The 54338-nt window shown below is 52.1% G+C and carries 64 protein-coding genes and 1 pseudogene (1 of these 65 only partly in view); 33 read left to right on the top strand and 32 right to left on the bottom strand.

Annotated features, from left to right (window positions below; translation table 11 throughout):
• The first annotated feature begins 6 nt into the window (after positions 1 to 6).
• Positions 7 to 2232: a methionine--tRNA ligase gene (metG, locus tag A0127_RS09980; RefSeq protein WP_062390767.1), complete on the top strand. Its 2226-nt coding sequence runs from the start codon at positions 7 to 9 to the stop codon at positions 2230 to 2232.
• A gap of 6 nt (positions 2233 to 2238) precedes the next feature.
• On the opposite strand, the gene A0127_RS09975 is transcribed toward metG, so the two are convergent.
• The 7 genes from A0127_RS09975 to A0127_RS09945 form a co-directional block, all read right to left on the bottom strand.
• Positions 2239 to 3126 (bottom strand): helix-turn-helix transcriptional regulator, encoded by an 888-nt coding sequence (locus A0127_RS09975; RefSeq protein WP_231855766.1) that lies wholly within the window; start codon positions 3124 to 3126, stop codon positions 2239 to 2241.
• Positions 3127 to 3150: 24 nt separating this feature from the next.
• Complete coding sequence (locus A0127_RS09970; protein ID WP_062390765.1) at positions 3151 to 4359, bottom strand: hypothetical protein; 1209 nt, start codon at positions 4357 to 4359, stop codon at positions 3151 to 3153.
• 140 nt (positions 4360 to 4499) lie between these two features.
• Positions 4500 to 5498, bottom strand: a complete 999-nt coding sequence (locus A0127_RS10785) for a helix-turn-helix transcriptional regulator (RefSeq protein WP_062390763.1) — start codon at positions 5496 to 5498, stop codon at positions 4500 to 4502.
• A 45-nt stretch (positions 5499 to 5543) separates the two neighbouring features.
• Complete coding sequence (locus A0127_RS09960; protein WP_062390761.1) at positions 5544 to 6584, bottom strand: hypothetical protein; 1041 nt, start codon at positions 6582 to 6584, stop codon at positions 5544 to 5546.
• Between the two features lie 113 nt (positions 6585 to 6697).
• A complete protein-coding gene (locus tag A0127_RS09955; protein ID WP_062390760.1) occupies positions 6698 to 6979 on the bottom strand; it encodes a hypothetical protein in 282 nt (93 codons plus the stop codon).
• A gap of 47 nt (positions 6980 to 7026) precedes the next feature.
• On the bottom strand, positions 7027 to 7758 hold the full coding sequence (locus tag A0127_RS09950; protein WP_062390758.1) for a sulfite exporter TauE/SafE family protein: 732 nt from the start codon (positions 7756 to 7758) through the stop codon (positions 7027 to 7029).
• A 7-nt stretch (positions 7759 to 7765) separates the two neighbouring features.
• Positions 7766 to 8299 carry a GNAT family N-acetyltransferase gene (locus A0127_RS09945; RefSeq protein ID WP_062390757.1) on the bottom strand — a complete coding sequence of 178 codons (534 nt, stop codon included), beginning with the start codon at positions 8297 to 8299 and terminating at the stop codon, positions 7766 to 7768.
• A 98-nt stretch (positions 8300 to 8397) separates the two neighbouring features.
• On the opposite strand from A0127_RS09945, the pseudogene A0127_RS09940 reads away from it, so the two are divergent.
• Both A0127_RS09940 and A0127_RS09935 read left to right on the top strand, forming a co-directional pair.
• Positions 8398 to 8867: pseudogene (locus A0127_RS09940) on the top strand (peroxiredoxin).
• A gap of 12 nt (positions 8868 to 8879) precedes the next feature.
• A complete protein-coding gene (locus tag A0127_RS09935) occupies positions 8880 to 9356 on the top strand; it encodes a ferritin-like domain-containing protein (RefSeq protein WP_054841487.1) in 477 nt (158 codons plus the stop codon).
• A gap of 1 nt (position 9357) precedes the next feature.
• Here A0127_RS09935 and A0127_RS09930 read toward each other — a convergent pair whose 3' ends face one another.
• Positions 9358 to 9738, bottom strand: a complete 381-nt coding sequence (locus tag A0127_RS09930; RefSeq protein WP_062390755.1) for a Fur family transcriptional regulator — start codon at positions 9736 to 9738, stop codon at positions 9358 to 9360.
• 105 nt (positions 9739 to 9843) lie between these two features.
• Here A0127_RS09930 and dps point away from each other — a divergent pair, with 105 nt between their 5' ends.
• From dps to A0127_RS09900, 6 genes are all read left to right on the top strand, one after another.
• A complete protein-coding gene (gene dps, locus A0127_RS09925) occupies positions 9844 to 10395 on the top strand; it encodes a DNA protection during starvation protein (protein ID WP_062390753.1) in 552 nt (183 codons plus the stop codon).
• Between the two features lie 41 nt (positions 10396 to 10436).
• Positions 10437 to 10739 carry a ferritin family protein gene (locus A0127_RS09920; RefSeq protein WP_062390751.1) on the top strand — a complete coding sequence of 101 codons (303 nt, stop codon included), beginning with the start codon at positions 10437 to 10439 and terminating at the stop codon, positions 10737 to 10739.
• A 114-nt stretch (positions 10740 to 10853) separates the two neighbouring features.
• Positions 10854 to 11303, top strand: a complete 450-nt coding sequence (locus A0127_RS09915) for a ferritin family protein (RefSeq protein WP_231855831.1) — start codon at positions 10854 to 10856, stop codon at positions 11301 to 11303.
• A gap of 85 nt (positions 11304 to 11388) precedes the next feature.
• Positions 11389 to 12201 (top strand): mechanosensitive ion channel family protein, encoded by an 813-nt coding sequence (locus A0127_RS09910; protein ID WP_062390747.1) that lies wholly within the window; start codon positions 11389 to 11391, stop codon positions 12199 to 12201.
• Positions 12202 to 12305: 104 nt separating this feature from the next.
• Positions 12306 to 13058: a glycosyltransferase family 2 protein gene (locus A0127_RS09905; RefSeq protein WP_062390745.1), complete on the top strand. Its 753-nt coding sequence runs from the start codon at positions 12306 to 12308 to the stop codon at positions 13056 to 13058.
• Positions 13055 to 13426: an SMR family transporter gene (locus A0127_RS09900; protein WP_062390743.1), complete on the top strand. Its 372-nt coding sequence runs from the start codon at positions 13055 to 13057 to the stop codon at positions 13424 to 13426. Before A0127_RS09905 ends, A0127_RS09900 begins: the two co-directional genes overlap by 4 nt.
• A 56-nt stretch (positions 13427 to 13482) precedes the next feature.
• On the opposite strand, the gene A0127_RS09895 is transcribed toward A0127_RS09900, so the two are convergent.
• The 3 genes from A0127_RS09895 to aor form a co-directional block, all read right to left on the bottom strand.
• The gene (locus A0127_RS09895; protein WP_231855830.1) at positions 13483 to 14553 is read right to left on the bottom strand and encodes a tungsten cofactor oxidoreductase radical SAM maturase; all 1071 of its coding nucleotides are present in this window, start codon (positions 14551 to 14553) and stop codon (positions 13483 to 13485) included.
• An 82-nt stretch (positions 14554 to 14635) separates the two neighbouring features.
• Positions 14636 to 14884: a ubiquitin-like small modifier protein 1 gene (locus tag A0127_RS09890; protein ID WP_062390740.1), complete on the bottom strand. Its 249-nt coding sequence runs from the start codon at positions 14882 to 14884 to the stop codon at positions 14636 to 14638.
• Between the two features lie 70 nt (positions 14885 to 14954).
• Positions 14955 to 16772, bottom strand: a complete 1818-nt coding sequence (gene aor / locus A0127_RS09885) for an aldehyde ferredoxin oxidoreductase (RefSeq protein ID WP_062390739.1) — start codon at positions 16770 to 16772, stop codon at positions 14955 to 14957.
• A 149-nt stretch (positions 16773 to 16921) separates the two neighbouring features.
• Here aor and A0127_RS09880 point away from each other — a divergent pair, with 149 nt between their 5' ends.
• From A0127_RS09880 to A0127_RS09875, 3 genes are read left to right on the top strand one after another with little or no spacing between them, the layout of a single operon-like run.
• Positions 16922 to 18160 carry an Nre family DNA repair protein gene (locus A0127_RS09880; RefSeq protein ID WP_062390738.1) on the top strand — a complete coding sequence of 413 codons (1239 nt, stop codon included), beginning with the start codon at positions 16922 to 16924 and terminating at the stop codon, positions 18158 to 18160.
• A 46-nt stretch (positions 18161 to 18206) separates the two neighbouring features.
• Positions 18207 to 18362 carry a hypothetical protein gene (locus A0127_RS10555; RefSeq protein ID WP_156471204.1) on the top strand — a complete coding sequence of 52 codons (156 nt, stop codon included), beginning with the start codon at positions 18207 to 18209 and terminating at the stop codon, positions 18360 to 18362.
• Positions 18359 to 19483: an alkaline phosphatase family protein gene (locus tag A0127_RS09875; RefSeq protein WP_062390737.1), complete on the top strand. Its 1125-nt coding sequence runs from the start codon at positions 18359 to 18361 to the stop codon at positions 19481 to 19483. The genes A0127_RS10555 and A0127_RS09875 overlap by 4 nt, the downstream gene beginning before the upstream one ends.
• A 108-nt stretch (positions 19484 to 19591) precedes the next feature.
• On the opposite strand, the gene A0127_RS09870 is transcribed toward A0127_RS09875, so the two are convergent.
• A complete protein-coding gene (locus tag A0127_RS09870) occupies positions 19592 to 19921 on the bottom strand; it encodes a hypothetical protein (protein WP_156471203.1) in 330 nt (109 codons plus the stop codon).
• A 243-nt stretch (positions 19922 to 20164) separates the two neighbouring features.
• Here A0127_RS09870 and A0127_RS09865 point away from each other — a divergent pair, with 243 nt between their 5' ends.
• A complete protein-coding gene (locus A0127_RS09865) occupies positions 20165 to 20353 on the top strand; it encodes a hypothetical protein (protein WP_062390735.1) in 189 nt (62 codons plus the stop codon).
• The gene (locus A0127_RS09860) at positions 20335 to 20739 is read left to right on the top strand and encodes a type II toxin-antitoxin system VapC family toxin (protein WP_054841502.1); all 405 of its coding nucleotides are present in this window, start codon (positions 20335 to 20337) and stop codon (positions 20737 to 20739) included. Before A0127_RS09865 ends, A0127_RS09860 begins: the two co-directional genes overlap by 19 nt.
• 128 nt (positions 20740 to 20867) lie before the next feature.
• Here the strand turns inward: A0127_RS09860 and A0127_RS09855 are convergent, their stop codons facing one another.
• The 10 genes from A0127_RS09855 to pdo all read right to left on the bottom strand — a co-directional run bounded on the left by A0127_RS09855 (position 20868) and on the right by pdo (position 31616).
• The gene (locus tag A0127_RS09855; protein ID WP_062390734.1) at positions 20868 to 21257 is read right to left on the bottom strand and encodes a DUF3783 domain-containing protein; all 390 of its coding nucleotides are present in this window, start codon (positions 21255 to 21257) and stop codon (positions 20868 to 20870) included.
• A gap of 79 nt (positions 21258 to 21336) precedes the next feature.
• Positions 21337 to 21984, bottom strand: a complete 648-nt coding sequence (locus tag A0127_RS09850) for a 30S ribosomal protein S7 (RefSeq protein ID WP_062390732.1) — start codon at positions 21982 to 21984, stop codon at positions 21337 to 21339.
• Positions 21985 to 21989: 5 nt separating this feature from the next.
• Positions 21990 to 22433 (bottom strand): 30S ribosomal protein S12, encoded by a 444-nt coding sequence (locus tag A0127_RS09845; RefSeq protein WP_011250029.1) that lies wholly within the window; start codon positions 22431 to 22433, stop codon positions 21990 to 21992.
• A gap of 10 nt (positions 22434 to 22443) precedes the next feature.
• Positions 22444 to 22881 carry a NusA-like transcription termination signal-binding factor gene (locus tag A0127_RS09840; RefSeq protein ID WP_011250030.1) on the bottom strand — a complete coding sequence of 146 codons (438 nt, stop codon included), beginning with the start codon at positions 22879 to 22881 and terminating at the stop codon, positions 22444 to 22446.
• Positions 22881 to 23189: a 50S ribosomal protein L30e gene (locus A0127_RS09835; protein ID WP_054841477.1), complete on the bottom strand. Its 309-nt coding sequence runs from the start codon at positions 23187 to 23189 to the stop codon at positions 22881 to 22883. Before A0127_RS09835 ends, A0127_RS09840 begins: the two co-directional genes overlap by 1 nt.
• Before the next feature lie 13 nt (positions 23190 to 23202).
• Positions 23203 to 24378 carry a DNA-directed RNA polymerase subunit A'' gene (gene rpoA2 / locus A0127_RS09830; RefSeq protein ID WP_062390731.1) on the bottom strand — a complete coding sequence of 392 codons (1176 nt, stop codon included), beginning with the start codon at positions 24376 to 24378 and terminating at the stop codon, positions 23203 to 23205.
• Between the two features lies 1 nt (position 24379).
• On the bottom strand, positions 24380 to 27100 hold the full coding sequence (locus tag A0127_RS09825; protein ID WP_062390729.1) for a DNA-directed RNA polymerase subunit A': 2721 nt from the start codon (positions 27098 to 27100) through the stop codon (positions 24380 to 24382).
• 5 nt (positions 27101 to 27105) lie between these two features.
• Positions 27106 to 30477 carry a DNA-directed RNA polymerase subunit B gene (locus tag A0127_RS09820; protein ID WP_062390728.1) on the bottom strand — a complete coding sequence of 1124 codons (3372 nt, stop codon included), beginning with the start codon at positions 30475 to 30477 and terminating at the stop codon, positions 27106 to 27108.
• Positions 30478 to 30494: 17 nt separating this feature from the next.
• Positions 30495 to 30743, bottom strand: coding sequence for a DNA-directed RNA polymerase subunit H (locus tag A0127_RS09815; protein WP_062390726.1), 249 nt, complete (start codon positions 30741 to 30743; stop codon positions 30495 to 30497).
• Positions 30744 to 30935: 192 nt separating this feature from the next.
• Positions 30936 to 31616, bottom strand: a complete 681-nt coding sequence (gene pdo, locus A0127_RS09810; RefSeq protein WP_062390725.1) for a protein disulfide oxidoreductase — start codon at positions 31614 to 31616, stop codon at positions 30936 to 30938.
• A gap of 134 nt (positions 31617 to 31750) precedes the next feature.
• Between pdo and surR the strand changes: the two genes are divergently transcribed.
• From surR to A0127_RS09795, 3 genes are read left to right on the top strand one after another with little or no spacing between them, the layout of a single operon-like run.
• Positions 31751 to 32461, top strand: coding sequence for a sulfur metabolism transcriptional regulator SurR (gene surR / locus A0127_RS09805; protein ID WP_062390723.1), 711 nt, complete (start codon positions 31751 to 31753; stop codon positions 32459 to 32461).
• On the top strand, positions 32445 to 32648 hold the full coding sequence (locus tag A0127_RS09800) for a DUF362 domain-containing protein (protein WP_062390722.1): 204 nt from the start codon (positions 32445 to 32447) through the stop codon (positions 32646 to 32648). Before surR ends, A0127_RS09800 begins: the two co-directional genes overlap by 17 nt.
• Positions 32645 to 33832: a geranylgeranyl reductase family protein gene (locus A0127_RS09795; protein ID WP_062390721.1), complete on the top strand. Its 1188-nt coding sequence runs from the start codon at positions 32645 to 32647 to the stop codon at positions 33830 to 33832. Before A0127_RS09800 ends, A0127_RS09795 begins: the two co-directional genes overlap by 4 nt.
• Here the strand turns inward: A0127_RS09795 and A0127_RS09790 are convergent.
• Positions 33816 to 34619, bottom strand: a complete 804-nt coding sequence (locus tag A0127_RS09790) for a hypothetical protein (protein WP_062390720.1) — start codon at positions 34617 to 34619, stop codon at positions 33816 to 33818. The two genes, A0127_RS09795 and A0127_RS09790, sit on opposite strands and share 17 nt — an antisense overlap.
• A gap of 99 nt (positions 34620 to 34718) precedes the next feature.
• Between A0127_RS09790 and A0127_RS09785 the strand changes: the two genes are divergently transcribed.
• Positions 34719 to 35087 (top strand): hypothetical protein, encoded by a 369-nt coding sequence (locus A0127_RS09785; RefSeq protein ID WP_054841472.1) that lies wholly within the window; start codon positions 34719 to 34721, stop codon positions 35085 to 35087.
• On the opposite strand, the gene topA is transcribed toward A0127_RS09785, so the two are convergent.
• On the bottom strand, positions 35084 to 37246 hold the full coding sequence (topA, locus tag A0127_RS09780) for a DNA topoisomerase I (protein ID WP_062390719.1): 2163 nt from the start codon (positions 37244 to 37246) through the stop codon (positions 35084 to 35086). The two genes, A0127_RS09785 and topA, sit on opposite strands and share 4 nt — an antisense overlap.
• An 83-nt stretch (positions 37247 to 37329) precedes the next feature.
• On the opposite strand from topA, the gene A0127_RS09775 reads away from it, so the two are divergent.
• Together A0127_RS09775 and A0127_RS09770 are read left to right on the top strand one after the other, a co-directional pair.
• Positions 37330 to 38241 (top strand): hypothetical protein, encoded by a 912-nt coding sequence (locus tag A0127_RS09775; RefSeq protein WP_062390931.1) that lies wholly within the window; start codon positions 37330 to 37332, stop codon positions 38239 to 38241.
• A gap of 44 nt (positions 38242 to 38285) precedes the next feature.
• Entirely contained in the window at positions 38286 to 38489 is a 204-nt protein-coding gene (locus A0127_RS09770) for a MoaD/ThiS family protein (protein WP_062390718.1), read from the top strand.
• 15 nt (positions 38490 to 38504) lie between these two features.
• Here A0127_RS09770 and A0127_RS09765 read toward each other — a convergent pair whose 3' ends face one another.
• Positions 38505 to 39704 (bottom strand): pyridoxal phosphate-dependent aminotransferase, encoded by a 1200-nt coding sequence (locus A0127_RS09765; RefSeq protein WP_062390717.1) that lies wholly within the window; start codon positions 39702 to 39704, stop codon positions 38505 to 38507.
• Between the two features lie 215 nt (positions 39705 to 39919).
• Between A0127_RS09765 and A0127_RS09760 the strand changes: the two genes are divergently transcribed.
• Complete coding sequence (locus tag A0127_RS09760; protein ID WP_062390716.1) at positions 39920 to 40159, top strand: hypothetical protein; 240 nt, start codon at positions 39920 to 39922, stop codon at positions 40157 to 40159.
• A complete protein-coding gene (locus A0127_RS09755; RefSeq protein ID WP_062390714.1) occupies positions 40156 to 40737 on the top strand; it encodes a lysine exporter LysO family protein in 582 nt (193 codons plus the stop codon). The genes A0127_RS09760 and A0127_RS09755 overlap by 4 nt, the downstream gene beginning before the upstream one ends.
• Before the next feature lie 3 nt (positions 40738 to 40740).
• Here A0127_RS09755 and A0127_RS09750 read toward each other — a convergent pair whose 3' ends face one another.
• Positions 40741 to 41340 (bottom strand): hypothetical protein, encoded by a 600-nt coding sequence (locus A0127_RS09750; RefSeq protein ID WP_062390712.1) that lies wholly within the window; start codon positions 41338 to 41340, stop codon positions 40741 to 40743.
• A gap of 181 nt (positions 41341 to 41521) precedes the next feature.
• On the opposite strand from A0127_RS09750, the gene A0127_RS09745 reads away from it, so the two are divergent.
• The 9 genes from A0127_RS09745 to A0127_RS09705 all read left to right on the top strand — a co-directional run bounded on the left by A0127_RS09745 (position 41522) and on the right by A0127_RS09705 (position 46711).
• Positions 41522 to 41806, top strand: a complete 285-nt coding sequence (locus A0127_RS09745) for a 50S ribosomal protein L44e (protein WP_011250049.1) — start codon at positions 41522 to 41524, stop codon at positions 41804 to 41806.
• 4 nt (positions 41807 to 41810) lie between these two features.
• Positions 41811 to 42008 (top strand): 30S ribosomal protein S27e, encoded by a 198-nt coding sequence (locus A0127_RS09740; protein WP_011250050.1) that lies wholly within the window; start codon positions 41811 to 41813, stop codon positions 42006 to 42008.
• 76 nt (positions 42009 to 42084) lie between these two features.
• Positions 42085 to 42912, top strand: coding sequence for a translation initiation factor IF-2 subunit alpha (locus A0127_RS09735; protein ID WP_062390710.1), 828 nt, complete (start codon positions 42085 to 42087; stop codon positions 42910 to 42912).
• Positions 42912 to 43091, top strand: a complete 180-nt coding sequence (locus A0127_RS09730) for an RNA-protein complex protein Nop10 (RefSeq protein WP_062390708.1) — start codon at positions 42912 to 42914, stop codon at positions 43089 to 43091. Before A0127_RS09735 ends, A0127_RS09730 begins: the two co-directional genes overlap by 1 nt.
• Before the next feature lie 2 nt (positions 43092 to 43093).
• Positions 43094 to 43897, top strand: coding sequence for a proteasome assembly chaperone family protein (locus tag A0127_RS09725; RefSeq protein ID WP_062390707.1), 804 nt, complete (start codon positions 43094 to 43096; stop codon positions 43895 to 43897).
• Between the two features lie 150 nt (positions 43898 to 44047).
• Positions 44048 to 44713, top strand: coding sequence for a cobalt transporter CbiM (gene cbiM, locus A0127_RS09720; RefSeq protein ID WP_231855765.1), 666 nt, complete (start codon positions 44048 to 44050; stop codon positions 44711 to 44713).
• Positions 44713 to 45054: a PDGLE domain-containing protein gene (locus A0127_RS09715; RefSeq protein ID WP_231855764.1), complete on the top strand. Its 342-nt coding sequence runs from the start codon at positions 44713 to 44715 to the stop codon at positions 45052 to 45054. The genes cbiM and A0127_RS09715 overlap by 1 nt, the downstream gene beginning before the upstream one ends.
• 23 nt (positions 45055 to 45077) lie before the next feature.
• On the top strand, positions 45078 to 45899 hold the full coding sequence (cbiQ, locus tag A0127_RS09710) for a cobalt ECF transporter T component CbiQ (RefSeq protein WP_062390701.1): 822 nt from the start codon (positions 45078 to 45080) through the stop codon (positions 45897 to 45899).
• A complete protein-coding gene (locus A0127_RS09705; protein WP_062390699.1) occupies positions 45896 to 46711 on the top strand; it encodes an energy-coupling factor ABC transporter ATP-binding protein in 816 nt (271 codons plus the stop codon). The genes cbiQ and A0127_RS09705 overlap by 4 nt, the downstream gene beginning before the upstream one ends.
• Here the strand turns inward: A0127_RS09705 and glmM are convergent.
• From glmM to A0127_RS09675, 6 genes are all read right to left on the bottom strand, one after another.
• Positions 46701 to 48071 carry a phosphoglucosamine mutase gene (gene glmM, locus A0127_RS09700; protein ID WP_062390697.1) on the bottom strand — a complete coding sequence of 457 codons (1371 nt, stop codon included), beginning with the start codon at positions 48069 to 48071 and terminating at the stop codon, positions 46701 to 46703. The genes A0127_RS09705 and glmM overlap by 11 nt on opposite strands.
• 52 nt (positions 48072 to 48123) lie before the next feature.
• A complete protein-coding gene (locus A0127_RS09695; RefSeq protein WP_062390695.1) occupies positions 48124 to 49485 on the bottom strand; it encodes an ADP-specific glucokinase in 1362 nt (453 codons plus the stop codon).
• Positions 49486 to 49534: 49 nt separating this feature from the next.
• Positions 49535 to 50104 (bottom strand): glucose-6-phosphate isomerase, encoded by a 570-nt coding sequence (gene pgiA, locus A0127_RS09690; RefSeq protein ID WP_062390693.1) that lies wholly within the window; start codon positions 50102 to 50104, stop codon positions 49535 to 49537.
• A gap of 67 nt (positions 50105 to 50171) precedes the next feature.
• The gene (locus tag A0127_RS09685; protein WP_062390692.1) at positions 50172 to 50354 is read right to left on the bottom strand and encodes a KH domain-containing protein; all 183 of its coding nucleotides are present in this window, start codon (positions 50352 to 50354) and stop codon (positions 50172 to 50174) included.
• A 49-nt stretch (positions 50355 to 50403) separates the two neighbouring features.
• On the bottom strand, positions 50404 to 51066 hold the full coding sequence (locus A0127_RS09680) for a TraB domain-containing protein (RefSeq protein WP_062390690.1): 663 nt from the start codon (positions 51064 to 51066) through the stop codon (positions 50404 to 50406).
• Positions 51063 to 52007, bottom strand: coding sequence for a ribonuclease Z (locus A0127_RS09675; RefSeq protein WP_062390689.1), 945 nt, complete (start codon positions 52005 to 52007; stop codon positions 51063 to 51065). Before A0127_RS09675 ends, A0127_RS09680 begins: the two co-directional genes overlap by 4 nt.
• Positions 52008 to 52088: 81 nt before the next feature.
• Between A0127_RS09675 and A0127_RS09670 the strand changes: the two genes are divergently transcribed.
• Positions 52089 to 53048, top strand: a complete 960-nt coding sequence (locus A0127_RS09670; protein ID WP_062390687.1) for a tetratricopeptide repeat protein — start codon at positions 52089 to 52091, stop codon at positions 53046 to 53048.
• Positions 53049 to 53395: 347 nt separating this feature from the next.
• Positions 53396 to 54338, top strand: partial view of a tungsten-containing formaldehyde ferredoxin oxidoreductase gene (gene for, locus A0127_RS09665; protein WP_062390685.1) — the 5' portion only. 917 nt of this gene lie beyond the right edge of the window; 943 of the gene's 1860 nt are visible here — the first part of the coding sequence; its start codon is at positions 53396 to 53398; the stop codon falls past the right edge of the window.

Here is a 54338-nt window from a genome sequence, read left to right as displayed (position 1 = left end):
GTTAAAATGGTCAGGTACATGGTCACATCAGCGCTACCTTACGCTAACGGGCCCATTCACGCAGGACATCTGGCTGGGGCTTATTTGCCAGCAGACATATTCGTACGCTATCTCCGCCTAAAGGGCGAGGAAGTTCTCTTCATCTGCGGAACGGACGAGCACGGGACCCCAATAACCTTCCGCGCGCTCAAGGAGGGCAGAAGTCCCAGAGAAATCGTCGACGAGTTCCACGAGCACATAAAGACAACGTTTGAGAGAGCAAAGATAAGCTTCGACTTCTTTGGAAGAACCGAACTGCCCGTCCACTACCGCATAAGCCAGGAGTTCTTCCTCAAGGCCCTTGAGAACGGTCACCTCGTCAAGAAGGTCAGCAAGCAGGCCTACTGCGAGCACGACAAGATGTTCCTTCCCGATAGATACGTCATCGGAACGTGCCCTTACTGCGGAGCCGAGAACCAGCGCGGCGACCAGTGTGAGGTCTGCGGACACCCGCTAACGCCCGAAATCCTCATCAACCCACGCTGCAACATCTGCGGCAACCCCATCACCTTCAAGGACTCTGCCCACTACTACATCAGGATGAAGAACTTCGAGGAGAGGCTCAGGAAGTGGGTTGAAAGCCAAGAGCACTGGAAGCCGAACGTAAGGAACACCGTCCTCGGCTGGATAAATGAGGGACTTGAGGACAGGGCTATAACGCGCGACCTCGACTGGGGAATTCCCGTTCCACTCGACGACGAGGACGTTAAAGGCAAAGTCCTCTACGTCTGGTTCGAGGCTCCCATAGGCTACATCAGCATAACCGTCGAGCACCTGAAGAGAGAGGGTAAGGAGAACGAGTGGAAAAAGTTCTGGCTCAACCTGGACGGCCAGACGAGGGTTATTCACTTCATCGGCAAGGACAACATCCCCTTCCACGCGATCTTCTGGCCGGCCTTTCTGATGGCCTACGGTAAGTATAAGGACGACGAAGTTGAGGCCAAGTGGAATTTACCCTATGACATTCCAGCCAACGAGTACCTAAACCTTGAGGGCAAGAAGTTCTCAACGAGCAGGAACTGGGCGATATGGGTTCACGAGTTCCTCGACGTCTGGCCGGCTGACTACCTGAGGTACTACCTCACCGCCATAATGCCAGAGACCCGTGATTCAGACTTCTCCTTCGAGGACTTCAAGAAGAAGATCAACGAAGAGCTTGTAAACAACCTTGGAAACTTCGTTCACAGGGCTATGACCTTCGTTAACAGATACTTTGATGGTGTCGTTCCCGAAAGGGGTGATCTGAACGATCTCGACAGGCAGGCCTTTGAGGAGATAGAGAAGGCCTTTAACGAGGTTGGGGAGCTCATCTCGAACTACCGCTTCAAGGATGCACTCAAACGCGTTATGGAGCTGGCCATTTTTGGAAACCGCTACTTCGACCATCAGAAGCCGTGGAAGACCGCTAAGGAGAACCGAGAGAGGACGGCAACGACCGTCAACGTCTCGCTCCAGATAGTCAAGGCCCTTGGAATACTCCTTGAGCCGTTCCTGCCAGATGCCAGCGAGAAGATATGGCACCTCCTAAACTTGGAGGAAGTCAAAAAGTGGGAGTTCACAGAGCTTCCGGCCGGCCACAGGGTAAGGAAGGCCTTCCCGATGTTCAGGAAGGTAACTGACGGGGAGATAATATACTTCATAGTGAACTACATCGGCAGAGGCAACCCGGACAGCGCGAAGATCCTCCTAAACAAGTACTACAAGCAGGAAGACGTCGTTAAGGTTACCCTTGAGCGCTTCGGAGAGAAGAGGAAGGACGAAGCTCTAGCGCTCCTTAAGTCAATCTACGGTGACGAGTTCAAGGGTGAAAAGCCCGAAAAGGCCGGTAAGGCCGAGAAAAAGGAGAATGTCAAGGGGGGTAAAAAGATGGAGTACGTGAGTTTTGACGAGTTCGCCAGGCTGGACTTAAGGGTTGGAAAGATAATCGAGGTTAAAGACCACCCGAACGCGGACAGGCTCTACGTGGTTAAGGTTGATCTCGGTGACGAGGTCAGGCAGCTCGTCGCTGGGCTTAAGAAGTACTACAAACCCGAAGAGCTTCTCAACCGCTACGTCGTCATCATAGCAAACCTTGAACCCAAGAAGCTCCGCGGCGTGGAGAGCCAGGGGATGCTGCTGGCAGCGGACGATGGCGAGCGCGTTGCCCTGCTCATGCCGGACAAGGAAGTCAAGCTCGGAGCAAGGATAAGGTAAGGGAGCTCAGAATCTGAGCTCCACCCAGTTTTCTTTCTTTCCCTTCAGGATTTTCACCAGGCCCCTCTTCTCTAGTCTCTGGAACATCCTCCAGGCGGTAGTCTTCGGAATTCCGAGCGCTTCCCTGACCTCTGCCTGGCTCGCCCTTCTCCCATGGTCGTAGAGATAGAGCAGGACTTTCCTTTCCTCGTCGCTTAGTTCGAGTTTTCTCAGTCTCTTTTCGAACTCCTCCCTTGTTAATCCTTCTCTTTTTCTAGTTTTTCTGCCTCTGATGAAATACACCCCTGCAGAGAGCGTTAGAACAATTCCAAGTGAAATAGTGCCGTATAAAAGGGTCCCACTTTTATCTTTCCCCGCGGCAGGGATTCTGGAGCTACTGGTCGTTTCTTCGTCAAAGACAAGGAGGTAAGAAACGCTCTGGTTTCCGGGGGGCATTGTTATCTCATCCCCCGAGATATCGAGAGGAATGTCACTGAGGTCTACAATGACTGCGTTTTCGGGAAGGATAACTGTAAAGGGCTCATCCACGGAGATGTTGAGAGTCCATACAAGCCCCTCCTTGGAAGTAAGATCAGGAGTATAGTAAGAGACGTTCACAACCCCAGCATTATTCACGTAAACGAGTATCCCATCCCCGAAAACCTGATAGTTAAGGGGAGTTCCATTTTCGTCTTCAGCAATGATGTTTTCAACGTGGTTTCCAAGGAGGGGAACTGTTACCTGAGTCACGTACCCCTCAGGGATAACTTCCCAGGTTACCCTGACATAGCCATCCGAGTAAACCTCAAGGATTAGGGAAGAGACCGTATATTGGGCACTTACGGCATTAAAGAGCATGGAGGCCGCAAGAAGTACCAGGAAGAGTCCAGAGAGCTTCCTTGTATTCCTGCTCACTCTACCACCCCCAAATAGGAAAGGTCAGGAATTGGCCCTTATGAAATCCTCGATATTTTTGAGCAGATTAAGGGCGTTCTCAAAGTGAATTCTTGCCATTTCGGGTTTCCTCTCTCTAACCAGATATATTCCAACCCCAACCTCATTTACCGCTGCCCTCAGCTGGACTTCAGCTCTCTTTGTGTTGACGCCTTTTTCTCTAAGCTCCTGGAGTGCCCTTGCATCATTCTTGGCCCTCTCAGAGAAGCTCCAGAGAAACGCCTTCATGTTTTTCACCTTTTCCTGAAGTTCCTCTTCACGTGCTCCCCTTATCACGGCAGACACTGTCCTGTAGAATTCCCCTATTGTTGCCCTGTTTTTTTGTATGAGTTTAAGAGCCTCTCCCCACTCGCCCTTATTGGCAAGACTCTTGACGCTCCCGTACACTGTCAAGAATTCATCGAGGTTCTCCTGGAGCCTGTTTACGTTGTAGCCCCTTTCCTGTCCAGCCTGGATCGCATTCTGAGCTATCTGAATCCCCTTTTCTCCCCTGACGAGGAACTCCAGAACTATTTCCTTGGCGTTGGCATATGCAAGCTTCTCGTGAACTCTCCTTAGTTCATCATCGAGAACGCTCTTCCTTTCCTTCAGCACTTCCAGGTCTTTCACGACCCTCGTAAGGTTTTTCTCCTTCAGGTCAACCAAGACAGCCCCATAAGCTTTCACTGTTTCATTGTATGCCCTCGTGAGGTTCTCAACGTTGATACCCCTTCTCTCTGCCAGGTGTATTGTTTTCCTCACGAAGCCCAGATAAGTGCTCACACGCTCTAGTTGGGCCTGTATCCGGGCCTGAATGCGGGTAGCTTTCTCTCTCCCCTCTTCAATTCTCTCAAGGGCTCTCCTGTAGTAGTGCATTGCGGTTAGTCCATCGAGTATGGCATTGTAATAGTCACGCTGGTTGTACTCTTCTAGAGCCTTCACTTTGTAAGTTTCGGCCTGTTCGTAATCTTTTAGTACGTTTGAGTTCTCCGGAAGTCTGTCCTTTATTGGCTCAATCCTTTCTTCAGCAAGCTTGCTGATTCTCTCAAGAACATTTACCAGCTGAGTTGCTATTACCTGTTCCCTTGTCGAGTTCTCAAGGCTGTACGTTGAGACTGAAGTTGTATTATCCTCAGTCCCTTCCGCGGCAGTCAGAGGGATCAAACTTCCTATAAACAACACAAGAATCAGTGCCCCAACTTTCATGCCTTTCATTCCCACCACCATTACAATTCACCATTACAATTTAATGCAGGTATGATATTTTAGGGTCCCCATGAAACGAACGTTCCGGAACGTTCCAGAGGAAGCAAAAAGAAAAGTCGTGCCTTCAATTTGGCCACTAAAGGATTTCCTCAGATCGTCAGCTCGACCCAATTCTCTCTACCCTTTTTGTACACCCTTACAAGTCCCTGTTTTTCAAGCCGCTGGAACATCCTCCAGGCGGTAGTCTTGGGTATTCCAAGCTCGTTTCTGACGTCTGACTGTCTGGCCCTACCACCGCGGTCATAGATGTAAAGCAATGCCTTCTTTTCCTCGTCGTTGAGGTTCATTGAGTTAAGCTTCTTCTCAAGGTCCTCCCTGCTTATTTTTTGTGCTATGTTAGTGGTATCATCACTGTTTTCATTACCGCCTGTCTTGCCCTTGAAATACCACAGAGCCCCCACTGCCACAGCTACCAGCACAATGAGGATACCTACCCACACTAGGCCTGAGCTACCACCTTTGCCGGAAGTTGTGAAGGATCCACTGAGGGATTCACTAGCGCCTGCTGTAGTGGTGGGAGAGGTACTCGGTTGACTCTCAGGCGTTGTCTGAGTGGAAGATAATGTTGAAGTTGATGTCAAAGTTGATGTTGAAGTCTCCGTCTCGGTTGGGGGAGGCAAGATATAGGAGACGCTTATGTTCCCGGGGGGCATAACTAGATATTCGTCCGTTATTTCAACGGGAACATCGCTCAGATCAATTATAATTGCACCGTGTGGGAGGACTATTTTAACGGGGACATCAGAAGTAAGGGAGACAGTCCACACTTCTCCTGATTTCGAGGTAATGGACGCGGTATAGTAGGTTATGTTGGCCAGTGTGGCGTTTCCCACTATCTCAAGTGATGTCCCGTTGATGTTGTAAAAAAGAGGTTCTCCGTTTTCATCAAGAACCGTGAGCGCATCAATCTTATCGGAAAGCAGGGGGATGCTGTTAATAACGGAGTAGTTATCAAGGGCAACGAGTTCATCAACTCTTACGTATCCTGTTGGGTCAACGGTCAGCTGTAAGGAGATGATCTCCTGGGCCGTCACAATTGAGGGAATTAAAAGTAAGGATGCAAAAAGGACTAACGCAACTCTTCTCACAGTTTCATCCCTCCTGAAAAGGGTAGTAAAAAGGGATTATAGTCTTTACGGCCTCTCAGAGCTGTGGGCTTTGCCGTGCCCTCTGCCGGGGTTGGGCGTAATCGGTGGCCTATCACGGGGGTTAGGAGTAATCGGTGGTCTCCACGGCAGGTCTCTTACCTTCTTCCGCATTAGCATCTTCTTGATTTCTAACAGCTTTTTGTGGATTTCCCTCAGAAGATCTACAACCTTTTCATGGTCTCCGCTCTTCATAGCCTGCCTCAGTTCGTCCCTCAGCGTCTTTAGTTCCTCCAGTTCTTTGGTTAGGTTGCCGTCGGCGTTCATGCTTATCTTCATCAGTTTGGGCATCAGCTCGTCAAGCGCTTTGAGCTGTCTGCCGACGGCCTTAACTACCTGAACCTTGAAAGTCTTTGAAGTCGTCAGGACGATTTGCCTGTGGAGTTCTGCCCTGGCTTTGACCAGCTTTGGAAAGTCCTCCTTCAGAAGGGTGAAGTTTCCACTCGTTAGATCCTCCTTAACTTTCTCCACGAGAGTCTTAGTCTGGTTGTACGCAGCAAGGAACTCGGGAGTAACGTTGGTGCGGCTCATTATCAGCTCGGCGTATCTCAGCTCGTTTCTAGCCATCTCAAGCTCTACTCTCACCGCATTTTGGAGTTTCCACTTCCACATTCCCGGAGAAGTCTCTTTTCCTTCTTTCTCAGAAATTTCACCATGCTTCAGCCTCATTATGACCTCTCTGTAGAGGCGCATGGCCTCAACGGCATACTTGACCGTGTCAGTGTGGTTCCCTGACCTGTAAGCTTCCCAGGCCTTCTCCCTGAGCTCGTTTGCCCTGTTGTAAGCTGCGAGTGTCTCATTGCTCACATTGGAGGTATTAATCAGCTGCGCCGTATAGTTAGCGAGCCTGTCCACAATCTTCAGCAGGCCGAAAGTCACGTTTGCCGTACTGTTGGCCTCGTTGCCAACATCCCCCGTGGGAACTTCACTCTTATCGTCACCAGATGTGACGTTATCTGCCAGTGCCACTGTGCCGGTTGATGTCAGTATGATCATAACCATGAAGAGGGCAACTACTTTCTCCTTCATATCCCATCACCATATCCAAGTGCTCCTCCAAGGTTATTAGGAATTCGGGAGAAACGAGGCGTTTAAACGTTTCCAAATGTTCCAGTCAGCGAAAACAAAGATTATAATGCCCATCAGACTTTTCCGTGTTTTTCCAGCTCCCTAACAAGCAAAGCAACATTGCAGATGCCTTCTAGTACGCTCCCAAAATCGGGATTCTCACCGAACTGAGCAAAGAGGCTCCCAAAGTTCGGGTGCCAGGCATCAACCTGCTTCCGCCCCTTGGCTGTGATTATGTAGACTACCCACCCCTTCTCTTCCAGCATCTCTACAAGCTTCCAAGCGTTAGTCATGTCCTTTTTGCCTTTTATCTCAATCCCGAACTCCTCGCGGATTTTTTCAAACAGCTCGTTCATTTTTCCACCTCCTCAGCTTCAACTACCGGGAACCTAATAAAGTTTGTCTAGAGGAGCATTCTAATCGCTACTATAACAAGCAGAGCGGCGAATCCGGCTTTCAGCGACCGAGTATTAACTCTTGAAACGGTCTTTGCACCCAGCCTCGCTCCGATGATCAGCCCAGGGGCCAGAAAGAGGACGACGTTGGGCTGAACATGAGCCAAGTGCCAGTGTTCAAAGGTTCCCGCCAGGGCTGTGAAGAACAATGCGAGGCTCGACGTGCCCACCGCATATTTGATCGGAATCCCAACAAGAGTGTGGAAGAGCGGGACGTTCAGTATGCCCCCACTGACACCCAGCAGGCCTGAAACCAGGCCGGATATCAGCCCAACCAGCGGGACGTTCCTGTACTTTATTTTATCGCTCTCAACATCACTCTCTTCTTTTTTTGACCAGAACATTGCAACTGCAAGATACAGGAGAAGCACTCCAAAAACAACTCTCAAAAGCCGCTCGGGGAGATACGAGGAGAGATAAGCACCAAACACAGCAGACGGCATGGATACCAGCTCCTTGAGAAGAACGACTCGGTAGAGAACCCTTCCACTTCTAATGTGAGTGTAAGCCGAGGCCAAGGCACTGATAGAAATACAGGCCAGACTTGTACCTATTGCCTTGTGTATTGGAACGCCAAGGATTACAAGGGAAGGTATCAGGAGAAAACCCCCACCGACGCCGAAAAGCCCGGCAATGAAGCCTATTACAAGTCCCAGGATCAAATACGCGATTAAACCCACTTTTCCGTTACCCCCCGCGATATTTTAGCACTACGAACTCCCTGTAATCCATGACCTTAACGAAGCCTCTTTTGAGGTAGTACTCGTAGGCCTCAAGGTTGGGGAACGTTATGATGTATGGCTCCTTTCCGAGGTTTTTAAGTCTCTCTATTGCGAAGCTCAAAAGCTTTGAACCGTAACCCTTTCCCTTGTAATCAGGGTGAACCATGAAGAACTCAATGAGGCCAGTCTTTTCACCCTTTATCTCCTCTGGCACCCACCACACATCTTTACCTTCAAGATTGTAGACCAGGGCAACGGTTCCTGTGATCTTTTCATCATTATCCCTGAGAACGTAGAGCTCGTCGAATTCCTTTCCGAGTCTGAACTCAAGGAATGGTTCATAAACCTTCTTAAAGCCCTCAAAATCGTCGGGAGAAGGCTTATTTTCCACCCATTCAAGGGCTGGATAGACCCCATTGGTTGACTGGTAAACCCTGAAGACGAACTTCACAAGCTCCTCCTTAAGGGAGAGCGGGTTTTCGACCATTTCAATTCTCATGGTACCACCTCTGCCATTTTCGCACTACTTTAAAAGAGGCTTTTGGTTCGAAGGGAAAGCTTAAATATTAGGAAAGCCTAACCAATCTGGCGATAATCGTGAACTATCTGGAGATAAAAGTGCTCGATGAGAACGGTGAGGAGAAGCCCCTGAAGGACTTAGTCCTCGGAAAGTGGACGGTTCTCTACTTCTACCCAAAGGACAACACACCTGGATGCACGACTGAGGCAAAAGAGTTCAGCGAGCTCATTGAAGAGTTTAAGCAGATGGGCGTCCAGGTTATCGGTGTCTCCAGGGATTCACCGGAGAGCCACAGAAAGTTCAAGGAGAAGCACGGGCTTAAGGTTAAACTCCTCAGTGACCCAAACGCGGAGCTCCATAAGGCACTCGGGGCATGGGGTAAGAAAAAAGGTACGGGAAAGAATACGAGGGAGCGATAAGGAGCACGTTCATCCTCAATCCAGAGGGGGAGATCGTCTGGAAGAAGATAAACGTAAGGGCCAAGGGACACGCGGCCAAGGTTCTCGAAGAGGTCAAAAAGCTAATAGGGAGTGGGGGAGTAAAGTAAGGTGGTGATACCATGAACGAGCTTGAAGCTTTGGCTTTGGCCCTTGAGGTCGAGAAGAACGAGCTTAAGTTCTACCTGAAGCTCGCAAGGAAGGCAAAGGACGAGAGGGCTAAGAAAATGTTCCTCTTCCTAGCAAAGGAAGAGGCCGAGCATTGGGACCTCTTTGAGGGGAAGTTCGTTGAGATGCTCATAGAGAAGTGCGAACTTCCGGCTGTTGACAAAGAGCTTGCCGAAAAACTGGTTGTCAAGGAACCTGAGAACCTGACCGAAGTCGATGCTGTGAAAGTCGGTATGGAGCAGGAAAAGCTCACCTGGGAGTTCTACGAGAAGGCCGCAAAAGAGGCCGAGCACGAGAGCGTTAGGAGACTCTTCGAGGAACTGGCCAAGATAGAAAAGGCCCACTACGAGCTTCTGAAGGCCCAGTACGACTCCGTCATGAAGACGGGCATATGGATGGACTACCAGGACTTCAGCCTTGAGGTGGACTGACTCATTCCTTTACTAGCACGTTGACGAGCTTTACCTCTTTCCCAAGTCTCTTTTTCAGCGCCTCGATTATCTCGGGGTCATCAATGTCAACAATGCTATCACCGTTGATAAGGTTTATGTGGGGTTCTGTGTTTAGCTCCACCCTCGTTTCTCCTTCGATTGAGAACAGCTCAACAAGACCGAGTTCTTTAAGGGTGATCAGATTCGAGTAGAGCGTTGAGAAGCTGACAGTTGGGAAGTCTTCTCTGATCCTCTCAAGGAGTCTGCCAATTGAAGGGTGTTCGCTTCCAATCTCCCCCAAAATTTCCACCAGCTTCAGCCTCTGGGGTGTCAGCTTGTAACCGTTTTTTCTAAGCACTTCGAGAGCTTTTTCCTTCCACATGATTGTAGGTAGGCCTGACTTATTTATAAGCCTTCCTAATTAGAAATAATTTCTAGATAGAAAAGCTTATTAAGTAGGAATTACAACTAACAACTGGTGAAACCTATGTCAGAACACAACAGAAGGCTCGTCGAGAGGGCGGGCATAGATGTGGAAAAGCTTTTGGATATGTTGCTCAGAGCGGCCGCGGCGGAGTTTACAACCTACTATTATTACACCGTTTTGAGGAACCATGCTGTAGGTCTCGAAGGGGAAACCATAAAGGAGATCGTTGAGGACGCGCGCCTTGAAGACAGGAACCACTTCGAGGCTCTGGTGCCCAGGATATACGAACTCGGTGGAGAACTCCCTAAGGACATTGTGGACTTCTCAAAGATGGCCTGGTGCCGCGATGCCTATCTCCCGGAGGAACCCACGATTGAGAACATCCTGAAGGTTCTCCTCGAGGCAGAGCGCTGTGCAGTCGGGGTTTACACGGAGATATGCAACTACACCTTCGGCAAAGATCCGAGAACCTACGACCTAGCACTGGCTATCCTCCATGAGGAGATCGAGCACGAGGCCTGGTTCGAGGAGCTTCTGATCGGAAAGCCAAGCGGCCACTTCAGGAGAAGTAAACCCGGAGAGAGCCCCTACGTATCCAGGTTCTTGAGGTGAAAAGTTATTAAATCTAAGCTTGATATTTATGAGGTGGTACCATGCTCGCCAAGTACCCATTCGAGCTCCCGAAGGATAGGCCCCTTACCAAGACCGAGATAGCCCAGGCCCTCCGCTGGGCGATCGAGGCCGAGCTCGATGCAATAAACATCTACGAACAGCTCGCCGCTGGAATTGAGGACGAGAGGATAAAGCACATCTTTCTCGATGTTGCCAACGAGGAGAAGGAACACTTTGGGGAGTTCCTTGCGGCCCTCTTCGAGGTCGATGAGGAGCTGGCAAAGTACATGAAGGAAGGCTTCAAGGAAGTTGAAGAGGAGACAGGGATAAAGGTTGAACTCTGAATTCTTTTGTTTCTCACAGTTTTTGTTTTGATTTCATATTTACCTGTGATGATAGCGTACCCGCTTGAACTATGAAAAACATTATTAAGGTTTGATGTTCATATTATTCTGGTGATGTCCATGGTTGAGCCACTGGTTAAACACGCCTATGAAACTGAAAAGAAGGCCGCTTCCAGCTATACCGACGGCCTCGGAAGGATAAGGGGACAGGGGCTTAGGTACACTAAGGTTGAGGAGATAGTCGGCAGGATAGCAATTGACACGATCATCCACAAACATCTCATGGAGGCCATTCTCAACGCCCAGAAGGAGCTTGAGAGGCTCGCTGGCGAGGGGCCGATTGAGAAAGTTAAAGACGTTGAGCTCTCTCCGGAGCAGAAAGCCCTCGTAAAGCGCTTCGCTGAGATGCACCTGGAGATAGAGAAAGACATGATAGAGACCTACCAGAAGATGGCCGAGAAGATGACCCACCCACTCTTCAAGGGAATAGCCGAAGCGCTCGTCAAGAACGAGCAAGAGCACCACAGACTACTGGCTGAGCTCATCGCGAAGTACAAGGAGTGACCTAAGAACCGACCTTTAAGTTTTCCATTTTCACTCTTCTCTGAAATAAGTGTAAAGCATGTAAATTCGATTGGGAAGTGATCTGATGACAGCTCTTGATAAACCTCTCCCCTACGTTGGGGTGACACCGATTCAGGTGATAACCGCAATAGTAATACTGATAGTGGGCTACATTGTGGCAAAGATACTCGTCAGCATGTTCAAGAGGGGCCTGAAGAAGACGAAGCTCCCAGAGCTCGTAGTCGAGTTCCTTGGGAGGTTCCTCAGTGCACTCCTCTACGTGGTGGTGCTACTGCTGGCCGTTAGGGCGCTGGGTATCGAAGTCGGTTCAGTAGTCCTCGGCCTGTCAGCAGTCATAGGTCTGATCCTGGGCTTCGGTATGCAGGACACACTAACAAACCTGGCAGCTGGCGTCTGGATTGCAGCCCTCAGGCCAATTGACATGGGTGAAGTGGTTGAGGTAGCAGGAAAGACAGGCAAAGTCAACGCCGTCGGCATAATGAGCACCGAGCTCTTAACCCCTGACAACGTGCTCATAACGATCCCCAACAAGCTTGTCTGGGGGAGTGTAATAACAAACTACACCAGAATGCCTACAAGAAGGGTGAGCGTTGATATTGGCGTCGCCTATGGCACTGACCTTGACAGGGCCGTAAAGATCGCTATGGACATTATGCAGAGCCACCTAAAAATCCTGAAGGATCCAGCCCCCAGTGTGGCAATAACTGAACTTGGGGACTCCGCCATAAACCTCCAGCTAAGAGCGTGGACAAAGACGGAAGACTTCTGGGACGTTAAAGGTTACCTCACAAAGACGATTTACGAGGCCTATATGAAAGAAGGGATCGAGATACCGTTCCCGCAGATGGACATCCACATCAAAGAGATGCCGAAGTGAGGATTTTTATTACTCTTTTTATTCCAACTAAACCCCCTCCTACTACAACATCCAGAGCAAAAGCTTAAAGAGAGTTCATTCAGCAGAATGAAGAGGTGAAAATAATGATCTTTGTTGTCCTTCCATGCTATAATGAAGCTCCTAACCTTCTTAAGCTAATTCCCAAAATCGACGATGCCTTAAAGGGCCAAGACTATCAAATAATAGCAGTTAATGACGGAAGTTCTGACAGAACGGGTGAAGTTCTTCTGCAGCTTTCTGAGGAGTACCCAATCCGAATTTTAACCCATCAGAGGAACATGGGGCTTCAAGCGGCGCTCAAAACGGGGCTTTCGGAGGCCGTGAGACTGGGAAAGGAGGGAGACGTTGTCATTACCATGGACAGTGACGACACTCATGACCCCATCCATATCAGCCAGATGCTCGAAAAAATCGAAGATGGAGCAGATATCGTTATAGCGTCCAGATACGTAAAAGGTGGAAAGCAGGTAAATGTCCCAGTCCACAGAGTATTTCTCAGCTGGGGAATCAATAAAGTCCTTGGCCTTTTTTCAGGCGTGCCGGCCAAGGATTTAACGAGTGGATATCGCGCATACAAATGGGAATGTCTCAGACGAACGTTTGATGCCCTCGGAGAGAGGCTTGTCACCTCTCAAGGCTTCGAGATATCGGTAGAACTTCTTGTCAAGGTTTTCTACTTCGGAAACTGTAGCAGGATAGAGGAAGTACCTTTATACCTCGATTACGGGCGAAAAGAAGGCGGGAGCAAGATGAACCTCAGAAAGACGATTATGGGCTACCTAAAGCTGATACCCGAAATAAGGAAGTGGAAAACTGGGAAGGGTGATTTACAATGAACAAACTGCTTATATACGGGATTATCTCGGTTTGTATACTCTCCGGAGCATTTGCACAGGTTCTCTTCAAAATGGGGCTGTCAAACATGGAAGGAAAAATCAACGTATTCACACCAGAAGGGTTTCTAAGGGCGCTGTTCACCAAGTACATACTCGTGGGGGCAGTCCTTTATGCACTCGCGTTCTTCTTATGGCTACTGGCACTCTCCAAGCTGGACTTAAGCCTTATATATCCCCTTTTAAGCCTTGGTTATATCGTTACAACATTCCTCTCAGCAGTAGTCTTGGGCGAAAGAGTGAACCCGAGCAGGTGGATTGGGGTTGTCCTCATAGTTATAGGGGTTGCATTGGTTGGTCTTAATCGGTAGAGTGCACCATTAAAGAGATTATCCATCAAAGAGAGATGGAAAGAACGAGAAACCGCTCAGAAGAACTTCCCGAACATATACTGCGGAATCGGGCACTGGACTATTCTCCTCGACCAGAGGCAGTCGGCACAGCTCGGCTCGTTGCCCCAGCAGTCTATATCGGTCGTCTTGACGAAGTCACAGGCGTCCCTCAGGTCGCAGTCGGTGCAGGAGGGGTACATGTAGTTTTTCATTGTGAAGCGGAACCATGTGTACTTCTCGCTCGTCCAGATGTCGGCCAAGCTCTGCTCCCTCACGTTGCCGAAGGAGTAGGCGTTAACTTTTTTCTCCCTGCCGAAGATGTACTCCTTGTAGGTGTGGAGGAAGCGGTAGCAGGGGGCAACTTCCCCGTCCCATCTAACAACAGCCACGTTGTTCTCGTCAAAGTCGCACTGCCTCTCGGTCTTGAGCTCGAACTTGGGGAGTTTTATGTAAAGGCCGTTGTTGGCTATCTTATAGAGCTCGTCCAGTATGGGCGTCATATCAACGCTACCGTCATAGACTATGTCGTCGACCTGTTCAGGGGTAAGGGGAAGCAGGTTTGAGACGAGCATGGCATCGACCTTCATGTTGAGAAGGAACCTCGCCATATCGGGAAGCTGTTGGTAGTTCTCCTTCGTAACAACAACCTCCACGCCTATGCTCGGCTTATGAGTTCCATATTCCTCGCGGTACTTGACGAGCTTCCTAATCTTGTCAGCAGTTACGGCAGCAGCTATGTGACCCAAGGTAATTGCGTTCTGAGCGGTAGGAACGGTATCCATTGAGAAGTAAACCAGATCCACTCCAAGCTTTGCGAACTCCTTCATCATTTCATCGGTGAGAAGTGTCCCGTTGGTGCTTATCCCAAGGGCGAAGCCACGCTTTTTAACCTCCCTCACCATGTCCATGAAGCGCGGGTGGACGGTTGGCTCACCAATGCCGCCAAAGTAAATCATTCTCAGCTCGGGAAAAGCCTCGGCGTCGTCGAGGATCTTAAGAAAGAGATCCCAGTCCATATCGCCCTCTTTATCTTCCCAGTACTGTTTGAAGCACATCTCACACTTCAGGTTGCAGCGGCTGGTGATCTCTATGTAGAGGTACTTCATGTCGAGCTTCGGTTTCACAATGACCTTCCCGTCCCAGAGAGTAAAGGTGTATTCCCTGTTTGGAGCGAACTTTATCGCCACTTCAACCGCCTCCTGCCGGTGGGAATATGCTTATGGTGTCATCTTCTCTCAAAGGGGTATCGAGACCCTGAAGGTGCTCGATGTTCTTCCCGTTGACGAGGATTATATGGCCCTGTTCGAGCTCCTTCTTAAACCCCGGGAACATCCTGTCAAGTTCATCGAGAAGCTCCCCCACTGTCTTCGGGCCACTTATTTCGAGCTTTCTCTTTCCGGTGAACTCGATGAGGGTCGCGAACAGCTTAACCAGCACGCAAACCACCTAAACCGGATTCTCCACATAATGGCATAAAAGAGTTATTGGACAAAAATGTGAAAAGGAATCAGAGGAACTCGGCGATGCCAAGTTCCTCAGCCTTTTCCTTTGGAATTCTCCCGTCCTCGGTCCAGCCGCGGAGGGCGTAGTAGCGCGGCAGCATCTCCTTGAGCCTGACAACGTGACCCTTGTTCGGCCCTTCGGGCATCGGCTCCTCGAGGAACCTCTTCGGCAGGGTCTCGTCCTTAGCAGGGTCAAAGCCCGCCTTGAGGTTGAAGAGCCTCTCGGCGTTCCATATCCTCTCTCCGATCTTGAGGTAGTCCTCGGTCGAGAAGTCCCAGCCGAGGGCCGCGTTCAACATGTCGCGGTAGTCGTCCGCGCCGAGACCGAAGGTCGTGAATAGACAGAGACCGGCGGCGTCAATTACCGCGCTAAGGTCCTGGAAGAGTATGAGCATCTTCACCTTGTCATCGCTTATGTCGTGCGGGTCCATCTTATATGGGTAGCCAAGTATCTCAGGGCTTATCATATAATTCTTAATGTGACAGCCACCACGGTTGTTGGTTGCATATCCAAGACCGTGTCCCTCTGCTCCACGCGGGTCGTAGGCCGGAAGTTCAAGCTTCTTGACGCTCATCGAGTACTCCGGATGACCGTACATCTCGGCGAAGCGGTAGCTTCCCTCCGCCAGCTTGTCTCCAAGGCCTTCCCTCTTTGCTATCTTCTCGATGTAGTAGTGGAGAACCTCGGTGTTGCCCCACCTGAAGGGCGGAGCATCGCCGAGCTCTTCGTCAGTGAGGTAGCCCTTCTCGTAGAGCTCCATCGCAGCGGCTAATGTTCCACCGGTTGAAATGGTGTCGAGACCGAACTCGTCACACTGGTGGTTGGCCTCTATGATGCTCGCGAGGTCGTTTATGCCGAGGTTGGCACCGAGCGCCCAGATGCTCTCGTACTCCGGCCCCTCTGTCACACCGACGGTCGGGAGCTTGTTTACTCTACCACAGCCGATCGGACAGGCATAGCACGGCTGGTTTCTTATGAGGTACTTGGCGGTCATGGCCTCACCGCTCTGCTCGTAGGCGTGCTCAAAGACCCCAGTCTGGAAGTTCCTAGTTGGGTAGAGGCCGTTCTCGTTGATTATGTTGACCAGAACAGCCGTACCGTACTTCGGAAGCCCACCTCCAGCAACGGGGTCGTTCCTAAGCTTGTTGATCTTCTCCCTCACAACCAGCATGAACTTCTGCCTGTCGGCTATAGGAACCCTCTTGCTACCCTCAACAGCAATAGCCTTCAGCTTCTTGCTACCCATCACCGCACCAACGCCGGCCCTACCAGCGGCGCGGTGGCCGTCGTTTATAATGGCTGCAAACTTGACGAGGTTCTCACCTGCCGGACCGATGCTCGCTATGTGGAGCTTGTTGCTTCCAATTTCTTTCTTTATTGCCGCCTCAGTCTCGCTGACAACCTTGCCCCACAGGTGGGAGGCGTCCCTTATCTCAACATGGTCATCTTTAATGTAAATGTACACAGGCTTCTCGGACTGGCCTTCAACGACGATGGCATCCCAACCCGCAAACTTAAGCTCGGCGCCGAAGTAACCGCCAGAGTTTGACATGGTTATGAAGCCCGTCTGCGGGCTCTTCGTAACAACGTTGTATCTGCCGCCCGTGGGAGCGCTAGTGCCGCTCAATGGGCCGGGGGCTATAATCAGCTTGTTCTCGGGTCCTAACGGATCCGCCTTCGGATCCATCTCCTTCAGGAGAAGGTATATGGCCAGACCCCTGCTCCCGAGCCACTTCTTGGCCAGCTCTTCGCCGTACTCCTCAACTTTCACCTCCCCGGTGGAGAGGTTTACACGCAGAAATCTCCCCCAGTTGCCGTACATAAAAACACCTCGGAACATATAAGTACATTGGAGTATATAAGGGTTTAGGAAAACACAGCCGAATGCATTTTCGCAGGAGGTAAATGGATTAGTTATCCACTATAACAGGAGGCAAAAATTTAAACGAACCTCTGTGTAACAGGACTGTAATGACCGAGCTCTTCAACTCAAAACTCTGTGCTATATGCAAGGGCAGAAAGTTCCTCTGTGGCAGGCCGACTTGTCCAATACTAGAGAGGTTCAGGATAGCCAAAAAAGCTGAGGAGAAGCTCAACAAGAGGCACATCTTTGGCTCTTCTCCCCCGGGCATCTTCGTTGGAGAGTATGGGTATCCCAAGGTCAGGATCGGCCCTCTAGTACCACCAGTGGAAGGCAACACGAGCCATTTGGACAGTCCTCTCAAATGGGAGAACAAGACGATAAAGGACATCCTCTACTACCGCTCCCTTCTGGTAATGGGGGAGACAAAGACAGACGTCAGCGTTAGGAAGAGCGGAAGGGTTTTAGGCGAGATCCAAGAGCTGGCCATGAGTGTTAAACCCGTTGACAGCGAGGTTATCCTGAAGAGGAAGCCCGTGGTAAAGATAGTCCCGAGCGAGTTTGCGCCGCCGCTCGGGCCGAGGGCGGAGCTTCTTGATTTTGAGCTGACGGAGAATCCGAAGATACCACGCAGAACTGACTACGTTGTAAGCGACGAGCTGAAAGCCGAGCAGGCAATAATGAGGCTCTACAACTGGGGCTTTGACGAGTACTACATCATAAGACTTCTCTCGGCTGGACTGCTGGGGATTGACAGAAAACTGGTCCCAACAAGGTGGAGCATTACCTCTGTCCAAGACACGATTGGAAAGAACCTGAGGCGAGAAATTTTAGACTATCCTGAGATCAATGCCTTTGAAGTATATTTCCACGAGTTCCTTGGGAACCGCTATGCGGTCGTTCTGATGCCCGAGAGCTACGCATTCGAGCTCCTTGAAGTCTGGCTCAAAGGGTCGCTCTTCGGAAGTGAAGAGCCACAGGTCATCCACGACTACGAGGACTTCAGGGGGATCAAAGGTTATGCCAATGAGACGACTGGAGCATACTACGCTACCCGCCTAAGCGTCCTTGAACATCTGAGGAAGAGACGGAAGCAGGCAAGGATAATCGTCTTCCGCGAGGTAACCCCGGCATACTACGCCCCAGTCGGGGTATGGCAGATAAGAGTTGGGGTTAAGAAGGCCCTTGAGAACCCAGTTGGGAGGTTTGAGACGCTCAACGAGGCCTTAGAGGCCGCAAGGAAGCTCCTTGAACACCCGCTTGAGAAGTACCTCGAGAGGAGCTATCTCCTCAGACATCTTGCGAGACAGAAAACTTTAGATGAGTGGCTGGGAAAGGTTTTAACGTGATCCCCCAACCGGATGATGAGCCTTCCATCCCACTGAGTGGTGAGGAGTGCACGTCAGGCTGACGGTGATCTATATGGTGGATGAGGATATTAAAGAGCTCAAAAGGATGGTTGAGGAAGTGAAAAAGCTTAGAGAGGAACTTGAAAAGCTCAGCAAGACCCTTGAGAAGATAGAAAAAGCCCAGAAGGAGGAGGAAGAGTGAGGAAAAAGTTAGCTCTCATAAGCCTCGACGGGAACGGGGTCTACAACCTCAAATACATGCCCTTCCTGAGCGAGCTCGCCGAGAGCGGGCACTTCGCGGTCGTTGATTCGATATTCCCCACCCTCACGGATTTAGTCCACACAAGCGTCATGACAGGTGTGTGGCCAAGGGACCACGGTGTCGTAGAGAACGGCTACTACGACAGGATAGCCGACAGGAAGGTGAACTTTTATGAATACGAAGTAGTGTTTAATCCGCACAAGGTCATCAAGGCTCCTACGATAGTTGACATCCTGAGGGGAAAAGGAGTTAGAACGGCATCAGTTTCGGGCTACACGATGCCGCCCTTCAGCGGAACCGACGTTAGAATCTTTCCTCCCTTCTTCGCGAGCAACGAGATGTACAGGAAACACGGACGTGACTGGAGAAAAGATGTATGGGTTCTCAACTCGGCTCTCTACCTCTACGAGGAGTGCAAACCAGATCTCCTGCTTGTTCACTTCGCCTCGATAGACGGGATGCAACACGACCATGGCCCTCTCAGTGAAGGTGCGATGAAATCTATCGAGACAGTAGATACCGCCGTGAGAACACTCTGGGAAAGGTTGAATGACGAGTACGCCTTCATAATCTTCGCAGACCACGGGCAGGAAAAGGTGCACACCTGGGTGAACCTGAAGACATACCTTAGGGAGAAGGGGATTGAAGTGTTAAGGGTCTCCTCTGGTGGAGGAGCTCACGTTTACCTCAAAGACCCTAATCAAAGAGAAGAAGCCTTTGAAGCACTCAGGAGAGCACCTGGAGTTGAAGAGGTCTTTTTCCGTGAGGAGCTTCCTCACTTGGACAATCCAAACAGCGGCGAACTGATAGTTTCAGCGAAGCCCGGATACTGGTTCTGCTCCCACAGGATGTGCAGGGGGGTTAAGGGAGCCAGCCATTGGGTGAAGGGAATGCATGGCTCGATGAACGAGCCTGTAGTAAAGGTTCCGCTCATACTCTGGAGCTTTGAGAACGTTGAACTTGAGGAACCGAGTCTAACGGATATCGCGCCGACTGTCCTGAAGTTCTTCGGCGTTGAGAAGCCTGGGAATATGGTCGGGAAGAGCTTGATAAAGGAATAAGAGCAAAAGATCAAAGTTTAATCGAGATTTCCGCCTTGTCGCTTTTCTTGAGCTGGATGGCAAAGAGAGCCTTCTCGATGGAGCGCTTGCGGAGGTATGCGATGATAGTTAGGATAAAACCGATGAAAGGAAAGATGCTATTGAGCAGATTCCTACTACCGCCCAGAGATACGACCAGTTCTTAACTGCTATGTCCCCTACCGCAAGACCTATCTCAAGAAGTCCGAGGTAAAAGCCGAGGCCAAGCCAGGCTGTGAGGGCGTTCTTGAAGGCTTCGTTCTGGTATTCATGGGCCTTCTTGTACGCTAGCTCCAAGACTTCGATTTCTTCCTTCTGGGGATAGTCCCACTTGTATGCATCCACGAACTCCTGAGGGTCAGCTTGAATTGCGTACAACGCTGCTATGGTTGAAAAGAGCCCAAGAGGGATCAGAATCATTGATCCAAACATACTAAAGATATCAAGTAAGCCTCCGGATGAATCACCAAAAGCGATAAATGGAGTGGATAAGCCGAGAATAAAAACTACCAATGGCAAGAGTTGCAACGAATTCTTTATCATTATCCCCTTTCAGTTTCTTTTCGAGCTCCTCCACCTGCCCATTTCCCTCCTACCGGAGGGAATAATACCGGGGAGAAGGGTTAAATAGGGCCTCCGCTAACATTTTCCTGGGCATGAGGTATGGAAGGGGTTGAGTACATCTACGATGAACACGGCAGGATAAAGGGTGTGATAGTCCCCCCAGAACTGTGGGAAAAGATAAAAGAAAGACTATTCGAGCCTTCAAAGTACAGGGGGATTTACAAAGGAAAAAAAGACCTCGAAAAGAGCCTCCGGGAGCTGAGGTCGGAATGGGAGAGGGATTTCTGATAGATACCAACATCCTCATATACTACCTCGCCGATGAAATTCCGGAGGATGAGATACCCAAGATAGAGAAAATTCTAAAGGAGAGCTTTAACATCTCCATAATTACCAAGATAGAGTTCCTTGGATGGAAGGGCCACACTCCAGAGGGTTTTGAGAAGTCAAGGGAGTTCATAAGCTTCGCCCGTGTAATTCCCCTCACGGATGATATTGCCGAACTTGCAATTGATTTGAGGAGGAAGAAAAGCATAAAGCTCCCTGATGCCATAATAGCGGCCACAGCCCTGAGATACGGTTACACTCTTGTTACAAGAAACGTTAGAGACTTCAAAGGGATCGAGGGACCTAGGATTTACAACCCGTTTGGAAAGGTTGATAGAAAAATTTGAACCGGTAACGGATGTGCTCCTTAGATACGGAGAATTAATAAGCCCAATACTTCTCAAGCCGGATGAATTCAAAAAGAGAAACGACAGCTCATAAGAACGATAAAAGCCGAAGGAGTACTGCTCGAGATCTAACCAGATCCTCTGATGTTCAAATACGGCCCCCTCTTCATCCTCCTGAGCTGACGGAAGTAAGCATCTTCCTCAAGCCACTCCTCTATCAGCTCGTCGAGCTTCATCGTGAGAGAGGTGGGCGTTGTTGTCGCGTAGATGACCCCTCTAAAGCCGAGGGACTTCATCTTTCTCAGCGCTTCCTTGACTTCATCGTTGCTCAGGTCGTGCATGAGGAAGAACTTCCTCTCGTGCCAGTTTCCGCTTCCTTCGAGAGAGTTCGCCTTTTCAACAACTTCACTGAGAACCCAGTCCCTGCAGTAGCTCGGTATCTCATAGACTGGAACTCCATTAAACGCATCCCTTATCAACTTCACTTCATCCTCGAAGAACCCTATCAGGAATATCATCTTACCACCAGAGAAACTCTCCTTGAGATTTTAAAAAGTGTTTGAAAGTAATGAAAGAAAGTTTGAGAAAAGTCCTCCCTCAGCGTGAGGACTGGGCGATCCTCTCGATCTCTTCCTTCTTGCTGTAGGCGAAGCTCTTTGGATCCTTGTTGGCGGCGGCAATGATTTCCTCGGCGAGGGCCTGGGCGTAGGTGGTCTTGTTCCTGTAGCACTTTATGCTCGCACCGAGGGCGATGTTCTTGAGGGCTATGTCGAGCCTCCTGAGCGGTGAGACGTCAACGGACATGTGGTAGCGGATTCCACCGAAGGCGATGGTGGTCGTGTCTTCTCTCGGAGCGGAGTTCTCGATGGCCCTTATGAGAACCTGGATTGGGTTCTGCTTGGTTCTTCTCTCGATGATCATGAAGGCCTCCTTGACGACCTCGTAGGCCTTCATCTTCTTGCTCATTATCGAGCGGTGCTCGCGCCTCATGAAGTGACCGCCGGCCTTGTAGTGGCTGGCACCGCTCCTCATAACCTTGTTTATGAGCCTCTCAACGATGTGGACGTTGGCCTTTCCAAAGGGCTTCTTGGCGTACCTTCCGTGGCTGTGGGGAAGAATCCTGGCGTCAAGGTTGATGTAGGGCTTGAGTGATGGATCTTCGACGGTAACGTCCTCAACGCTCCACCTGCCCATGACCTTGACTTCCTTCGGGATGAAGAACCTCTCAGTAAGCGGCTTGGCCATTCACTTCACCTCCTCGGCTTCTCCTTCCTTCCCTTAACGAGCTCCTTGAGGCTAACGCGGTTCACCTTGACGACCTTGTACCTGATTCCTGGGATATCACCCATGGAACCACCCTTTGGACCACCGATGCCCTCTATGATGACCTCGTCGTGCTCATCGATGTGGTTGATAGCACCGTCACCCGGGGTGAAAGCTGTAACGACCTTACCGTTCTTAATGAGCTGAACCCTGACTGCCTTACGCATAGCCGAGTTGGGCTGCTTAGCCTCGACTGCTATCTTCTCAAGAACGATACCTCTGGCCTGCGGAGCACCTTCGAGCGGGTCGCTCTTCTCCTTAAGGCGGAGGACTCTTCTCTTATAGCGGATGTCGCTCCAGCGGAACTTCTTCCTCTTAAGTTTGAGCTTCCTTCCGGCAAACTCTCCATACGGGGCCTTCTTACCAGCCATGATCATCACCTCAGATTATCACGACATCCTCAATGCCGTGGTGTCTCTCCATCAACTCCTTAACGAGGTTGATGTTCTGGCCGCCCCTTCCTATGGCCCTCGGCTTGTCACGCGGGCCGACATCGAGGAGGGCGACCTTCTTACCATCCCTCTTTTCGGTGATGTGGACCTTTTTAACCTTAACTCCAAGGCTCTTATAAATGTTCCTCAGGAACTCTTCGGGGTTCTCTGAGTGCTCGATGAGCTCTATCTCCTTCCCGAGCATGCCTTGAACCCTTTTGACGTTTGCCCCCTTCTTCCCAAGGGCGAGGCCCATCTCACCCTTCTTAATGACGTATATGAGCCTGTTCCTGTTAGTGTCTATGAGGCAGTCAAGCACTGTGGCTCCCGTCATGCTCTCAAAGAGGGCTATGTACTTAATCTGGTCGGTGTTGAGCTTGAGTGGCATCACTCCTTACCCCCAGCGAGGGCGAGTATCCTGCTCTCGCCCGGATCGATCACAGCGAGGGCCGAAACAGTGTGAGGCCTACCGAGGAGAGTTCCGAGCTCGACGCTAGTGCCCTCGAACTCGTAAACCGGAATTCCGCTGAGTTTGGCGTAGTAGTAGATGTCCTCCTTGATGTCCGGTCTGGCGTTCTTGGCTACTATTATCAGCTTGGCTCCACCGACCTTTGCCAGGTGGATGGACTTCTTGGCACCCATAACTATCTTCCCAGTGTCCTGGACCTTTCTCAGTTCGAAAGCAAAGTCAACCATTCACTACACCTCCCTACTCCCTTTTCGGTCTCAGGGGGAGACTCATGGCCAGCTTGACGATTCCCGTACCGACTGGCACGGGCTGGCCTATGAGGACGTTCTCAACCACACCGTTGAGAGGATCTACCTCTCCCCTCTCAGCCGCGGCAAACAGGTGCTGGGTGGTTATCTCGAAGGCGGCCCTAGCGAGGACGCTCGCCTTCTCCCCCACTATACCGTGCCTTCCAATTGGTCTTATGACGCCGTCGAGCGTCATCATATCGGCGACGAGCATGATGTGCCTGACATCAACCTCAAGACCCTGTTCGCGCATCGTGGCGACGATTTCGTCGATGATGGCGTTTCTGGCCGCTTCAATGCCGAGCACATCGGCGATCTCCCAGATGTTGTTCGTCCTCGTCCTCGTCGGGTCAACGCCCGGAACCTTAAGGACCTGCTTGAAGTTCGAGCCCTCGGTGTATATCACGTACTCGTCGCCTTCCTTCCTTATGATGGTCTTCCCAACGCCAGAGAGACCCTTAAGGCGGTGCTTTTTAACCTTTTCGGCAATCTTTCTCAGGTCGGAGAGCTTCGTTACCCTCTTGGGCCTCACGACAAGGGTGTAACCTTCAGCCTCAAACTCAGCGCTCTTGAATGAACCGGTGAGCTTCCTTACAACCTTCTCCATGTCGAGGCCGGCCTTTTCCAGCCTCTCCGGGTCGATCTCGACCACGTACTCCATGTTGAGTATGTCTATCGTCTCCTCCCTAGCTAGATTCTCAAGGGTTGTTCCTTCAATTCTCCTGGCAACTTCAAGGGCCTTCTCACGGTCGTAGCGGTGCTCCTCGTCAAGGTAAACGGTCATGATCGGCGTTGAAGGGTTCTTTCTGGCGTCAACAATCTCGATGATTCTCGGAAGACCGAGGGTGACGTTGATCTCAGCAACACCTGCGTAGTGGAATGTGTTGAGGGTCATCTGGGTCGAAGGCTCACCTATGGACTGAGCTGCCACCGTTCCAACGGCCTCTCCCGGCTCTATGAGGGCCTTCTGGTATTCCTTGACAGTCTCGTCTATTATAGCCTGAACCTCGTCCTTCTTGAGCTTGTACTTCTTGTTGTACTCGACGAGCTTGGCGTAGAGCTCTTCCTTGATGTTATCCGGCAGTTCTGCCTTGTTGACCATGGTCTTTATTGTCTTCTCTGCGACCATTTCACTCACCTCCTCCCCTCATCTTGAGCAGGGTTCTTACAATGACTCTATCAACATCAACGGTCTTGCCCTGCCAGCTCTTCATCGGGTCAACGCCGTCCTCACCGTACTTGAACTGAACGATGATTCCCGTTGGGTCTCTTACCGTTCCGTCGTAGTCCACCTTGAGGTCCTGGAGGGCGTTTATGAGCCTCCTCTGCATGTAACCGCTCTGGGCGGTTCTAACTGCAGTATCAACGAGACCTTCCCTACCACCCATGGCGTGGAAGAAGTATTCCTGCGGCGTTAGACCGCTCTTGTATGAGTTCGTGACGAACCCCCGTGCCCTTGCACCGAGGTCGCCGGGCTTGAAGTGGGTGAGAACCCTTCCACGGTAGCCGCGATAGAGACGCTTTCCACGGATAGACTGCTGGCCGAGCATAGCGGCCATCTGGGTGATGTTGAGTATCTTACCCCTTGCTCCGGTCTTGGCCATGATAACTGCGTGATTGTTCATACCGAGATAGCGCTCGGCGACCTTACCGGCGTTGTCACGGGCCTCGGCGAGAACTGCCATAATCTTGCTCTCAAGGGTCTCCTCAAGGGTCTTACCTGGCAGGGGTTCAAGCTCTCCTCTCTGGTAGGCCTCTATGAGTCTCTGGACTTTCTCCTCAGCCTCGCGGATTATCTCGTGTATCCTGTCTATGGCTTCCTGCGGAAGGTCTTCGTCGTCAATGGCAGTCGTGAAGCCCTTGTGGGTGATTACCCAGATGGTCAGCTTGGTAACCTGGTCGAGGAACTGCCTGGCCCTCTCGACGCCGTACTCCCTAACTATGATGTCGAGGAGCTTTCCGTCCTCCCTTCCGTAGGCCTTCTTGTCCACAGCACCGCTCAGGAGCTTTCCGTTCTGGATGTAAACGAAGCCGTCGTAGGCGAGCTTCCTCACTTCCTCCGGATCTGGGATGAGCTTCTCCTCGATGAGCTTCTCAAGAGCCTCGCACCTGTCAGGTTCGTCGCAGAGCTTGTTCCTGTACCAGATCGTCAGATCATCCGGAAGGAGGAGAGAGAATATCGTCTTTCCGCTCCAGAGGGGCTCGCCGTTCTCGTACTTGTCCGGCTCGGGGAGCTTGCTCACCTCTATGCCTGCGAACATGAGCATCTGCTCAACCTCGTAGCGGGTGAAGTAGGCGCCCTCCCTGGTGAGGAGGTAGCCACCCGAAATGTGGTCCTGGATTCCTGCGATGAGCGGGCCACCATACCTCGGAGAGATGATGTGGTTCTGAACTTCCATGAGTATCTTTGCCTCCGCCTGCGCCTCCTCGGTCTGGGGCACGTGGAGGTTCATCTCGTCACCGTCGAAGTCGGCGTTGTAGGGCGGACAGACAGGGAGGTTGAGGCGGAAGGTTCTGTAGGGCATGACCCTAACGCGGTGGGCCATGATGGACATCCTGTGAAGCGATGGCTGACGGTTGAACAGGACGATGTCGCCGTCCTCAAGGTGTCTCTCGACGGTCCAGCCGATGTCGAGCTTCTCAGCGATGAGCTCGCGGTTGCTCTCCATCAGGCGAATTCTCCTTCCCTCGGGATCGATGACATAGTTAGCACCCGGATACTTCTCGGGCCCGTTAAGAACCCTCTGCTTGAGCTTCTCATAGTTGAACTCGGTAACCTTCTCGGGAACAGTGAGCTCCATAGCGACCGCGAGCGGGACGCCGACCTCGTTGATGCTTATCATCGGGTCGGGGCTGATGACTGTACGGGCGGAGAAGTTGACGCGTTTACCGCTGAGGTTTCCACGGAAGCGGCCCTCCTTACCTTTGAGACGCTGGGCAAGGGTTTTAAGCGGTCTCCCGCTCTTGTGCTTCGCAGGTGGGACTCCAGATGTTTCGTTGTTGATGTAGGTGGTGACGTGGTACTGAAGGAGGTCCCAGAGGTCTTCGATGATCAGCTGGGGTGCTCCTGCCTCGATGTTGGACTTGAGGCGGTTGTTGATACGGATTATATCTACCAGCTTGTGAGTGAGGTCGTCCTCGGCGCGGATGCCGCTTTCGAGCGTAATTGACGGCCTCATTGTAACGGGCGGGACTGGAAGGACTGTAAGAACCATCCACTCGGGCCTGGACTTTTCGGGGTGGAGTCCAAGTAAGGGAAGATCCTTGTCGGGTATCTTTTCGAGCCTCTCGCGGACCTCGCTCGGCATCATCCTGTGCTTGTACTCGTTGCCCTCCTCGTCCTTCCTAAGCTCCCAGTAGATGGTCGGTCTTTCGAACTTGATGGGGAACTGCGGTGCTCCACAGTGCGGGCAGACCATTCTCTCTTTGGCCTTCTTGTGTATCTCCTTGATGAGCTTGTCAACAGCCCCCTTCCGGTCACCCATTACCTCGAACTTCTGCATGTACTCCTCTATCTCCTCATCGGTGAGCTTTATCCTTCCACACTCGCGGCACGTGCTCTCCAGGACACGATGGATGGTCTTGGCAAAGCCGACGTGAATAACCGGTCTGGCGAGCTCGATGTGGCCGAAGTGACCCGGACACTCACCCGCCCTGGCTCCGCAGGTTTCACAGCGAAGACCGGGGTCTATGACACCAAGCCTCTTGTCCATCAGTCCGCCTTCTATCGGGTAACCGTCATCGTCGTATGTATCTGGAACAGTTATCTCGGCGGCACTCATCTTTCTGATTTCCTGAGGTGAGAGGATACCGAACTCAATACTCCCGATGACCTTTTTCATCGACTGCATGGCTCTCACACCCTATCCTTCAGCCTGAGGGACGGCCTAATAACCATCGCCTTCAGCTCATCCAGCAACAGTTTGAAGGCGTAGCTCATCTCGACCTTGCTTATCCTCTCGTCCTCACCACAGACAGGACAGTAGACTTTTCCTCTGCGCTTGTCCTCTAGTGCGATGTGTCCGCAGTTCTCACAGACCCAGACCTCAGTCTTATCGCTCTCCTCAAGGAGACGCTCGATGAGCAGCATGGCAGCGCCGTGGCCGATGAGGACATCTCTCTCCATCTCACCGAACCTGAGACCACCTTCCCTGGCCCTTCCCTCGGTCGGCTGCTTGGTGAGAACCTGAACCGGACCGCGTGAGCGTGCGTGCATCTTGTCCGCTACCATGTGGTGGAGCCTCTGGTAGTAGATGACGCCGATGAAGATGTCCGCCTCAAGCCTTCTTCCGGTTATGCCGTCGTACATGACCTCCCTTCCGCTGTGCTTGAAGCCGAGCTCCTCAAGTTCCTTCCTAAGCTTCTCCTCGGGCTCACCGATGAAGGCTGTACCATCAACGCGCCTACCCTTAAGAGCAGCTACTTTACCACCTATGGCCTCAATCAACTGTCCAACGGTCATACGGCTCGGAATACCGTGCGGGTTGACGATGAGGTCTGGAACGATTCCGCTCTCGGTCCAGGGCATGTCCTCCTGCGGGACGATGAGTCCTATAACACCCTTCTGGCCGTGCCTTGAGGCGAACTTGTCACCCAGCTCCGGGATACGGAGGTCTCTCACGGTGACCTTGACAAGCTTCGTTCCGTCGCCAGTCTCGGTGACTATAACCTTATCAACCACACCCTTCTCGCTCGGCCTGACGGTGACGCTCGTTTCTCTCCTTCCCTGGAGAACCATTGAGCCGAGGCTGCTCTGCTCCTCAATGAACCTCGGCGGAGAGGTCCTCCCAACGAGGACGTCCTTACCCTCGACCTTTGACTCGGGGAAGATGAGACCGTCCTCATCGAGGTGGCGGTAATACTTCTCACCGAGATATCCCTGGATGTTTGGTGACGGAACCTCGAAGTTGTCCTTCTGACCACCGAGGTAGCGCTTCTCCTCGGCCTCATAGGTTCTGAAGAATGTTGACCTAGCCAGTCCACGCTCTATTGAGGCTTTGTTGATTATGACTGCATCCTCCATGTTGTATCCGTGGTAGCTGAGAACCGCCACTACGAAGTTCTGACCTGCGGGTCTGTCCTCGAATCCGACGGCCTTCATTATCCTCGAGTTGACGAGCGGAACCTGCGGGTAGTGCATGAGGTGACCGCGGGTGTCGACCCTGATCCTGAAGTTGGCCCAGCCGAGGCCAAGGCTCTGCTTGGCCATACCCGCTCCATAAGTGTTACGCGGAGCGGCGTTGTGCTCCGGATATGGGACGAGTGAAGCTGGAATACCGAGGATAGCAGCAGGCATGAGTTCAAGGTGAGTGTGCTCCTCGGTCACTTCCCACGGCCACGTTGCCACGTAGGCGTTTTCTTCTTCCTCTGCATCCAAGTACTCGATGACGCCCCTCCTGATGAGGTCGCTCCAGGTGAGGGTGCCGTTCTTTATGCCCTCGACGTGCTCCCTTGTGAGCTTCGGCTCTCCGTTCTCGACGACGATGAGGGGCCTTCTAACCCTACCGTCATCGCTGTTTATGTAAACTTCCCTGACTTCCTCTTCCTCGTAGAGGGCAACGTTAATGACGTCGCTTATCTTTCCAGCCCTTCTATCGGCTCTTATCTTCTCAACGAGCTTTCTGCCGTCTTCAACCGTTCCGATGAGGACACCGTTAAGGTAAACACGGTACAGACCAGGGGCGGGCCTTCTCTCCTCTATGGGCACTATGCCCATCTTCATGAGGTACTCTCTAACTTCCTCCTCGGGAATTCCAGTGGTTATCTGGGCCATCAATGCCAGGTTCTTAACGAGACCACAGTTAGGGCCTTCCGGCGTCTCGGTCGGACATATCCTGCCCCAGTGGGTTCCGTGAAGGTCACGGGCCTCGAAGTGAGGCTGATCCCTGCTGAGCGGAGAGGTGACGCGCCTGAGGTGGGAGAGCGTGGACATGTAGTTGGTCCTGTCGAGAAGCTGGCTGACACCCGTCCTTCCGCCCGGCCAGGAGCCGGTAGCTAATGCGTGCTCAATCCTCTCGCTCAGGACGTCGGGCCTTATCGAGTTCCTGACAAAGCGCTGGATGTTTTCAAAGGTGTATCTCTCACCCTTCCTCTGATAGGTTTTGGTCATCTGGTACTGCATGTCCTTGACTAGCTGGCCAAAGGCGACACGGAAGAGGTCTTTGAGAAGGTCTCCAGCAAGCTTAAGCCTCTTGTTGGCGTAGTGGTCTTTGTCGTCCTCGCCGCGTAGACCGAGTGAAAGTTCGAGGACTTTGAGGGCCATCATGCCGAGGTAGTAAGCCTTGGCGCGCCTGTTCTCGGGTTCAACCCCCATGTGCGGGAGAAGGTTGTTGTCTATGATGTGCTCGGCCCTCCTGAGCCTGTACTCCTTGGGCTGCCCCGGAAGGGAGAGCCTGCCGATGTAGTCGAGGGCCTCCTCCTGGGTGCTTATGTCGCTCGCGTCCTCGAGGTTGTCGAAGAGAACCTGCTGTATCCTCGGGTCGTCGCTGACTGCCTCGACGATCTCCTTATCGGTGAGAAGACCGAGGGCGCGCATTACATAGACGAACTTGACAGGCTTTGGAACGTTCGGTATCGTGACGTAGAGAATACCGTCCTTCTTCCTCTCAACGGTAATGAGAGCTCTGTAGCCGTGCCTGTATGAGAAGACCTTGGCAACGACCTTGTTTTGCCTCTCATCCCTCTCAACGAGGGTCTTGTTTGGGGCGAGGTCTTCGATAGAAACTATAACCCTCTCAGAACCGTTGATGATAAAGTATCCTCCCGGGTCCTTCGGGTCTTCGCCGAGCTTGATAAGTTCCTCGTCGCTCAGACCGTAGAGCCTGCAGGCTTTGGACTTGAGCATTATCGGGAGCTCGCCAATCCTGACCTCAACGGGCTCCTGCTCAATCCCGTTCACGACGGGTATCATCTCAAGGTACAGCGGAGCAGAATAGGTTAGGTTTCTTATCCTGGCGTCCATCGGGTAGAGGGGTCTCCTCTGCCCCTGAGCCTCCTGGAATTCGGGCTGTCCCACGCGGATCTTTCCGAACTTGACCTTGAAGTTCGGTATGTCAGGAACAACTTCCCCGAACTCGTTTACGACATCCTGAAGGCCGTGATCGATGAAAGCGTTGTACGAATCCAGATGCTGCCTGACGAATCCCTTCTCCTTCCAGTAGGACTCCATAACAAGCCAGAGCTCATCAGGAGTTAGAGTGGGCTCGGTTACGGTAACTCCCCTGCTCATAACGTCTCACCCCAAAATCAGTCCTCCACAACAAGGCGGTAGTAGTAGTAATAGCCCGCCGTGGGACTCTTTCTTTTGATCTCGATAACGTCACCTGGCTTTGCGCCGAGAGCAACGACGGCAGGATCAGAGGCTTTTATCTGTGGAAGCTGGGATATCCTTATCCTGTACCTCCTGAGAAGCTCCTCTTTTTCCTCTTCGCTGAGGACTCTATGCTCAGGAACTAACACGTGATCGAATATGTTAAACTCTTTTTTCGCCGCCACCGAGAATTGCCCCCTTAACGTTTTTTACAGAACGATTCACTACCCACCACCTGATGCTTCCCATATATAAGCTTTTCGAGTGGTATCTGGAGGAAAAAGGTTTATATCGGTTGCGTAAAGTTTAAGAACCCTTGTGAGGCCGTTTTGAGTCCCATGATGGACTAAAATATACATAGTAGAAAAATAGGAAAATCATTCGAGGGCAGCGAGGAGCTTCTCGAGGAACATCTTTTCTGGATAAGCGCCCTCGAACTGGATCTTGTCCTCGCCGTCCACCTGGATGACTATCTTCGGAACTGCCATGACGCTGTACTGATCGGCCCACTCGGGGTACTCGATTGCCTCGACCATATCGCCGAGTATCTTGCCCTTTCCAGCCAGGGTGTTCTCGATGGCGAACTTGTGGGCCATCCTGACGGCGAGAGGGCAGTACGGGCAGGTGGGTGTGACGAAGACGAGTATCCTGACGTCCTTATCAACGCCGTGAATTGCCTCCTTGGTGTCGGGTGCGAGGTCGGTCGTGCCGTTGCTGACATCAACGATGTCCTCAAGGAAGGCGCCGAACTCATGGCCGGCTGGAAGGCCAAAGAAGCGAACACCCATATCCCTGCCGTCCTGGGTTATGGTGGTGGCTGGAGCACGGTCTATCCTGTACTGCTCGGCCAGCTTCTTGCCTTCCTCCGTGTCGAAGTCAACGACCTCGTAGCTCAGCTTGTCGCTCAGCTCGGAAAGCTCCTGGACGAGCTGCTTGAGCTGGTCGCAGTACTGGCAGTGCTCCTTCCCGACGAAAACGATGAGCTTAACCGGGTTAGTCATCTTTGAGAAGAACTCCTCCTTAATTACCTTCTTGTCGGCATCGCTAATGAGTCCCATATCAAACACCTCCATCTAAAGGTTTATAACCAACCGTGTGAAGTCATCTTCAGCCTGGAATCCCCAGGTTTGCAACCTAAGGTTGAATGTTCACTATATAAACCTTACGTCACAGATTTGGGCAGGTGTTGGGCATGTCTGAACCGGACATCTTTTACATACTCGGGAACAAAGTTAGGAGAGATTTACTAAGCCACCTCACCTGTACTGAGTGCTACTTCAGCTTTCTTAGCAGCAAGGTGAGCGTTTCCTCGACGGCAGTCGCAAAGCACCTTAAAATCATGGAACGTGAGGGAATTTTGAAGTCTTACGAAAGAGAGGGCCCGTTCATCGGCCCGGCGAGAAAGTACTACAACATCGACATTTCAAAAACGTACGTCGCCACGATAACACCAAACATCTTCTGGTACCGCGGCCTTGACCTAGGCGATGAACATGGTGGGGAGATAGAGATAAACCTCGATCTGCTGAAGGAGAGCCCCGAAAACCTCCTTGAGATGATAGACCTGTTCATGAGAGCTACTAAAGAGCTTGAGAAAGTTCTTGAAGCCCTTAGAGCTATCGAAAGCAGAAGGGACAGGCTTATGAAATCAATAAAGGACACGTACCTCAAAGAGATCGGCGACATGACCCAGCTGGCAATTCTCCACTACGTTCTCCTGAACGGAAGGGCAACAGTTGACGAGCTCTCAGACAGGCTTAACCTGAAGGAGAGGGAAGTCCTGCAGAAGGCCGAGGAGCTGGACAGATTCGTACCGTTAAGAATAAAAGACAGCGTAATTGAGGTTGATGAGGAAAGACTGAAGGCGAAGCTGGGCGGTGAAACCGATGCCGGAGAAGATTAAAGTGGTTGTGAACGAAGATAAATGCTATCTCTGCGGCGGTTGTGCCGGCGTCTGCCCGACACTCGCGATAGAGGTGCATTCAACCGGCTGGGAGTTCATCCAGGACAAGTGCATAAGCTGCAGGATATGCATCAATGCCTGCCCCGTTGGAGCTTTAAGCGCTGAACCCCTGGAGGTGAGCGAATGACCTGGAAGTACGACGTTGTTGTGGTCGGTTCTGGTATCGCTGGCCCCATAGTTGCGAGAAACGTCGCTAAAGCTGGCTTCTCAGTCCTTCTCATCGACAAGAAGTGGGCGATAGGCACTCCCAAGCAGTGCGCCGAGGGAATAAGCATTAAGGTCTTTGATAAGTACGACATCCCCTACGACAAGAGATTTATCAACCGCGAGATCTACGGAGCCAAGCTCTACTCCCCCAGCGGCTACGAGCTTGAAATGCGCTACAAGGAAGTCAGTGGGGTCATCCTTGAGAGGAAGGTCTTTGACAAGATGCTCGCTTACTACGCCGCTAAGGCCGGTGCGGACGTCCTCGCGAGGACTGAGGCCCTTGACGTCATAAAAAAGGACGGCAAGATAGTCGGAATCAAGGCCAAGCACGAGGATGAGCCTGTTGAGATTCACGCTGACATTATCGTAGCGGCTGACGGCGTTGAGAGCACCATAGCGAGGAAAGCCGGAATAAACACCTACGCTCCACCTCACGAATTCGACTCAAGCTACGAGTACGAGATGCTCATAGAGGGCTTTGACCCGGATTTAATCCATCTCTGGTTCGGCAACGAGATTGCCCCGAGGGGTTACGTCTGGGTCTTCCCGAAGGACGAGGACAGGGCCAACGTCGGCATAGGCATAAACTCCGACAATCCAAAGACCGCCAAGTACTACCTCGACAAGTGGCTGAAGGAGAACAATATTCCCGCAAAGAAGCTCCTCGAGGTGAATGTCGGCGTTGTTCCCGTTGGGGGCTTCGTCAAGGAGCTCGTCAAGGACAACGTTCTCGTCGTTGGGGACGCAGCCAGACAGGTAAACCCGATGCACGGCGGTGGAATGGCCGAGGCAATGGAAGCAGGAACGATAGCTAGCAAGTGGATCGTCAAGGCCCTCGAAGAGGAAAACATCTCCCTCCTCCAGAACTACACCAGGGAGTGGTGGGAGACCGATGGAAAGAGACTTGAAAAAGTCCTCAAGGTCAGGCGCGTTACGGAGAAGCTTACTGATGAAGACCTCGATCTGTTCATCCAGTTACTCAGCGGCGCCGACGCGGAGAAGATAGCTGCTGGTGACTACGTTGAAGTCATAAAAACCCTCCTGAAGCACCCGAAGGTTCTGATGAGCAAGAGGAGGCTCAACCTCCTCAAGGAGCTTCTTTAACCAGCCTGAACCCCTTCTTCTTTTCCTTTGAGAAAACGATTACCTCAACAGGTTCCCCCATCGTTAGCCGGCCCCAGGGGGCGTCCAGGTGTTTCTTATCTTTGAAGCGGTAGTAGAGCTCAACATCGCCCGAACTCACCACTTCAAAGTTCCCAACGTCCCCAACCGAGGCGATCTCCTCACAGAGACCATCTTTACAGGGCAGTTTAGAAGGCTTAAGCCCCAGCTTCATCTCAAGGTATAACAGTCTCGATAGAGCCTCAACGGTGGGAGGGTTCATCCCATAAATCCTCCTGACGGCTTTCAAGAGGAGCGGAAACTTCCGGTCATCCTTCGACATTCCGTAGCCAAGCTCCCTAAGAGGGTCACGCGGAAAAACACCATGAAGGGCATTGCGAAGCTTAATTATTCTGTTCACCCACACCTGTATTTCCTTTGGGCTTCCGAGCATTGAAAGCCGTCTGTCAAGTGAAAAACCACGTTTTATATCTAAATTTTTCAACACACCAAGCTGGAGGTCAAGATCAGGGTTGCTCACTAAGAGGCCGTTCTTCTTCATCAGAGAGTATCCTTCGCGAAAGAACTTGTAGGATTCCTCAACGACGTCGTCCATGTTTAATGCGAAAGCGTACAGACTGGCATCTCCAAGGCCAAGGACGAAGAGGGACTGAATGTCCAGGAGAAAAGCAAGTGTAACGTTGTTCTCGGCAATCCGTTTTCTGAGTTCATTTAAAACACTCTCGGAGTTTGCCAGCAATGTCCTAACCGTGCGTTCGGCGTCCAGCATATTTGGAAGTAATGCCTCCCCAGATAAATGTTTTCCTTAGACTGCACTAATCTAGCAAAGGTTTAAGGCCTCGAACTCCAAACAATATTGGGTGGTATCATGCACGGGCCAATGGGTCTTGGAATGTTCACAATGGGAGTAGTGGGTCTAACTGCCATACTCATTGCACTGGTTATAGCGGGCTTTGTTCTGTACCTTGGTGCAGAGTTGGCCGGGATTAAAAAAGCGAGCCTTGGGAAGTCAATAGTGGCCGTCGTTGGCGGCGGAATTCTGGCAGGAATCCTGTTCATGATCCCACTGCTCGGATGGATACTTGGCATAATAGCCTACATCTGGGTGATAAAGGTAGTGTTCGATACCAACTGGTTCAAGGCTACCCTAGCTTTCCTAATTGCAATAGCCGTTGAGTTCATAGTGCTGTGGTTCTTCAGGTTGCTTCTCGGGATATCCATGATGGCGGCGCTTTAGTTCACTTTCTTTTTCCAGTCCTTGCAGTTCATGTCGAGGCATATCTCGTATTCCCTGCCCTTCTCCCGTATCTTTACGACGGGCGCACCGTTGCAGCAGGTCTTTCCAGTTGGGATAACCTGCCCGCGCTGAAGGATTGGATAGGTAACATCACACTTCGGCCAGTTTGAACAGCCGACAAACCTCTTCCCTGTCTTCCTGTTGTAGCGGATGACGAGATCGCCGCCGCACTTCGGGCACTTACCCACGACGAGGGGCTTCCTCTCGGCTTTTTGAGTAGTTCCCCCACCAGCCTTGCCGTCGGATTTTTCCTCGTCGTTGGTATCTTTAACCGCCCCCGCTTTCTTCGCGGCCTCTTTGCTCGTCGTTACGCCGGTTCCAGTGCTCTCAAGGAGCATTTTGCCGATATCCAGCTCCTTTTCTTTGAAGACCTGGAGTATCTTTATCAGCTGTTCCTTGCTCTCCTCGATGACTTGGTCTTTGTTCGCCTTTCCTGCCATTATTTCCTCCATCTTCTCTTCGAAGGCCCTCGTTAGTTCAACGCTGACTATATCCGGAACGTTCTTTTCGAGGGCCTCAACAACACGCATTCCGAGGGGAGTTACCTTGATCTTCTTCTTGCCCTCGATGTAGCCTCTGCTGTAAAGGGTCTCAAGAATTTGAGCGCGAGTGGCCTTTGTGCCTATGCCGAGGTCTTCCATCTTCTTTATGACCGCCGCTGGAGAATAGCGAGCCGGTGGCTTAGTCTTCTTTTTCTCGCGCTTTATCTGGATGACCTTTACGGCTTCACCCTCCTTAAAGGCCGGGAGAATAACCTCGTCAAACTTGACGTACTTCCCGTAAACCTTCAGCCAGCCCTCCTTGAGCGTCCTCGCACCGCCCAGGATGAAGCGGTGGTTGTTGGAATTTATTATCACCTTCATGCTCTCCCTCACAGCTGGCTCCATGAAGAGCGCCAAAAAGCGCCTGACGACAAGGTCATAGATGTTCTGCTCGTCCTTCGTCAGCTCACCTGGCTTTGGAAGCTCGCCCGTTGGGTATATAGCCGGGTGAGCTGGATCGTCCTTCTTTCCCTCTACCGGCTTGAGGTTTTCCTTGCCCAAAAGCTCGTGGGCGAAGGGCTTGTACTCCGGCAGTTTGGCTAAGTTCTGTATTATCGAGCGGAAGTTCAGGTTCTTGGGGAGCTTTTGGGAGCTTGTGCGTGGATACGAGCAGATCCCGCGCTCATAAAGCTTCTGCGCGATGTCTAAAGTCTTCTTTGGAGAATAGCCGAAGGCCGAGTAGGCCTCCCTCTGGAGGGTTCCAAGGTCGAAAGGGACAGGCGGGTTTCTCCTCTGCTGTTTTACTTCAACTTTCTCAACGAATGCAGGTCCCTTCTTGGCCTCCGCCACTACCTTTTTGGCCTCTTCCTCGTCCCAAACTTTCTCTTTCTCATAGACGGCCGTGTACTGCTCCCCGTTCTTTTCAAGGAGCATCTTTATGACCCAGTAGGGCTTAGGCTCGAAGTTCTGTATCTCCTTCTCCCTCTCAACCAGGAACTTAAGAGTAGGCCCCTGAACCCTACCGGTCGAGAGAACCATCCACTTCCCGCTCGCGCGCTTTATGGCAGATGTCAAAGCCCTCGAAAGGTTCACGCCCCAGTACCAGTCTAGAACGTGGCGGGCTATTCCTGCATCTGCCATCCCGAAGTTTATCGTCGGTTCCATGTTGTACCATGCCTTGAGGAGATCCTTCTTGGTCAAGGCAGAGAACTTCATGCGCTTGGCCTTTGAGGGATCAACGCCGCAGGCGTACTTCAGGGCTGTGTAACCTATCACCTCTCCTTCAGTGTCGTAGTCGCAAGCAACCACGAACTCATCAGCCCTCTTGGCGAGGGTTGCAAGGGCTTTAATGTAGTCCTTCGCGTAGCTCTTCCCCTTTTCAGCAACATAGACGGGAACCCACTCGATGTCGAAAACAGGGTAGCCGTAGGTCTTGGTTTTTGGAGCAAGGGAGAAGAGATGCCCAACGGCCGGGGCGACTATAACCTTCTTTCCGTCCCGCGTGAACTCATAATAGCTAACCTTGCCGATTGTCTTCCTCACGGGCTTGCCTTCAGCTAAAGCGTAGGCTATCTTTCTAGCGACATTGGGCTTTTCAGCGATGATGAGCGTAACCATAGGCCTCTCAGGAAGTTAGCCGTGAGGTATAAAAATTCTCCGAATGATTTATAACCCCGCACCCTAGATGATGAACGATGGCGATGATCAGCGTCGGGGGCGTTGGAGTACTCTTCGAGGGGGAGCTTGACGACGGTTTTGAGGACGGTTTTCAAACAACCTTTGCCAGGCGCTATCTTCCAGATGTTCTGCGTGGTGATGCCCGCCCAAACGTAATCATCGAGCGCTTCAAGGGCGAGAAGTTCAGGGTCTTCAGTTCCCTCTACGATGTCAATTCAAAAGACTACTACAAGCTCGAATCCGCAGTTCCGCAGGCGTACAAAAACGAGGCCCCAGTGTTCTTCCTCCTCCAAGCAACCGCGAGGGCTGGTGCAAGGAAAGGCAGGATTTTCATCACGGATTCTGTCAGCGTTATAAACGAAAACGGAAAAGCCGTTCTCTTTGTTGGGTATCCTCACACCGGAAAGAGCACGATTTCCGCCTTGGCCCTTTCTGAGGGTCTGCCCGTCCTGAGCACAGAGAACACCGTTGTGGACGTAAGGGACGGAAGGATTTTCGTCATAGGGGGCACCGACGTCCTGGTATACGACCCGAAGATAGAGGAGATCTACGGGATAAAGGTGGAATACCAGGACACCACGAGGAGCGGGTACAGGATCGTAGACATATCGAGCTCCGAGAGGAGGATTGCCCTTAGAAGGGGCGTAGAAATCGAGAAGATAATCATCCTCCACGCGGCTTTTGGCGGTGGAGACGCGAGCTTTTCTCCAGTGAGGGGTAGGAAGATCAAAAAGACCCTCTGGTACTTCTCAACGTCTCTCCTTAAAGGAATGGACTACTACGAGCCGGCCCCGCTCTACATGCCCATGAGCGACGAGATAAACTCGAACCTGAACAGGCTCCTCGACATGGCGGTGGAAAGCTACTCAGGGGCGATGTTCGAGGCCTTTGGAAACCATAGGGACGTTTTCAAGAGGACGGTTCTTTTCCACTAGAAACGCTTTTATTGTGATCTCCAAACCAAGAACCGGTGGTGGGGATGATAAAAGTCAAGGTCCTCGGAAGGGGAATAGAAAAGGAGATAGAGTGGCAGAAGGGCGTTACCGTAGCAGACATCCTGAGAGAAGTTGGCTTCAACACCGAGAGCGCCATAGCGAGGGTGAATGGAAAGGTCGCCCTAGAGGAAGAAAAAGTAGAGGACGGCGCTTACGTCGAGGTAATCCCCGTCGTCTCTGGCGGATGAAAAGGGAGAGAAAAATCACTCTGCCATCCTCTTTCTCATGAACTCTTCGAACCTGTCCATTGCCTTCTCCAGTATCTCAACCGGCGGCAGGAAGACTATGCGGAAGTGCCAGTTTCCTGCCCTTCCGAAGCCCGAGCCGTGGACGAAGAGAACGTGGGCCTCGTGGAGGACATCGAGGACGAACTCCTTGTCGCTCTTCCACTTGGAGCGCTCCTCTATCCTCGGGAAGATGTAGAACGCTCCCTGCGGCTTCTGGGTGCTAACTCCCGGTATCTCGGTGAGGCGCTTGTAGATGTAGTCCCTCCTCTCCTTGAGTTTCTTCATGTACTCTTCCAGGTAGTCCATCGGGCCCGTTAGGCCGGCTATGGCCGCGAACTGTGCCGGGGTGCTCGGGCATATTCTTATGCGCATAAGCTTGTCAACGGCCTCCCTGACCTCAGCGAGCTTGTTTTCGGGGTCAATGTAGTAGAAGTAGCCCAGGCGCCAGCCGGTGGCGAAGTAGACCTTGGAGAGGCCGTTCATAACTATAACAGGAACGTCCTTTGTGAGCGAGCCCGGTGAAACGTGCTTGCCCTCGTAGGTCATGAGGTCGTATATCTCGTCGCTGATAACGGGAAGGTCGTATTCACCTGCCAGCTCGAGGATTTCTTTCACGGTCTTCTTCTCGTAGAGCGCTCCTGTGGGGTTATTGGGGTTGATAACGGCTATCGCCTTAGTCCTCTCGTTTATGCGCTTTCTCATATCATCTATATCCGGCTGCCAGCCGTTCTCCTCTATTGTCTCGTACTCATTTGGAATTCCACCGTAGAACTTGACAAGACCGGTGTAAGGGGGATAGCTCGGACTTGGAACCAAGATGTTGTCTCCCGGGTCGAGAAGTGCCCCAAAGAGGAGCTGAAGTGCCTCGGTGACGGCAGTTGTGACGCGGACGTCATCGGGGGTGATGTCCACGCCGTTCTTCCTCTTCTCGCGCTGAACTACAGCTTCCCTCATCTCAGGTAAACCCTCACTCGGCCCGTAGTAGTTGTGACCCTCTTTTATGGCCCTACAGTATGCCTCCTTCATGTGTTCCGGCGGCTGGAAGTCGTACTTCCCGGGGTCACCTATGTTGAGCCTGATTACCTCAATGCCCTTTTTCTCAAGCTCTCTCGCCGGGAGGACGACATCCCTTATGGCGTACTCAACGCCCATCGCCCTTTCGGAAGGTTTGATCATGTGAATCACCACCCACCATTAAGACATCCATCATAAAAACCTTGGCACGATTTTGAGTACTCCAAAACCGAACGTTTTTCAGGAAGGGTTTTAAAGTATGGGCTGCACTTTTCATGGGCAATGACGAGTAGCAAGCATTCTGAGGAAGGATGATGACGTGAACACCCTCCGAGCCCTTCGATAATTTTATTAATGGCAGTCGGTTTCTCAAGACCATGAACATCTTTGTATTTCTGCTTGGAGGCCTGTTAATTGGCTACCTCCTGAGGAGAGCAGGAAAAAGAGTGAAAGTTGACGCGGCCATAAGCGTTGCTCTCCTCCTGATGATATTCTTCCTGGGCGTAAAAACTGGAACCGTTGAAGTCAGTGCCCTGTGGCTCCTTGCTTCTTCCCTCGTATTCGCGGTTCTAACGATTCTCGGGAGCCTGGTGCTGGCTCTGGGGGTGAAAACTTGAGGTTCCTCTACCTTGTGCTCGGTTCTCTCGTCCTTGGACTGCTCACTGGACATTTCCTAGGCCTGGATTTTGGAAACGCCTACGAGATTATGCTCGATCTCCTTATACTCCTCATAGGGGTCGATCTGGGTATGAGCCTCAACGCAGAGGAGCTGAAAAAACTCGGAAAGAAGTCCCTCATCCTGCCGACGGAGACACTTTTGGGATCTCTCCTTGGAGGGGCGGTCGGGGCGTTAATGCTCGGAATAAACGTGAAATGGGGACTCGCAATAGGTGCAGGGTGTGGGTGGTACTCAATAACTGGTCCGCTGATAGCCCAGTACTCGGCAATCTACGGTGCCATAGGATTTTTGAGCAACCTACTTAGGGAAATCCTGACTATAATCTTGTATCCGATTCTCATAAAATGGATACCGCCAGAGAAGGCAGTAGTCATGGGCGGGGCAACGACCATGGACACAACCCTGCCGATAATAACAAAATTCGGGGGAAGGAAAACCACTTTAGTTGCCTTTGCCCACGGCTTCATCCTTACGGCGGTAGTTCCGTTCGTGGTGTCGTTTATCCTGAGCCTCTGAAGCTCATTTCTCCTCCGAATACCTCTTTAACAGCCCGTCAACAACAACTTTGTGCTGCTCCTCGTTCTTCCTCGCGCTCTCCGCAAAGGCCTGTACGACCGGGTGAACCGCGTTCTGCTCAAGAATTCTGTAGTTCTCACTCATTTTCTCGCAGAGGGCCCTGAGCTTTTCGAGCTTGCTCTTTATTTCCTTGAGCTTCTCGGGTGGGATGGCCACGTTATCCGGAAGGTTCTTGAGCAACTCTTCGAGGGCATCCTCAGGCGGGATTCTGCTTCCAAGGAGCCCGTAGGGGGCAACATGAACGGCCGGAATTCCCGGTATCAGGACGAGACCGCTGGACACCTGGTTCCTCGGGGCAGTTTCGGGCGTCTCAGGCACGTCAACGTATCCGAACTCTTCGATCAGCTCTATGGCCTCTTTGTAGGCCTTCTCGAGTGCCTCTGCAAGCCTCCTGTGGAGAATGGTGTCAACGGTCATCCTCAGAAGGAGGACTCTGAGGTCAGCGTACTCCGGGCTCTTCAGGGTTTTGAGAAGGGCCTTGTATTCCTTTTCGGCCTTCTTTTCGACTTCTTTCACGTTTGTGACTGCCTCGGCAAGCTTCATGGTCTCACCTCCTCCGGCTCTCCAGGAGATTTTAATAACATTTTGTATTTAAACTTTTCCCCGTGGAAAAACTTTTTTAAAGCCTTTCCCATACCGATGCCTGCAGGCGATCATGCCTCATGGCTCGGGGGTATCCGAAGGCAAGTAGGAACCCACCGGGCCTCTCTCGGAGGTGAGAGGAATGAAGTACCCGAAGCAGATAAGGACGTACTGCCCGTTTTGTAAGAGACACACCATTCACAAGGTCGAGAAGGTTAAGAAGAGGCCGAGGAGCGAGCTGAGCGCGGGCCAGAGGAGGTTCAGGAGAAAGCTCAAGGGTTACACAGGTTTCCCGAGGCCGAACCCGGCTGGAAGGGAAAAGCCGGTCAAGAAGCTCGACCTCAGGTTCCGCTGCACCGTCTGCGGAAAGGCCCACACCAGGGGACAGGGCTTCCGTGTGAAGAAGTTCGAGCTGGTGGAGGTGTGATGCGATGGCCCTCCCGAAGAACCTCATTCCGATGCCGAGGAGCAGGTTCCTCCGCGTTAAGTGCATTGACTGCGGCAACGAGCAGATAGTCTTCAGCCACCCGGCCACTCCCGTCAGGTGCCTGGTCTGCGGCGCCACTCTCGTCGAACCGACCGGCGGAAAGGGCATCATCAAGGCTAAGGTGCTTGAGGTTCTTGAGTGATTCCTTTCCTTTTCACCAAACTTTTAAAACCTCTTCTCGTTAATCTTCTCGGAGAGAAAACTTTGAGGTGATTGAAATGCCAAGGAAGGCTAAAGAGTACCCAGAGGAAGGAGAGTTTGTGGTTGCAACCGTTAAGAACATTCACCCTTACGGAGCCTTTCTCACCCTTGACGAGTATCCCGGAAAGGAGGGCTTCATGCACATAAGCGAGGTAGCCCCCACATGGGTCAAGAACATAAGGGACTACCTCAAAGAGGGACAGAAGATAGTCGCCAAGGTCATCCGCGTTGACCCTGAGAAAGGACACATCGACCTGAGCCTAAAGAGGGTTAACCAGCAGCAGAGGAAGGCAAAGCTCCAGGAGTACAAGAGGGCTCAGAAGGCAGAGAACCTGCTTAAAATGGCTGCCGAAAAGCTCGGAAAGGACTTCGAAACGGCCTGGAGAGAGGTCTGGGTTCCGCTTGAGGAAGAGTACGGCGAGGTTTATGCTGCCTTTGAGGACGCGGCCCAGAACGGGATGGACGTCCTTAAGGGACTCATCAGCGACGAGTGGATTGAGGCTTTAAAGCCGATAATCGAGGCCTACGTCGAGATTCCGACGGTCACTATAGATGCAGAGTTTGAGATAACCGTTCCGAAGCCCAACGGCATCGAGATAATCAAGGAGGCGCTCATAAAGGCCCGCGACAGGGCAAACAAGGAGAAGGACATCGAGGTCAAGTTCTCCTACCAGGGAGCGCCGCGCTACAGGATCGACATCACCGCTCCAGACTACTACAAGGCCGAAGAGGTCCTGGAAGACATAGCCGAGGAGATTCTCCGCGTCATCAAGGAAGCGGGCGGAGAGGCGACGCTGATAAGGAAGGAGAAGAGGATTAAGAAAGTTAAGAAGAGGGGTTCCTGATGCACTTCAGGATAAGGAAGTGCCCCAACTGCGGGAGGTACACGCTGAAGGAAGTCTGCCCGGTCTGCGGGAGCGAGACCAAGGTAGCTCACCCCCCGCGCTTCTCGCCGGAAGACCCGTACGGCGAGTACAGGCGGAGGCTTAAGCGTGAACTCCTTGGTATTAGTAGGAGGTCTTGAAGATGAAGGAAACGATGATTTACCTGCTTGAGAGGCCCCAGCTGAGGGACCCGGTATTCATCGAAGGCCTTCCTGGGATAGGCCTCGTTGGAAAGCTCGCGGCTGACCACCTCATTCAGGAGCTTGGAGCAGTCAAGTTCGCCGAGCTATACTCCCCCCACTTCATGCACCAGGTTCTCATCAAGAAGGGCTCGATAGTCGAGCTAATGAAGAACGAGTTCTACTACTGGGTTAACCCCGACGAGGACGGCAGAGACCTCATCATAATAACCGGCGACCAGCAGGTTCCACCAACAGACAGTCCCGGCCACTACGAAGTCGTTGGAAAGATGCTAGACCTCGTCCAGGAGCTCGGCGTTAGGGAGATAATAACCATGGGCGGCTACCAGGTGCCGGAGCTGAAGGGCGAGCCGAGAGTTCTCGCCGCTGTAACCCACGAGGAGCTAGTAGAATACTACAAAAAGAAGCTTGAGGGTTGCTCAGTTGAGGTAATCTGGAGGGAGGACGAGGGCGGAGCCATTGTTGGTGCCGCGGGCCTGCTCCTTGGCATGGGCAAGCTCCGCTCGATGTACGGCATAAGTCTCCTAGGTGAGAGCCTCGGCTACATCGTCGACCCGAAGGCAGCTAAGGCAGTCCTGAGCGCCGTCACTAAAATCCTCGGCATCGAGGTCGACATGACCGCACTCGAAGAGCGTGCCAAGGAGACCGAGGAGATACTTCAGAAAGTCCAGGAGATGCAGAGGGCGATGCTGGAGCAGGGAATGCCCCAGTCAACACAGGAAGAGGAAGATAGGGGCTACCTCTGATGTAATTTTTGTTTTTGTTTCTTCTAATACCAATCCCCCATACTTGGGTTCTAAACCTTTTGTTTGTATCAACATCTTTGGAAAAGACTTTTATATGGTAACACTATCTTAGAAATTGATGATACATAATACACCAATAATTGGGAGGTGTTGGCATTGCACATCCCCGATGGATACCTGGGCCCATACACCTGTGCGTTTTTCTACGCTGTGATGGTTCCAATATGGTACAAAGCCTTTAAGTGGCTGAAGAAACTAAAACCTGCGCAGGTGCCGCTGTTGGGAGTCTTAACGGCCTTGGCATTTCTGGTAATGATGTACAACCTGCCGGTTCCTGGGGGAACAACGGCACACATCGTAGGAGGCACAATAATAGCAATACTCATTGACCCATGGGCGGCAACTGTGGCCTTAACGATAGTCCTCCTTATACAGGCCCTCTTCTTTGGCGATGGTGGAATAACAAGCTACGCCGCCAACGTCTTCAACATGGGAGTTGTCCTTCCCTTCGTCGGCTACTACACTTACAAGGCCCTGACAAAGGCAGGAATAAGCGAGGTGCTTTCAGCGGGTATAGGGGCTTACGTTGGCATAGTAGCAGCCGCTATAGCAGCCGGAATCGAGCTTGGTGTTCAGCCCCTTCTTCAGCCCGGTTACTCCCCATATCCTCTGAGTGTCTCCGTCCCAGCTATGGCGATAGCCCACCTTGTAACTGCAGGACCAGCGGCTGCCGTGGTAACTGCTGCGGTCGTGTGGTACGTTAAGAGGAGCAGACCCGACCTCTTTGGTATGCGGGCGATCGCTGGGACGAGGTGATGGAAATGGACAGGGTTACCAAGGCGTTTCTGAGCTTGGTGGCCGTTTTGATAATCCTCTCCCCAGTAGGGATACTCCTAGTCTGGAACTACGACGATGCCTGGGGCGAGTGGGACGTAGCAAGAGTAGAGCACATGGTTGGTCAGAAGCTCCCGGGAATGGAAAAGCTTGCAGACGCGTGGAACCACGCCATACTTCCCGACTACAACGTCCCTGGATGGGAGGACAAGCTACACGCGTCTATGGGATACATACTCTCGGCGGTCGTCGGCGTAGCCCTTGTACTGGGGTTCTACTACATACTCGTCAAGTTCGTGGCTGGAAAAGGCTTAGCCTCTTGATTTTTAATATTCGGTGATCGCTTATGGGGCTCCTCGAGGAGACGGCAAAGGAAGTGCTCCAGTTCACGACGGAGGCAGTGTTCTCAGAGAGATACGCCAGGGAAGACGGTCTTTTGCAGAAAGCCGATCCGAGGGTGAGGTTCTTTTCTCTCTTTGTTTTGGTCTCGACGGTGGTCTTCCTCAGGTCTTTCACAGCCCTCTTGGTTTTCTATACTGTTCCTCTTCTTCTTTCATACTTTTCCAAGGTGAAACTTGGGGACTTCGTCAAGCGCGTTTGGGTCTTCGTACCGATTTTCACGGGGATAATTGCAGCTCCCTCTATGTTTATGGTACCAGGGAAGCCGCTTCTAACAATTCCCCATACTGACATAACTCTTACATGGGAAGGACTCAGATGGGCGGTTCTATTCACGCTCAGGGTTGCAACGGCGGTGTCCTATGCAGTCCTTTTTACGATGACGAGCAGGTGGAATGAGGTTCTCTCGGCACTCTCGAGCTTCAAGGTTCCCGGAATGGTGATAACCATAGCGACACTCGCCTATCGCTACACTTTCCTCCTCTCAAAGCTCCTCCTGGATTCCATGCACGCGAGGAGAGCCAGGCTCGCAGGAGACCTAGGTATGGTTGAGAGCTGGAAGGAGGCCGGAAAGCACATAGGAGCAACCTTCATAAAGGCCAGCGCCCTTGGGGAGGAGGTGTACTACGCGATGCTCTCAAGGGGCTATAAAAACGAGGTTCCGCCGGTCGAGGGCTTTAAGATAGAGGCCGTGGACTACCTGATCATATCCCTCACAGCGTTTTTACTGCTCTTTGGGGTGATAGCTACCAAGGTGGGCCTACCATGAGGGTTTACGAGCTTAGAAATGTCTCATACCGCTATCCTACCGGCGAATGGGCATTAAAGGGAATAAACATGGAAGTCAAAAGGGGGGAGACGCTGGCTATCGTAGGCCCCAACGGGGCCGGAAAGACAACGCTCCTGAAGATAATGGACGCGCTTATCATGCCAACCGAAGGGGAAGTTCTTTTCGAGGGCAAACCGATAAGGGAGAAGACAATGACTGACAGGGAATTCCGGAGGAAAGTCGGCTTTCTCTTCCAGAGCCCAGATGTTATGCTCTTCAGTGCAACCGTCCTGGACGATGTTGCATTTGGGCCTATTCACCTCTGGGGCAGAAGAGAAGGAATAGAGAGGGCAGTTGGGGCACTGAAACTGCTCGGCATAGAGCACCTTTCCGGCAGGCACCCCTACAGCCTGAGCGGAGGGGAGAAAAAGAAGGCCTCAATAGCGGCGGTTCTGAGCATGGATCCAGAGGTTCTCCTTCTCGATGAGCCGACGCGCGACCTTGACCTAAAGAACAGGAACTTTGTCATCGACATGATACGAGGGTGGAAGGCTGAGGGAAAAACAGTAGTCGTCGTTACTCATGATCTGAGGCTTATAAGACTAGCGGACAGAGTATACGTGCTCGATAAGTCCCTCCTCTTCGAAGGGACACCGAAAGAACTGTTTTCAAGGCCTGAACTGATAGAGCGGGCCAACCTCGACGTGCCCGAGATAGTAAGGCTCTTTCATCTCTTGGAAATAGATGAAATCCCGATGAGCGTGGAAGAGGCCGCTGATATAATAAAAAGGTGGAAGAGATTTAACCCTTAAGCGCTTCTTCAAGCAACCTAATCCCAAGCTCAAGGTACTCCTTTGCCTTTTCCTCGCTCTTGGCCTCGCTGAAGATCCTGATTATTGGCTCTGTCCCGCTTGCCCTCACGAGAACCCAGCCGTCGTCGAAGATTATCTTAGTCCCGTCGGTGGTGTCTATCTTGTAGCCTTTCTTCTCTGCAAGCTCTGCCACTTTGGCAACTATAGCCTTCCTGTCACCCTCAACGTGCCTCTTCGTCTTGAACTGGTAGTACTTTGGCAGCTCGTCTATCAGCTCGCTGAACTTCTTGCCGCTTTTGGCGAATATCTCGACTATCTTCGCTGTGGTCATCGCCCCGTCCCTGCCGAGCACGAAGTCAGGAAAGATAACGCCGCCGTTCTCCTCGCCGCCTATGGTGCCGTTGTTTTCGAGAAGAGCTCTGGCAACTATGAGGTCTCCCACCTTAGTGCGCATGACCTTCGCGCCGTTCCTCTTCGCTATGTCGTCGAGGAGGTTAGAAGTCGCTATTGTTGTCACAAGCAGTCCACCGCCCTTCTCCCTAAGGACTGCGTCGGCAACGAGTGCAAAGGTCTTATCGCCCTGGATGAAGCGGCCGTTCTCGTCGATGAAAACCGCCCTGTCAGCGTCTCCATCCTGGGCAACGCCGAAGTCAGCTCCAAGAGCTTTAACGATCTCCATGAAACCCTTGAGGTTCTCCTCGTTCGGTTCGGGATTCCTAGCAGGGAAGTGGCCGTCTGGATGAGCGTTAACGGAAACAACCTTACAGCCGAGCTCTCTCAATAGATAGGGCAGGGTTAGACTGCCAGCGCCGTTGGAGGTGTCAACGACGACGAAGGGTCGCCTCTTCTTTATCGCCTCCACATCTACCCTGTTCTTTATCGCCTCGATGTAGGGCTTGATTATGTCCTCCTTCCTCAGTTCACCTATCTCGTCCCACTTGGCCCTGTGGAAGTCCTCCTTGAAGAACAGTTCCTCAACGATGGCTTCCCTTTCCTTCTTCAACCCCATGCCGTTCGGTTCGAGGAGCTTTATGCCGTTGTACTCGGGCGGGTTGTGAGAGGCGGTTATGACCGCTCCACCGTCGGCATTGAAGTGATTAGTAGCCCACTGGATTGCCGGGGTCGGGGCTATTCCGACGTCTATGACGTCACAGCCGGTGCTCAAAAGCCCGCTGATGAGGGCGTCCTTGAGCATCTCCCCGCTTACTCTCGTATCCCTGCCGACAACGACTAGTGGCCGTTCTCTGCCTTCCCTCTTGAGGAGCGTCCCGAAGGCCATGCCGATTTTAAGGGCGAACTCTGGCGTTATCTCCTCGTTCGCTATCCCTCTAACGCCAAACGTTCCAAAGAGCTTTCCCATAGGTAGTCCCTCCACAGGTATGGTCTGTTCAACAGAGCATAAATGTTTTGGACTACTCCATGGCGAATTCTCCAACAAAGGCCGAGCTTGATATGGTGTCCCCAATTCCAACGGTGCTCTTCGGTTTGGCGACGATCTTTGTTGGGACGAAGGAAAGCTGATAGTCGTTTACCTCCGCAATGCCGTCTTTCACGCCGTATGTCTTTGCCAGGATCTCCTCAACGCCCTTTGCCTTCTCGTTCACCGAAACGTCCATCGCTTTCGTGATATCGTCTATGTTTCTAACATCGCCCAGTTTGGCCTTCGCAGCCGCGGCTAACGCCGCGAAGAGGAGAGCATCCCTAACAAACTCGCCGCGGTAGTCGGTTAAAGCCAGGTAGTATCCGTAGGTGTGGAAGTGTATTCTCCTTACTCCCGTCTTCTCGGCGAGCTTAAGCATGGCCTCCGTGACCGCTATTGGATCAACTGGGTCGTGGGCAAGGAGCTTTTCAGCGAGGGTCTTCTCACCCATAACTTCCATTATCGAGGCCAGCTCGACCTCATTTAGACCAACGCTCCAGAACTTGCCGAGAACTCCAAGGATTTCCTTTCTCACGGTCTCGTCGGGAGTGAAGGCGAACTCAAGGTGGGCGGGAATGCCCTTCCCCTCGAGGACGTCAAGGTGCTCCTTTATCGTCTCGAAGGGCTCGCGGTAGTTCCCTTCAGTTAGGGCCTGAAGTCCGCTTATTATCGCCAGCTCGGCCTTTTCAGATATCTCCCCAAAATGCTCCTCAAACTCTGGCCTTATAACAACGTTGGTGTTGTAGTCGTCGGCAGATCCTATGAATCTGTTCTCCCTCGGCGCCTCGAAGTCAAAAACTCTGAACCCGCGGGGGAACTCGTAGATGTAGTGGATGCAGTTCTCTTCGTCGGCCTTAAACTCCTTCGGGTGGACGAGTTTAAGCTTCCCGCCCTCAACCTTCGGCACGTAAATAGGGCCATCCTTGAAGAGTTCCGCCTGGAGACGTGAGAGCTGCGGAACGTGGGCTATGACCGGGACACCGTAAACACCACCGAGGAGGTTCGCCATTATCCCCACCTGACCGCCCATCCTCAGCTCGTCCCAGCCCCAGCGCTTCATGTAAAAGCGCGTTGAACAGCTTTCGACGAAGAGCTCAGCGGCCTTACTCCTCCTGACGCTCCAAAGTATTGAGCCTAAAAGCTGAGGGACGCTCTCTATCCTCTTTGGAAGCTCCTCTGAATAAGGGAGGACTTCTTCCCTGCCGACCGCTTCGATCCTCCTTTCAAGGTCTTCCCTCTCAAGGTACTTTATCGCGTCGATATTGGTGTTGTATGCCAGAAGTACGTTTCCAACCCTACCGATGTTATCGCGAACCCTCTCGAATGCAGAAGCGTAAAGTCCGTCCCACCCCACATGTATCACCAAGAGTGAAAAAAGAGACAAGGCTAATAAGAGTTTCGGGCTACTCCTTCCAGCGCGGGTTGTCGACGACCTTGACTTCCCCGTCTTCCTCAATGACTATCTTCGAGAAGCCCTTCTCCTTAATAGAGCCGTAGTCATGGCCGGCGTCGGACGGGTATATCGCAAGGAAGATGAACGGCTCGTTTCCAGTGTTCACCGTCCTGTGTGCCCAGTAGGGCGGGACGTAGACCACGGTTCCGGGCCCCATTGGAATCCACTCTGCTTCTCCCTCTGGAGTCTGGAGAAGCATTCCACCCTTTCCCTTGATGCCGTAGTATATCTCAGCCCTGTCAGCCTTCGCGTGGAAGTGGCCCTTGGTAAAGAAGAACTCCTTCCCGACCTTACCTGGGTAGAGGACGGTGGTGGCGAAGTTCAGATCACCCTCCTTCTCCTCCTGCTCGATTGCGTAGACCTCATAGACAACTGGGTCTTCCTTGAGGAGCTCATTGTAGGCTTCTTCATCGAGGAAGTAGCCCTTGAGGTCGCTGAGCCTCCTGACGAGCTTTTTAGCGCCGGGAATTACCCCAGTCTCAAGGTCAATATCAAGGCCAATAGGACGCTTGTACTCCATGGTATCACCGCTAAAAAAAGGGAGTGTGGGTATTTAACCTTTAGCCTCTTTATCACCCTGAGTGATATCACTCTGCAGGCTTGACCTCGATCTTCTTGCCGATGACGAGCTCGGCGGCCTTTACAGCGGCACCGCCGCTCCCGACGGCAATCCTGACCTTATCAGCGGGAACATAGACAACTATCTTGTCGCCGGCCTCTTCGATTCTGATTATCTCAACGTTGAGCATCTTCTCAAGCCTCTCCTTCATGGCTGGCCCTCCAAAGGTTCTTGACGTTTCAGAATATAAAAGTAACGGGTTAAGACTTTCCCCTGTTCAGAATGCGTTCTATCCCGGGCTTGTGTCCTAGACCCACCACCGCCACAACCTTCGGACGTTTTACTCCCCCAGCGAGCAGTGAATCGACGATCATCATAAGGTTTCTGGCCATCACCTCGTTCCGCTCCTCCACTAGGACGCGGTAGAGGTATGGATACCTCCTCCTGAACTCCAGCATCATCCACCGGTATTCCTCAAAAGGGTCGCCGATGTCAGCCGCCTTGATGGGAAGGAAAACCCCCAGGGATTCCAGCCCCATGAGGAACTTCTCCCTCGCCGGTGCACGGGATATCTTGGCGAGAATAAGGCCTATGTCCTCGTCTATGAGGTAGAGAGGTACCCCGATGGCTCGGGCGGCCTCTATAGCTGCCTTCATCTCCTCGCCCGGAGCCATTCCAAAGGTCTCGCCGAGCTTCTCCTCGACCCTGGCAAGGACGTAGTTTATCATGCCCTTTCTTCCTAGTCTGAGGGAGTCAGAAAGGGTCATTTCGATTTTCTGCTGCATTCCGATAAACCGTGTCCGGTCAAGCTCGACGGCAACGGCGTGCGGTCTTTCCGCTAATATCGTCCTGAAAACCTCGTCCCTGCTCTTTGGTGAAACGTGCATCGTCCCTATTATTTTAACGTAGCGCAGATAGTTCATCCTCTCTCCTCCAGAAGGTTTCTAAGCTCCCACGTGCCCGATTTGAAGGTTATTACGTCGAAGTCCTTCGGAACCACAGCGCTAACCCCGAGGCTTTCGCATATTTTGAGGGCTTCTTTGACGTAGTCTTCATAACTGTAGCGGAAGGCCCTGTGGAATAGTGCAAGTAGCTTCACCTTAGCTCTCCTTGCCGTGTCGCAGGCCTCCTCAACGGTAGAGTGGTAGCTCTCACCCCTGTCTCCAGGATTCAGATAAGTCGCCTCATGGATAAGGAGGTCAGCCCGCTCTGAGAAGAGTTTCACCCTCTCGCATGGCTCTGTGTCCCCAGTGTAAACGACCTTTAAACCTTTCCTTCTTGGGCCTGTAACGTCTTCAAGCCGGATTATCCGGCCGTTCCATTGGATTTTACCCTCTCTCTCAAGCTTCCCAAGTATCGGCCCCTCTTCAAGCCCGTACTCCCTCAGTTTCTCCTTCAAGAACTTCCCCCTTCTGTCTTTCTCCTTGAAGACGTATCCGAGGGCAGGGATGCCGTGCTCGACCTTGAAGCTCCACACCTCATAGTCTCCGAACTTCAGCCTCGTCTCCCCAAGCTCGTGGACGTGGATATCAAAGCCCGGCCTGAAAAAGCCGCTGTTCAGAAGGTTCTGGACAAACTGGAAGGTGTACTTAGGCCCGTAGATATGGAGCGGCTTCCGCCTGTCCCATAGGTTCATGGTCTGGATCAGCGCGGGAATTCCAAGGTAGTGATCTCCATGAAAGTGGGTGATAAAAATCTTGTCCACTTTCATCGGACTGAGCTTCGCCGTGTTCATCTGTCTTATCGTGCCTTCTCCAGCGTCGAAGAGTATTATCCCGCCCCTGTAACGTAGGGCTATAGCGGGGACGTTCCTTTCGCGAGTTGGCATTATGCCGCCTGTACCGAGGAAGAAGACCTCAAGCATGGTCTATAGTTTCGGCCAAGGGTTAAAAACCTAAGCCAAAGCGTTAAATATTCTGAGGGCTAACCAGATATGGTGAAAAACATGGAAGAGCTGATGAAAGCCATCCAGGAAAAAAACTGTGGGGAACTCAAGAGGGTTCTCTACTACAGGGTGGACGACCTGAGCGATGAACAGCTCAAAGAAGTCCTTGAAAAGGCCGAGGAGATCGCCAAGGAGTGCAAGGACTGGGAGCTATACAAGCTGGTGCTCTACTACTACCACGAGATACTGGGAATCGATAAGATAAGCGAGTTCGAGAAGCTCGCAAAGGAGAAGGATGAATTCGAGCTTAAATTCCACCTTGCTGACCTGTACTACCTCATAGGAGAGCTTGAAAAGAGTCTGGAGCTGTTCAGGGGGCTTCTTGAGGAGGAGGTTGCCAAGGGCAACATCGAGCACGCCGCGAGAATATACTACAGCATGGCCATGATACACGAGGAGATTCAGGAGTATGAAAAGGCCCTGGAACTCATCGAGAAGGCGGAGGAACTTTACGAGAAGATGGGAGACGAAAGGGAGCTCCTCAGGCTCAGAATATACAGGGGTTACGTAACCTTCGAGGCCGGGGACACGTACAGGGGTAAAGCCATAATCGCAGGTGTCCTGCCGAAGATACTCGAGGAGAGGGAGCTCCTCGTCGAGGCCCACCTAAGCTTTGAGGAGATCTTCGAGGAGTACGAAGATTACGAGGCGGCACTTCAAGAGTGCCTGTACGCCCTGGTTTATGGCAGGGGTACTGACTACGAGGACATAGCCTTCGGGGCGCTTATGGATGTTCTCTGGCAGCTCTTCCTCGATGACGACTTCGAGACTGTTTACCTGAACGTAGACATCTTCATAGAGGCGTTCCCGGAGTGGAGAGACTTCTTTGAGGCTGTCAAAGCCCTGGCACTCTTCAAGGACGGTAAGATTGAGGAAGAGGAAGTTAAGAAAGCCATTGAGAAAGTGAAGGACCCGCGTCTCCTCGAGATGCTCGAACTGCTCGGTGAAGCCGAGCTATGAACATCTGCTGTTTTCCCTTATTTACTTCTTCCAGCTACTTGGTCCCAGGAGTGCATTCTTGCCTCCCCTAGCACATTAGATTTATACAAACGAGCATGAGAGGCGTATTCAGTTGAGAATTCTCGAACATTTCTAAACATAGGCCATTGGACGTACTTCAGTGCCATAAATTATGCAGCAAAAGCCCAAAAAGCACTCAAAATTTTCGAAAAAAACCGAGCATATTCGGGGGTATAATTAAGGCCTCCGTGTTAAACCCACCCATTTTCGGGCAACGGGGCTGTTAAGGCCTTTAGGAAACTCAAAGCTTTTATAGGATGGCGTCTTGATCTAATGTGGTGGTTTCTATGAAAGGATGGTGGGGAAGAATCCTCAGGGTTGATCTTACCAACAACAAGGTCCAAGTGCAGGAGTACCCAAAGGAAGTCGCGAAGAAGTTCATTGGCGGCAGGGGTCTGGCCGCATGGATTCTCTGGAACGAGGCCAAGAACGTTGATCCACTTGGGCCCGAGAACAAGCTCGTTTTTGCATCTGGCCCGTTCAACGGTCTCCCAACACCGAGCGGAGGTAAGATGGTTGTCGCTGCCAAGAGCCCGCTCACCGGTGGCTACGGTGACGGAAACCTTGGAACCATGGCGACCGTTCACCTCAGGAAAGCCGGATATGATGCCCTAGTCGTCGAGGGCAAGGCCAAGAAGCCGGTCTACATCTACATCGAGGACGACAACGTGAGCATCCTGAGCGCTGAGGGCCTCTGGGGCAAGGGGACCTTCGAGACCGAGAGGGAGCTTAAGAAGATACACGGCAAGAACGTCGGTGTCCTCAGCATCGGCCCTGCCGGAGAAAACCTCGTCAAGTACGCCGTTGTGATCTCTCAGGAGGGCAGGGCCGCCGGAAGGCCCGGTATGGGTGCAGTCATGGGAAGCAAGAACCTCAAGGCCGTCGTCATAAAGGGAACCAAAGAGATACCCGTCGCTGACAAGGAGAAGCTCAGGGAGCTGAGTCAGGAAGCATACAACGCAATCCTGAACTCGCCGGGCTATCCCTTCTGGAAGAGACAGGGTACGATGGCGGCCGTCGAGTGGACGAACGAGAACTCAGCCCTTCCAACCAGGAACTTCAGCGATGGAAGCTTTGAGTTCGCCCGCTCAATAGACGGCTACACAATGGAGGGAATGAAGGTCAAGCAGCGTGGCTGCCCCTACTGTAACATGCCCTGTGGAAACGTCGTGCTCGACGCTGAAGGTCAGGAGAGCGAGCTCGACTACGAGAACGTTGCACTGCTCGGTT

Source organism: Thermococcus peptonophilus, from assembly GCF_001592435.1.
GTDB classification, from domain to species: Archaea; Methanobacteriota_B; Thermococci; order Thermococcales; family Thermococcaceae; genus Thermococcus; species Thermococcus peptonophilus.
The sequence above is the reverse complement of the archived record's forward strand: the minus strand, read 5'-3'. Positions and strand labels throughout refer to the sequence as shown.

Excerpts from the sequence above, each read along its gene's own strand:
- metG (WP_062390767.1), top strand. The coding sequence starts at position 7 with ATGGTCAGGTACATGGTCACATCAGCGCTACCTTACGCTAACGGGCCC.
- A0127_RS09970 (WP_062390765.1), bottom strand. The coding sequence starts at position 4,359 with ATGAAAGGCATGAAAGTTGGGGCACTGATTCTTGTGTTGTTTATAGGA.
- A0127_RS09960 (WP_062390761.1), bottom strand. The coding sequence starts at position 6,584 with ATGAAGGAGAAAGTAGTTGCCCTCTTCATGGTTATGATCATACTGACA.
- A0127_RS09955 (WP_062390760.1), bottom strand. The coding sequence starts at position 6,979 with ATGAACGAGCTGTTTGAAAAAATCCGCGAGGAGTTCGGGATTGAGATA.
- A0127_RS09945 (WP_062390757.1), bottom strand. The coding sequence starts at position 8,299 with ATGAGAATTGAAATGGTCGAAAACCCGCTCTCCCTTAAGGAGGAGCTT.
- A0127_RS09935 (WP_054841487.1), top strand. The coding sequence starts at position 8,880 with ATGAACGAGCTTGAAGCTTTGGCTTTGGCCCTTGAGGTCGAGAAGAAC.
- A0127_RS09930 (WP_062390755.1), bottom strand. The coding sequence starts at position 9,738 with ATGTGGAAGGAAAAAGCTCTCGAAGTGCTTAGAAAAAACGGTTACAAG.
- dps (WP_062390753.1), top strand. The coding sequence starts at position 9,844 with ATGTCAGAACACAACAGAAGGCTCGTCGAGAGGGCGGGCATAGATGTG.
- A0127_RS09920 (WP_062390751.1), top strand. The coding sequence starts at position 10,437 with ATGCTCGCCAAGTACCCATTCGAGCTCCCGAAGGATAGGCCCCTTACC.
- A0127_RS09915 (WP_231855831.1), top strand. The coding sequence starts at position 10,854 with ATGTCCATGGTTGAGCCACTGGTTAAACACGCCTATGAAACTGAAAAG.
- A0127_RS09910 (WP_062390747.1), top strand. The coding sequence starts at position 11,389 with ATGACAGCTCTTGATAAACCTCTCCCCTACGTTGGGGTGACACCGATT.
- A0127_RS09905 (WP_062390745.1), top strand. The coding sequence starts at position 12,306 with ATGATCTTTGTTGTCCTTCCATGCTATAATGAAGCTCCTAACCTTCTT.
- A0127_RS09900 (WP_062390743.1), top strand. The coding sequence starts at position 13,055 with ATGAACAAACTGCTTATATACGGGATTATCTCGGTTTGTATACTCTCC.
- A0127_RS09895 (WP_231855830.1), bottom strand. The coding sequence starts at position 14,553 with ATGAAGTACCTCTACATAGAGATCACCAGCCGCTGCAACCTGAAGTGT.
- aor (WP_062390739.1), bottom strand. The coding sequence starts at position 16,772 with ATGTACGGCAACTGGGGGAGATTTCTGCGTGTAAACCTCTCCACCGGG.
- A0127_RS09880 (WP_062390738.1), top strand. The coding sequence starts at position 16,922 with ATGACCGAGCTCTTCAACTCAAAACTCTGTGCTATATGCAAGGGCAGA.
- A0127_RS09870 (WP_156471203.1), bottom strand. The coding sequence starts at position 19,921 with ATGATTCTGATCCCTCTTGGGCTCTTTTCAACCATAGCAGCGTTGTAC.
- A0127_RS09865 (WP_062390735.1), top strand. The coding sequence starts at position 20,165 with ATGGAAGGGGTTGAGTACATCTACGATGAACACGGCAGGATAAAGGGT.
- A0127_RS09860 (WP_054841502.1), top strand. The coding sequence starts at position 20,335 with ATGGGAGAGGGATTTCTGATAGATACCAACATCCTCATATACTACCTC.
- A0127_RS09855 (WP_062390734.1), bottom strand. The coding sequence starts at position 21,257 with ATGATATTCCTGATAGGGTTCTTCGAGGATGAAGTGAAGTTGATAAGG.
- A0127_RS09850 (WP_062390732.1), bottom strand. The coding sequence starts at position 21,984 with ATGGCCAAGCCGCTTACTGAGAGGTTCTTCATCCCGAAGGAAGTCAAG.
- A0127_RS09845 (WP_011250029.1), bottom strand. The coding sequence starts at position 22,433 with ATGGCTGGTAAGAAGGCCCCGTATGGAGAGTTTGCCGGAAGGAAGCTC.
- A0127_RS09840 (WP_011250030.1), bottom strand. The coding sequence starts at position 22,881 with ATGCCACTCAAGCTCAACACCGACCAGATTAAGTACATAGCCCTCTTT.
- A0127_RS09835 (WP_054841477.1), bottom strand. The coding sequence starts at position 23,189 with ATGGTTGACTTTGCTTTCGAACTGAGAAAGGTCCAGGACACTGGGAAG.
- rpoA2 (WP_062390731.1), bottom strand. The coding sequence starts at position 24,378 with ATGGTCGCAGAGAAGACAATAAAGACCATGGTCAACAAGGCAGAACTG.
- A0127_RS09825 (WP_062390729.1), bottom strand. The coding sequence starts at position 27,100 with ATGCAGTCGATGAAAAAGGTCATCGGGAGTATTGAGTTCGGTATCCTC.
- A0127_RS09820 (WP_062390728.1), bottom strand. The coding sequence starts at position 30,477 with ATGAGCAGGGGAGTTACCGTAACCGAGCCCACTCTAACTCCTGATGAG.
- pdo (WP_062390725.1), bottom strand. The coding sequence starts at position 31,616 with ATGGGACTCATTAGCGATGCCGACAAGAAGGTAATTAAGGAGGAGTTC.
- surR (WP_062390723.1), top strand. The coding sequence starts at position 31,751 with ATGTCTGAACCGGACATCTTTTACATACTCGGGAACAAAGTTAGGAGA.
- A0127_RS09800 (WP_062390722.1), top strand. The coding sequence starts at position 32,445 with ATGCCGGAGAAGATTAAAGTGGTTGTGAACGAAGATAAATGCTATCTC.
- A0127_RS09795 (WP_062390721.1), top strand. The coding sequence starts at position 32,645 with ATGACCTGGAAGTACGACGTTGTTGTGGTCGGTTCTGGTATCGCTGGC.
- A0127_RS09790 (WP_062390720.1), bottom strand. The coding sequence starts at position 34,619 with ATGCTGGACGCCGAACGCACGGTTAGGACATTGCTGGCAAACTCCGAG.
- A0127_RS09785 (WP_054841472.1), top strand. The coding sequence starts at position 34,719 with ATGCACGGGCCAATGGGTCTTGGAATGTTCACAATGGGAGTAGTGGGT.
- topA (WP_062390719.1), bottom strand. The coding sequence starts at position 37,246 with ATGGTTACGCTCATCATCGCTGAAAAGCCCAATGTCGCTAGAAAGATA.
- A0127_RS09775 (WP_062390931.1), top strand. The coding sequence starts at position 37,330 with ATGATCAGCGTCGGGGGCGTTGGAGTACTCTTCGAGGGGGAGCTTGAC.
- A0127_RS09770 (WP_062390718.1), top strand. The coding sequence starts at position 38,286 with ATGATAAAAGTCAAGGTCCTCGGAAGGGGAATAGAAAAGGAGATAGAG.
- A0127_RS09765 (WP_062390717.1), bottom strand. The coding sequence starts at position 39,704 with ATGATCAAACCTTCCGAAAGGGCGATGGGCGTTGAGTACGCCATAAGG.
- A0127_RS09760 (WP_062390716.1), top strand. The coding sequence starts at position 39,920 with ATGAACATCTTTGTATTTCTGCTTGGAGGCCTGTTAATTGGCTACCTC.
- A0127_RS09750 (WP_062390712.1), bottom strand. The coding sequence starts at position 41,340 with ATGAAGCTTGCCGAGGCAGTCACAAACGTGAAAGAAGTCGAAAAGAAG.
- A0127_RS09745 (WP_011250049.1), top strand. The coding sequence starts at position 41,522 with ATGAAGTACCCGAAGCAGATAAGGACGTACTGCCCGTTTTGTAAGAGA.
- A0127_RS09740 (WP_011250050.1), top strand. The coding sequence starts at position 41,811 with ATGGCCCTCCCGAAGAACCTCATTCCGATGCCGAGGAGCAGGTTCCTC.
- A0127_RS09735 (WP_062390710.1), top strand. The coding sequence starts at position 42,085 with ATGCCAAGGAAGGCTAAAGAGTACCCAGAGGAAGGAGAGTTTGTGGTT.
- A0127_RS09730 (WP_062390708.1), top strand. The coding sequence starts at position 42,912 with ATGCACTTCAGGATAAGGAAGTGCCCCAACTGCGGGAGGTACACGCTG.
- A0127_RS09725 (WP_062390707.1), top strand. The coding sequence starts at position 43,094 with ATGAAGGAAACGATGATTTACCTGCTTGAGAGGCCCCAGCTGAGGGAC.
- A0127_RS09715 (WP_231855764.1), top strand. The coding sequence starts at position 44,713 with ATGGAAATGGACAGGGTTACCAAGGCGTTTCTGAGCTTGGTGGCCGTT.
- cbiQ (WP_062390701.1), top strand. The coding sequence starts at position 45,078 with ATGGGGCTCCTCGAGGAGACGGCAAAGGAAGTGCTCCAGTTCACGACG.
- A0127_RS09705 (WP_062390699.1), top strand. The coding sequence starts at position 45,896 with ATGAGGGTTTACGAGCTTAGAAATGTCTCATACCGCTATCCTACCGGC.
- glmM (WP_062390697.1), bottom strand. The coding sequence starts at position 48,071 with ATGGGAAAGCTCTTTGGAACGTTTGGCGTTAGAGGGATAGCGAACGAG.
- pgiA (WP_062390693.1), bottom strand. The coding sequence starts at position 50,104 with ATGGAGTACAAGCGTCCTATTGGCCTTGATATTGACCTTGAGACTGGG.
- A0127_RS09685 (WP_062390692.1), bottom strand. The coding sequence starts at position 50,354 with ATGAAGGAGAGGCTTGAGAAGATGCTCAACGTTGAGATAATCAGAATC.
- A0127_RS09680 (WP_062390690.1), bottom strand. The coding sequence starts at position 51,066 with ATGAACTATCTGCGCTACGTTAAAATAATAGGGACGATGCACGTTTCA.
- A0127_RS09675 (WP_062390689.1), bottom strand. The coding sequence starts at position 52,007 with ATGCTTGAGGTCTTCTTCCTCGGTACAGGCGGCATAATGCCAACTCGC.
- A0127_RS09670 (WP_062390687.1), top strand. The coding sequence starts at position 52,089 with ATGGAAGAGCTGATGAAAGCCATCCAGGAAAAAAACTGTGGGGAACTC.